Annotated in this window: 49 protein-coding genes and 1 tRNA gene; 37 read left to right on the top strand and 13 right to left on the bottom strand. The window is 70.8% G+C overall.

Going from position 1 to position 53793, the window contains the following annotated elements:
- Nucleotides 1-84: 84 nt before the first annotated feature.
- Nucleotides 85-867, bottom strand: coding sequence for a transporter substrate-binding domain-containing protein (locus NS331_RS06375; RefSeq protein ID WP_058641173.1), 783 nt, complete (start codon nucleotides 865-867; stop codon nucleotides 85-87).
- A gap of 173 nt (nucleotides 868-1040) precedes the next feature.
- Here NS331_RS06375 and NS331_RS06380 point away from each other — a divergent pair, with 173 nt between their 5' ends.
- From NS331_RS06380 to NS331_RS06395, 4 genes are all read left to right on the top strand, one after another.
- Complete coding sequence (locus tag NS331_RS06380) at nucleotides 1041-1829, top strand: enoyl-CoA hydratase/isomerase family protein (RefSeq protein WP_058641174.1); 789 nt, start codon at nucleotides 1041-1043, stop codon at nucleotides 1827-1829.
- Between the two features lie 37 nt (nucleotides 1830-1866).
- Entirely contained in the window at nucleotides 1867-3054 is a 1188-nt protein-coding gene (locus tag NS331_RS06385; RefSeq protein WP_058641175.1) for an acetyl-CoA C-acyltransferase family protein, read from the top strand.
- Nucleotides 3055-3085: 31 nt separating this feature from the next.
- Entirely contained in the window at nucleotides 3086-3685 is a 600-nt protein-coding gene (locus NS331_RS06390) for a DUF938 domain-containing protein (RefSeq protein ID WP_058641176.1), read from the top strand.
- An 86-nt stretch (nucleotides 3686-3771) separates the two neighbouring features.
- Nucleotides 3772-4122: a VOC family protein gene (locus tag NS331_RS06395; RefSeq protein ID WP_058641177.1), complete on the top strand. Its 351-nt coding sequence runs from the start codon at nucleotides 3772-3774 to the stop codon at nucleotides 4120-4122.
- Between the two features lie 117 nt (nucleotides 4123-4239).
- Here the strand turns inward: NS331_RS06395 and NS331_RS06400 are convergent, their stop codons facing one another.
- Nucleotides 4240-5142 (bottom strand): LysR family transcriptional regulator, encoded by a 903-nt coding sequence (locus NS331_RS06400; RefSeq protein ID WP_058641178.1) that lies wholly within the window; start codon nucleotides 5140-5142, stop codon nucleotides 4240-4242.
- A gap of 114 nt (nucleotides 5143-5256) precedes the next feature.
- Here NS331_RS06400 and NS331_RS06405 point away from each other — a divergent pair, with 114 nt between their 5' ends.
- Nucleotides 5257-6279 (top strand): TerC family protein, encoded by a 1023-nt coding sequence (locus tag NS331_RS06405; RefSeq protein ID WP_058641179.1) that lies wholly within the window; start codon nucleotides 5257-5259, stop codon nucleotides 6277-6279.
- A gap of 81 nt (nucleotides 6280-6360) precedes the next feature.
- On the opposite strand, the gene NS331_RS06410 is transcribed toward NS331_RS06405, so the two are convergent.
- The 6 genes from NS331_RS06410 to NS331_RS06435 form a co-directional block, all read right to left on the bottom strand.
- Nucleotides 6361-6558, bottom strand: a complete 198-nt coding sequence (locus NS331_RS06410) for a hypothetical protein (protein ID WP_058641180.1) — start codon at nucleotides 6556-6558, stop codon at nucleotides 6361-6363.
- An 83-nt stretch (nucleotides 6559-6641) separates the two neighbouring features.
- Nucleotides 6642-7622 carry a GGDEF domain-containing protein gene (locus NS331_RS06415; RefSeq protein ID WP_058641181.1) on the bottom strand — a complete coding sequence of 327 codons (981 nt, stop codon included), beginning with the start codon at nucleotides 7620-7622 and terminating at the stop codon, nucleotides 6642-6644.
- A gap of 199 nt (nucleotides 7623-7821) precedes the next feature.
- Nucleotides 7822-8838 (bottom strand): YcjF family protein, encoded by a 1017-nt coding sequence (locus tag NS331_RS06420; protein WP_058641182.1) that lies wholly within the window; start codon nucleotides 8836-8838, stop codon nucleotides 7822-7824.
- 96 nt (nucleotides 8839-8934) lie between these two features.
- Nucleotides 8935-11040 (bottom strand): CHASE2 domain-containing protein, encoded by a 2106-nt coding sequence (locus NS331_RS06425; RefSeq protein WP_082702302.1) that lies wholly within the window; start codon nucleotides 11038-11040, stop codon nucleotides 8935-8937.
- Nucleotides 11041-11051: 11 nt separating this feature from the next.
- A complete protein-coding gene (locus NS331_RS06430) occupies nucleotides 11052-11681 on the bottom strand; it encodes an OmpA family protein (protein WP_058641183.1) in 630 nt (209 codons plus the stop codon).
- A complete protein-coding gene (locus NS331_RS06435) occupies nucleotides 11681-12205 on the bottom strand; it encodes a FecR family protein (protein WP_193758050.1) in 525 nt (174 codons plus the stop codon). The genes NS331_RS06430 and NS331_RS06435 overlap by 1 nt, the downstream gene beginning before the upstream one ends.
- A gap of 355 nt (nucleotides 12206-12560) precedes the next feature.
- On the opposite strand from NS331_RS06435, the gene NS331_RS06440 reads away from it, so the two are divergent.
- Nucleotides 12561-13634: a GGDEF domain-containing protein gene (locus tag NS331_RS06440; protein ID WP_058641185.1), complete on the top strand. Its 1074-nt coding sequence runs from the start codon at nucleotides 12561-12563 to the stop codon at nucleotides 13632-13634.
- A gap of 61 nt (nucleotides 13635-13695) precedes the next feature.
- Here the strand turns inward: NS331_RS06440 and NS331_RS06445 are convergent, their stop codons facing one another.
- The gene (locus NS331_RS06445; RefSeq protein WP_058641186.1) at nucleotides 13696-14640 is read right to left on the bottom strand and encodes a LysR substrate-binding domain-containing protein; all 945 of its coding nucleotides are present in this window, start codon (nucleotides 14638-14640) and stop codon (nucleotides 13696-13698) included.
- An 87-nt stretch (nucleotides 14641-14727) separates the two neighbouring features.
- Between NS331_RS06445 and NS331_RS06450 the strand changes: the two genes are divergently transcribed.
- The 4 genes from NS331_RS06450 to NS331_RS06465 are packed head-to-tail and all read left to right on the top strand — an operon-like array spanning nucleotide 14728 to nucleotide 20038.
- The gene (locus NS331_RS06450; protein ID WP_058641187.1) at nucleotides 14728-15936 is read left to right on the top strand and encodes a CaiB/BaiF CoA transferase family protein; all 1209 of its coding nucleotides are present in this window, start codon (nucleotides 14728-14730) and stop codon (nucleotides 15934-15936) included.
- A 35-nt stretch (nucleotides 15937-15971) separates the two neighbouring features.
- Complete coding sequence (locus NS331_RS06455) at nucleotides 15972-17240, top strand: DUF1254 domain-containing protein (RefSeq protein ID WP_058641188.1); 1269 nt, start codon at nucleotides 15972-15974, stop codon at nucleotides 17238-17240.
- A gap of 36 nt (nucleotides 17241-17276) precedes the next feature.
- Nucleotides 17277-18266, top strand: coding sequence for a Bug family tripartite tricarboxylate transporter substrate binding protein (locus NS331_RS06460; protein ID WP_058641189.1), 990 nt, complete (start codon nucleotides 17277-17279; stop codon nucleotides 18264-18266).
- Entirely contained in the window at nucleotides 18263-20038 is a 1776-nt protein-coding gene (locus NS331_RS06465) for a carboxylesterase/lipase family protein (RefSeq protein WP_058641190.1), read from the top strand. Before NS331_RS06460 ends, NS331_RS06465 begins: the two co-directional genes overlap by 4 nt.
- 250 nt (nucleotides 20039-20288) lie before the next feature.
- Here the strand turns inward: NS331_RS06465 and NS331_RS06470 are convergent, their stop codons facing one another.
- Both NS331_RS06470 and NS331_RS06475 read right to left on the bottom strand, forming a co-directional pair.
- The gene (locus tag NS331_RS06470) at nucleotides 20289-21428 is read right to left on the bottom strand and encodes a GGDEF domain-containing protein (RefSeq protein ID WP_058641191.1); all 1140 of its coding nucleotides are present in this window, start codon (nucleotides 21426-21428) and stop codon (nucleotides 20289-20291) included.
- 449 nt (nucleotides 21429-21877) lie between these two features.
- A tRNA-Lys gene (locus NS331_RS06475) sits at nucleotides 21878-21953 on the bottom strand.
- A 234-nt stretch (nucleotides 21954-22187) separates the two neighbouring features.
- On the opposite strand from NS331_RS06475, the gene NS331_RS06480 reads away from it, so the two are divergent.
- The 5 genes from NS331_RS06480 (at nucleotide 22188) to NS331_RS06500 (ending at nucleotide 26500) form a co-directional block, all read left to right on the top strand.
- Entirely contained in the window at nucleotides 22188-23261 is a 1074-nt protein-coding gene (locus NS331_RS06480) for an NAD/NADP-dependent octopine/nopaline dehydrogenase family protein (RefSeq protein ID WP_058641192.1), read from the top strand.
- A gap of 16 nt (nucleotides 23262-23277) precedes the next feature.
- The gene (locus tag NS331_RS06485) at nucleotides 23278-24306 is read left to right on the top strand and encodes a 3-hydroxybutyryl-CoA dehydrogenase (RefSeq protein WP_058641193.1); all 1029 of its coding nucleotides are present in this window, start codon (nucleotides 23278-23280) and stop codon (nucleotides 24304-24306) included.
- Nucleotides 24303-25109 (top strand): alpha/beta fold hydrolase, encoded by an 807-nt coding sequence (locus tag NS331_RS06490; RefSeq protein WP_058641194.1) that lies wholly within the window; start codon nucleotides 24303-24305, stop codon nucleotides 25107-25109. The genes NS331_RS06485 and NS331_RS06490 overlap by 4 nt, the downstream gene beginning before the upstream one ends.
- Before the next feature lie 48 nt (nucleotides 25110-25157).
- On the top strand, nucleotides 25158-25982 hold the full coding sequence (locus NS331_RS06495; RefSeq protein ID WP_058641195.1) for a helix-turn-helix domain-containing protein: 825 nt from the start codon (nucleotides 25158-25160) through the stop codon (nucleotides 25980-25982).
- A gap of 80 nt (nucleotides 25983-26062) precedes the next feature.
- Nucleotides 26063-26500 carry a VOC family protein gene (locus NS331_RS06500; protein ID WP_058641196.1) on the top strand — a complete coding sequence of 146 codons (438 nt, stop codon included), beginning with the start codon at nucleotides 26063-26065 and terminating at the stop codon, nucleotides 26498-26500.
- Between the two features lie 37 nt (nucleotides 26501-26537).
- On the opposite strand, the gene NS331_RS06505 is transcribed toward NS331_RS06500, so the two are convergent.
- Nucleotides 26538-27014, bottom strand: coding sequence for a MarR family winged helix-turn-helix transcriptional regulator (locus NS331_RS06505; RefSeq protein WP_058641197.1), 477 nt, complete (start codon nucleotides 27012-27014; stop codon nucleotides 26538-26540).
- A 143-nt stretch (nucleotides 27015-27157) separates the two neighbouring features.
- Here NS331_RS06505 and NS331_RS06510 point away from each other — a divergent pair, with 143 nt between their 5' ends.
- From NS331_RS06510 to NS331_RS06615, 22 genes are all read left to right on the top strand, one after another.
- Nucleotides 27158-29329: a thiamine pyrophosphate-dependent enzyme gene (locus NS331_RS06510; protein WP_058641198.1), complete on the top strand. Its 2172-nt coding sequence runs from the start codon at nucleotides 27158-27160 to the stop codon at nucleotides 29327-29329.
- A gap of 19 nt (nucleotides 29330-29348) precedes the next feature.
- Nucleotides 29349-30908: an indolepyruvate oxidoreductase subunit beta family protein gene (locus tag NS331_RS06515; RefSeq protein ID WP_058641199.1), complete on the top strand. Its 1560-nt coding sequence runs from the start codon at nucleotides 29349-29351 to the stop codon at nucleotides 30906-30908.
- 13 nt (nucleotides 30909-30921) lie between these two features.
- Nucleotides 30922-31926 (top strand): PDR/VanB family oxidoreductase, encoded by a 1005-nt coding sequence (locus tag NS331_RS06520; protein ID WP_058641200.1) that lies wholly within the window; start codon nucleotides 30922-30924, stop codon nucleotides 31924-31926.
- Nucleotides 31927-31954: 28 nt separating this feature from the next.
- Nucleotides 31955-33274, top strand: a complete 1320-nt coding sequence (locus tag NS331_RS06525; protein WP_058641201.1) for an aromatic ring-hydroxylating dioxygenase subunit alpha — start codon at nucleotides 31955-31957, stop codon at nucleotides 33272-33274.
- A gap of 2 nt (nucleotides 33275-33276) precedes the next feature.
- Nucleotides 33277-33774 (top strand): aromatic-ring-hydroxylating dioxygenase subunit beta, encoded by a 498-nt coding sequence (locus NS331_RS06530; RefSeq protein ID WP_058641202.1) that lies wholly within the window; start codon nucleotides 33277-33279, stop codon nucleotides 33772-33774.
- A 13-nt stretch (nucleotides 33775-33787) separates the two neighbouring features.
- The gene (locus NS331_RS06535; protein WP_058641218.1) at nucleotides 33788-35416 is read left to right on the top strand and encodes an AMP-binding protein; all 1629 of its coding nucleotides are present in this window, start codon (nucleotides 33788-33790) and stop codon (nucleotides 35414-35416) included.
- The gene (locus tag NS331_RS06540; RefSeq protein ID WP_058641203.1) at nucleotides 35416-36591 is read left to right on the top strand and encodes a thiolase family protein; all 1176 of its coding nucleotides are present in this window, start codon (nucleotides 35416-35418) and stop codon (nucleotides 36589-36591) included. Before NS331_RS06535 ends, NS331_RS06540 begins: the two co-directional genes overlap by 1 nt.
- A 196-nt stretch (nucleotides 36592-36787) precedes the next feature.
- Entirely contained in the window at nucleotides 36788-38041 is a 1254-nt protein-coding gene (locus NS331_RS06545; RefSeq protein ID WP_058641204.1) for an SDR family NAD(P)-dependent oxidoreductase, read from the top strand.
- Nucleotides 38042-38063: 22 nt separating this feature from the next.
- Complete coding sequence (locus NS331_RS06550; RefSeq protein WP_058641205.1) at nucleotides 38064-38885, top strand: cyclase family protein; 822 nt, start codon at nucleotides 38064-38066, stop codon at nucleotides 38883-38885.
- On the top strand, nucleotides 38882-39619 hold the full coding sequence (locus tag NS331_RS06555; RefSeq protein WP_058641206.1) for an SDR family NAD(P)-dependent oxidoreductase: 738 nt from the start codon (nucleotides 38882-38884) through the stop codon (nucleotides 39617-39619). The genes NS331_RS06550 and NS331_RS06555 overlap by 4 nt, the downstream gene beginning before the upstream one ends.
- 216 nt (nucleotides 39620-39835) lie before the next feature.
- The gene (locus tag NS331_RS06560; RefSeq protein ID WP_058641219.1) at nucleotides 39836-41002 is read left to right on the top strand and encodes an ABC transporter substrate-binding protein; all 1167 of its coding nucleotides are present in this window, start codon (nucleotides 39836-39838) and stop codon (nucleotides 41000-41002) included.
- A gap of 154 nt (nucleotides 41003-41156) precedes the next feature.
- Nucleotides 41157-42302, top strand: coding sequence for an ABC transporter substrate-binding protein (locus tag NS331_RS06565; protein WP_058641207.1), 1146 nt, complete (start codon nucleotides 41157-41159; stop codon nucleotides 42300-42302).
- A gap of 39 nt (nucleotides 42303-42341) precedes the next feature.
- Complete coding sequence (locus NS331_RS06570) at nucleotides 42342-43658, top strand: aromatic ring-hydroxylating oxygenase subunit alpha (RefSeq protein ID WP_058641208.1); 1317 nt, start codon at nucleotides 42342-42344, stop codon at nucleotides 43656-43658.
- A complete protein-coding gene (locus NS331_RS06575; RefSeq protein WP_058641209.1) occupies nucleotides 43655-44134 on the top strand; it encodes an aromatic-ring-hydroxylating dioxygenase subunit beta in 480 nt (159 codons plus the stop codon). The genes NS331_RS06570 and NS331_RS06575 overlap by 4 nt, the downstream gene beginning before the upstream one ends.
- A gap of 32 nt (nucleotides 44135-44166) precedes the next feature.
- Nucleotides 44167-45336 (top strand): ABC transporter substrate-binding protein, encoded by a 1170-nt coding sequence (locus NS331_RS06580; RefSeq protein WP_058641210.1) that lies wholly within the window; start codon nucleotides 44167-44169, stop codon nucleotides 45334-45336.
- Nucleotides 45337-45404: 68 nt separating this feature from the next.
- Nucleotides 45405-46460, top strand: a complete 1056-nt coding sequence (locus tag NS331_RS06585; protein ID WP_058641211.1) for a branched-chain amino acid ABC transporter permease — start codon at nucleotides 45405-45407, stop codon at nucleotides 46458-46460.
- Nucleotides 46457-48244 carry a branched-chain amino acid ABC transporter ATP-binding protein/permease gene (locus NS331_RS06590; RefSeq protein ID WP_058641212.1) on the top strand — a complete coding sequence of 596 codons (1788 nt, stop codon included), beginning with the start codon at nucleotides 46457-46459 and terminating at the stop codon, nucleotides 48242-48244. The genes NS331_RS06585 and NS331_RS06590 overlap by 4 nt, the downstream gene beginning before the upstream one ends.
- A complete protein-coding gene (locus NS331_RS06595) occupies nucleotides 48241-48978 on the top strand; it encodes an ABC transporter ATP-binding protein (protein WP_058641213.1) in 738 nt (245 codons plus the stop codon). Before NS331_RS06590 ends, NS331_RS06595 begins: the two co-directional genes overlap by 4 nt.
- The gene (locus tag NS331_RS06600; RefSeq protein WP_058641214.1) at nucleotides 48965-50578 is read left to right on the top strand and encodes an ATP-dependent acyl-CoA ligase; all 1614 of its coding nucleotides are present in this window, start codon (nucleotides 48965-48967) and stop codon (nucleotides 50576-50578) included. The genes NS331_RS06595 and NS331_RS06600 overlap by 14 nt, the downstream gene beginning before the upstream one ends.
- 7 nt (nucleotides 50579-50585) lie before the next feature.
- Nucleotides 50586-51374 carry an SDR family NAD(P)-dependent oxidoreductase gene (locus NS331_RS06605; RefSeq protein ID WP_058641215.1) on the top strand — a complete coding sequence of 263 codons (789 nt, stop codon included), beginning with the start codon at nucleotides 50586-50588 and terminating at the stop codon, nucleotides 51372-51374.
- A 92-nt stretch (nucleotides 51375-51466) separates the two neighbouring features.
- Nucleotides 51467-52057, top strand: a complete 591-nt coding sequence (locus tag NS331_RS06610; RefSeq protein WP_058641216.1) for a MarR family winged helix-turn-helix transcriptional regulator — start codon at nucleotides 51467-51469, stop codon at nucleotides 52055-52057.
- Nucleotides 52058-52179: 122 nt separating this feature from the next.
- Nucleotides 52180-53193 carry a metal-dependent hydrolase gene (locus NS331_RS06615; protein WP_058641217.1) on the top strand — a complete coding sequence of 338 codons (1014 nt, stop codon included), beginning with the start codon at nucleotides 52180-52182 and terminating at the stop codon, nucleotides 53191-53193.
- A gap of 24 nt (nucleotides 53194-53217) precedes the next feature.
- Here NS331_RS06615 and NS331_RS06620 read toward each other — a convergent pair.
- Nucleotides 53218-53793: chemotaxis protein CheB (locus NS331_RS06620; protein WP_275936451.1), on the bottom strand; the 576-nt coding region annotated here is incomplete at its 5' end.

Here is a 53793-nt window from a genome sequence, read left to right on the forward strand (position 1 = left end):
CGCGGAACCGGCTTTGCCGGGCCGCCGGATGTGCCCCCGCGAGGGGGTAGGCGGAGCGCGAAGCGCGCAGCCTGGGGGCGGTCCTCACTTCAACCACTTGTCCGCAGCCTGCTTGAGGACGCCGCGCGTCTCCAGCTGGTCCCACACGAAGTTCATCACGCGCAGGTAGTCGGCATCGTCGGCCGGCAGCAGGAAGCCCAGCTTGCTCGGCGGCGTGAGCGGCGCGTCGATGAAGGCGGCATGCAGGCGCGGGTCGGCCTTGGCATAGACCAGCGCCTCGTAGGTCTCGGTGATCATCACGTCGCCCTGGCCGGCAGCGATCAGCGCCGGGATCTCGGCGTTCTTCTCGTGCGTGCTCACCTGCGCGGCCTTGAGGTTCTCCAGCACGAAGGCCTCGTTGGTGCCGCCCGGGTTCTTGATGACGCGCACGCCCGGCTGGTTGAGCGACTCCAGCGTGGTGAACTTCGCCTTGTCCGCTGCGCGCACCAGCGCCACCTTGCCGAAAGGCGCATAGCCCGGGAGCATGGCCGCCACGCGGATGCGGGCGACGTTGCGCGTGATGCCGCCCACGGCCACGTCGTACTTGTCGGCCTGCAGGTCCTTCATCAGGTTGGGCCAGGTGGTGGGCACCCATTCGATGCGCGCACCCAGTTCTTTGGCCAGGCGCTCGACCACGTCGATGTCGTGGCCCGCATAGCCGGTGTCGGTCTTGATGGCGAAGGGCCGGTAGTCGCCGGGCGTGCCGACGCGCAGCACCTTGGTGTCCATCACGCGGTCCAGGCGCGGGCCGGCGTGGGCGGCGGACAGGAAGGTCAGGCCGGCGACCAGGGCGGTGGCGGCCAGGGAGAACAGGCGGCGGGACAACATGGGTGCGCGCTTTCGGGAAGTTGGAAGTGGGCGCATTGTGATGCGGCCCCGCGCCGCGGGCGACGGCGGCGCGCCGGAAGGTTGCCGTGCGCTCGGCCGCGCGGGCAGGACGCTTCCTAGAATCCAGCATCGACCTGCGCATCCGACGCAGGCATCCGATCGGAGACAACGCCATGAGCGATTCCCTGTCCAGCCCCCTGCTGCGCGCCCAGGACGGCGCGGTGGCCGTCCTGAGTTTCAACCGGCCCCAGGCCCTGAACGCCATCGACGTGCCGATGGCCCAGGCCTTCCTGGCAGCGGTGAAGGACCTCGCCGAGGACCGCGGCGTGCGCGCCCTGCTGCTGCGCGGCGAGGGCCAGGGCTTCATGGCCGGTGGCGACCTCGGGGTGCTGTCGGCCGACCCGCAGGGTGGCGCGGCGGCGCTGATCGGCCCGCTGCACGAGGCCCTGCAGTTGCTTGCGTCGCTGGACCTGCCCGTCGTCGCCGAGGTGCACGGCGTGGCGGCCGGTGCGGGCCTGAGCCTGATGCTGCAGGCCGACTTCGTGCTCGCCGCGGCCGGCACCCGCTTCAACCTGGCCTACGTCAACATCGGCGCCAGCTGCGACGTCGGCGCCTCGTGGGCGCTGCCGCGCTGGGTGGGCTTGCGCCGCGCGCTGGAGATCGCCATGCTGGGCGACATGCTCGACGCCGATGCGGCCGAGCGCATGGGCCTGATCAACCGCGTGGTCGCAGCCGACGCCCTGCCGGACGAGGCCATGGCGCTGGCCCGGCGCCTGGCGGCCGGGCCCACGCGGGCGCTGGGCCAGTTGCGCCGTCTCCTGCGCGGCAGCGTGGAGCGCGAGCTTCCGGCACAGTTGGCGGCCGAGGAAGCCGCCTTCCATGCCTGCGCCGCCACGGCCGATTTCCGCGAGGGCGTCGATGCCTTCTTCGCGCGGCGCAAGCCCGCCTTCCAGGGCCGCTGAACGCGGCACCGCTTCCATTCACGACGAGGACTTCACCATGACCCCACGCGACATCTACGTCGTCGGCACCGCCCGCACGGCCATCGGCACTTTCGGCGGCGCGCTCAAGGACGTGCCCAACACCCAGCTCGCCACCACGGCCGTCAAGGCCGCCCTGACGCGCAGCGGCGTGGCGCCCGACGCCATCGGCCACGTGGTGATGGGCAACGTGATTCCCACCGACACCAGGGACGCCTACCTCAGCCGCGTGGCCGCCATCGATGCCGGCTGCCCCATCGAGACGCCGGCCTTCAACGTCAACCGGCTGTGCGGCTCGGGCCTGCAGGCCATCGTGTCGGCGGCGCAGGCCATCGCCCTGGGCGACTGCGACATCGCCATCGGCGCCGGTTCCGAGTCGATGAGCCGCGGCCCCTATTTCGACACCGCCGCCCGCTACGGCGCCCGCATGGGCGACGTGCAGCTGCTGGACTACATGCTGGGCATCCTGCACGACCCCTGGCAGAAGATCCACATGGGCATCACGGCCGAGAACGTGGCCGAGCGCCACGGCATCACGCGCGCGCAGCAGGACGCCCTGGCCGCCGAAAGCCACCGCCGCGCCGCCGCCGCCATCGCCGCCGGCCGCTTCACCGAGCAGATCGTTCCGGTCGAGATCAAAAGCCGCAAGGGCATCGCCGTCTTCGACACCGACGAGCACGTCAAGCCCGCCACCACCGTCGAGGTGCTGGCCGGCATGAAGCCCGCCTTCAAGAAGGAGGGCGGCACGGTCACCGCTGGCAACGCCTCGGGCATCAACGACGGCGCCGGCGCCGTGGTGCTGGCTGAGGGCGAGCGGGTGAAGGCCCTGGGCCTGAAGCCGCTCGCGCGCCTGGTCGGTTATGCCCATGCGGGCGTGGAGCCGGCCTACATGGGCATCGGCCCGGTGCCGGCCACGCGCAAGGTGCTGGCACGCACCGGCCTGAAGGTGAGCGACCTGGACGTCATCGAGTCCAATGAGGCCTTCGCCGCCCAGGCCTGCGCCGTGATGAAGGAACTGGATTTCGATCCGGCCAAGGTCAATCCCAACGGCTCGGGCATCTCGCTGGGCCATCCGGTGGGCGCGACCGGCGCCATCATCACCGTCAAGGCGCTGGCCGAACTGCAGCGGGTGCAGGGCCGCTATGCGCTGGTGACCATGTGCATCGGCGGCGGCCAGGGCATCGCCGCTATCTTCGAGCGGGTGTGAGCGGCATGCCGCACCGCACGGAAGGCCGGGCATGCCCGGCCTGATGACCAGTCCGGCCGCCGAGCGCAACAAGGGGCCGATCCTGGCCGAGTTGCTGCGCCTGATGCCGACGCGCGGCCGGCTGCTCGAAGTGGCGGCCGGCACCGGCCAGCATGCCGCGCATTTCGCGGCGGCGCTGCCGGCGTGGACCTGGCAGCCGACCGAGCCCGACGCGGCCATGCTGCCTGCCATCGCGGCCCGCACCGGCGGGCTGCCCAACGTGCTGCCACCGCTGGCGCTGGACGTGCGCGCGCCCTGGCCGGTGGCACCCGCCAGCCTGGACGGCGTGTACTGCGCCAACATGCTGCACATCGCGCCGTGGGACTGCTGCGCCGGCCTGATGAACGGCGCCGGCACCGCGTTGCGGCCGGGCGGGCGGCTGGTCGTCTACGGCCCCTTCGTGGTGGACGGCGAGCCGCTGGCCGCCAGCAATGTGGCATTCGACGAAGACCTGCGCCGCCGCGACCCCGCCTGGGGCCTGCGCGCGCTGGCGCAGGTGCAGGCGGTGGCTGAGGCGGCCGGGCTGGCACTGGTCGAGCGCACCGCCATGCCGGCCAACAACCTGCTGCTGGCCTTCGATTGCCGCGCTTAGCCGCGGTCCTACGGCGCGCCACGCTGGCGTCTCTCCGATCCGGGCTGTCGCCGGCGGGATAGTTGCATCGCTTCAGAAAGAATCCGATGCGCACCACCAACATGCTGGCCGGCGTGGCCGTCAAGAACCTCGATGCCTCCATTGGCTGGTATGCCTCGGTCATCGGCCGCGGGCCGGACCGCCGCTCGGCCCAGCTGGCGGAGTGGCGCTTCGACGGCTGCAGCTGCCTGCGTCTGGCCCAGGCGCCGCGGGCAGGTACCGAATCGGTGACGCTGGTGGTGGACGACCTGGATCAACAACTGGAACAGATCGAGGCCGCCGGTCTGCGGCTGCGCAAGCGTCACGAGGCCGATGCGGTCCGGCTTGCCATCCTGGCGGATCCCGATGGCAACCAGCTGGTACTGGCGCAAGTGCTGAGCGCGGCGCTGGCCTGCTGACCCCACAAGGGCGCGTACCTCTACCTCTGCGTCGGCATGCCCGGTCCGCGCTTGTTAAAGCGTGCCGGAGAAGGCTGCGCGCGGCTGCCGGCCGCAGATGCGGTGATCGCCGCAGGTTCATGGGCCGAGTTGCCGGGCTTGTGCCTCGATCTCACGCACCAGCGGATGGTGCTGGCCACGGCGAGAGCGGATCAGGTGGATCTCTTCCTTCAGGTCCTCGCTGCGCCCCAGCCGCCGCAGCCCGCGCATCAGGCCCAGGTCGCCTGCGCCCAGGCCGCTGACCGGAAACACGCCCAGGCCGCGCGCCGCGAACACGGCCAGCAGGGCCGAGTCCTCGAATTCGCCGGCCACCTTGGGCCGCAGACCATGCCGCTCGAACCAGCGGTCCAACTGCGGCCGCAGGGCGGAATGGGCCGTGGGCAGCAACAGCGGCAAGTCGCCCAGGCAGTGCGGGAACTGCCGCACCGCTGCCGCCTTGACCAGCGCCGCCGGTCCCCACCAGTCCACGGGCGCTTCGGCGATGCGCACGCTGGCCAGCCGAAGCGCCGGGCGCGAGGGTGCCGCCTGGCCGGCCAGCACCAGGTCGAGGTGGTGCATGGCCAGCTCGGCCAGCAGTTGTTCCAGCTCGCCTTCGTGGCACACCAGGCGCAATGCGGGCGTGCGCAGTACAGGCTCGACCACGGCATGCGCGGCGAGCTTGGAGAGGCCGTCCGACAGGCCCACGGCGAGCCGCACCGCCGGCTCGGTGGCCGCCTGGCGCACCAGCTCGGGCAACTCGTGGCCGAGCTGGAAGATTTCCTCCGCGCGTTGCAGCGCGACCGCGCCGGCCTCGGTCAGGGCCACGGTGCGGCCGTCGGGCTTGAGCAGCTGGTGGCCGAGCGAGCGCTCCAGTTCGCGCACCTGGGCGCTCACCGTCTGCACCGCCACCCCCAGGCGTGCGGCCGCCTTGGAGAAGCCGCCTTCGCGGGCCACCGTCCAGAAGTAGTGCAGGTGCCGGTAGTTGAGTTCGTTCTGGCTCATGGCCCCAAGTTTCGGAAAAACCGAAGTCTTTTTCCAGTTTCAACTGGTTTTTTGGTGCGCGACCCGCGGGCATGATCGGCCCCCACATCGCCACTCCAACCCATCCCCGCCATCATGGAAACACTGCTCTCCTTCTTCGCGGCCGACTTTCTCGGCCGGCCAGCCGGCCTGTGGCTGGCCTTCATGGCCATCGTGGTCACCCTGCTGGCGCTCGACCTGGGTGTGCTGCACAAGGGCGACCGCGAGATCGGCGTGCGTGAAAGCCTGCTGCTCTCGGGTGGCTACATCAGCGTGGCGCTGCTCTTCGGCGGCTGGGTGTGGTGGAGCCTGGGCGCGCAAAGCGGCATGGAGTACCTCACCGGCTTCATGATCGAGAAGTCGCTGTCGATGGACAACGTGTTCGTCATCGCGCTGATCTTCAGCTTCTTCGCCATTCCGCGGCAGTACCAGCATCGGGTGCTGTTCTGGGGCATCCTGGGCGTGATCGTGCTGCGGGCGCTGCTGATCGGCGCGGGCGCGGCGCTGGTCACCAACTTCAGCTGGGTGCTGTACTTCTTCGGCGCCTTCCTGGTGTTCACCGGCGTCAAGATGTGGCGCATGGCCGATGCCGAGCCGGACATCGCCAACAACCCGGTGCTGAAGTTCCTGCGCGGCCGCATGCGGGTGACCGACGGTCTGCGCGGCAATGCCTTCACGGTGAAGGAGGTCGACCCCAAGACCGGCCGCGTCGCCCGCTTCGCCACGCCGCTGCTGCTGGCCCTGGTGCTGATCGAGATCGTGGACCTGGTGTTCGCCGTGGACTCGGTACCGGCCATCTTCGCCATCACCACCGACCCGTTCATCGTCTACACCAGCAACATCTTCGCCATCCTGGGCCTGCGTGCGCTGTACTTCGCGCTGGCTGCGATGATCCACCGCTTCCATTACCTCAAGTACGCGCTGGCCCTGGTGCTGGTGTTCATCGGCACCAAGATCTTCCTGGTCAACTTCATCGGCAAGTTCCCGCCGGCCATCTCGCTGGCCGTGACCTTCGGCCTGATCGCCGGCGGCGTGCTGTACTCGCTCTACCGCACCCGGGGCGACAGCCCGGCCGGCGGCGAGTCCACCAAGCTGGAGGCGCAGACGTCGCCGCGTTGATCGGCGAGGCCGATGCCGCATGCTTGCGGCACCGGGCACAGGCCGGGCACATGCCCGGCCTTTTTCGTTGGCGGCCGAGCGTCAGTCGGTGTGCGGGCCCATCAGGGTGAGCGCCTGCTGGCCGGCATAGAGCGCGGACATCATGGTGGGATAGGTCAGCAGCGATTCACACACCGTCACGTCCTCCCCGCCCAGGCGCTCGACGACCAGCCATGCATAGCGCCGGTAGGGCGGTGGCGTCTGCATGGCGAGGATGGCGTACTGGTGGGCGGAGGGCATGCCGCCGAGCTTGGCAGCGCTTCAAGTCGCCGCCGTGAATGCCAGCCGTCCCACGCCGGCGCGTGGCTTGGCACCAACGCCGTTCAGTGCGCCCGCACGTCCTCGCGGCCGCGCTGCCGCTTGTGCCGGTACATGGCGCGGTCGGCGTCGCGCAGCAGCGCATGCATGTCGCCGCCGTCCTGCGGCGACCAGCGGGCCCAGCCGGTGCTGTAGCGCAGCGCCACCGCGGGCGGTGTCTGTGCATTGCCGCGGCGGATGGTTTCCTCCAGCCGCCCGAGGCCGGCTTTGACGGCACGATCGTCGGCATGGCTCATCAGCACCGCGAATTCGTCGCCGCCCAGCCGGGCACAGACATCGGCCGCGCGGAAGGTGCCCCGCAGTGCGTCGGCGAAGCGCACCAGGGCGGCGTCGCCCTCGGCATGGCCGAGCTGGTCGTTGATCTGCTTGAAGCCGTCGAGGTCCAGGTACAAGAGCCGCGCCGGCATGTTCAGCCGGCGGCAGACAGCCAGCACGTGTTCGCCCAGGGCTTCGAAGCCGCGCCGGTTGCTCAGCTGGGTGAGGTGGTCGGTGGTGGCGGCCTGGGTGGCCAAGAGCTCTTCGCGCACCATGTCGGCCAGGTCGCCGAGCAAGGCTCGGTCCTCGGTGGACAGACGGCGCGGCTGATGGTCGAGGATGCACAGCGTGCCCAGCCGGTGGCCCTGGGCGTCGGTGAGCGGTGCGCCGGCGTAGAAGCGCACGTGGGGCGCGCCTGCCACCAGGGGGTTGTCATGGAACCGCTGGTCGTCGGCCAGGTCGGGCACCTCCATCACCACGTCCTGCAGGATGGCGTGGCCGCAGAAGGACACGTCGCGCGGCAGCTCCTGCGCGTCCACGCCCTGGCGGGACTTGAACCACTGGCGTTCCGCATCGACCAGCGACACCAGCGCGATGGGCACCTGGAACATGCGGCGGGCGAGGCGGGTGACGCGGTCGAAGCGTTCTTCCGGTGCCGTGTCGAGCACGCCCAGCGCATGGAGTGCGCGCACGCGACGGGCGTCGTCGGCAGGAACGGGAGCTGGAATCATGTTGTTGCTGTGTCGTGCGCTCCTGCCGCCGTGCCGCCGACCTTGGCCGCCATGCCGCGCCGTCGGCGCGGGCCGGCCTGCCGGTGCACCGCGACCTGTCCGGCCGGTGCCGGGCAGGAGTCCGGCTTCATTGTCTGGACCGGCCATCGCGCCCACAAGCAGGCTAAACGCTTACTTTTGGTGCGTCGGATCTGCGGCCTCAGCGCCAGCCCTTGGCGAGGGCCATGACGCGGGACAGGTCCATCTGGCTGGCCTGCTGCTGCATCTGGGGCAGGTAGCGGGTCTGCAGGCCCTTGCCCTGTTCGAGGATGGTGGCGTAGCTGTCCTTCAGCGTCTGGGTGGAGAAGCTGCGGCCGCCGGCGTAGTAGCGCTTGGCCAGGTGGCCCAGGGCGTAGGTGGTGGCGAAGCTCATGCCCGAGCTCACGGCCTGCTTGCCCACGCCGCCCAGCAGGCCGCCGCCGAGCTTGCCGAGCAGGCCACCGATCAGCTTGCGGCCGGTCTGCTCCAGATACTGGGAAGTCAGGCCGACCCCGGCCGTGGCCAGGAAGTCCTTGATGTGCCCGCGGTCCAGCTCGTAGCCGTGGGCCTGGCCGATGGTGTAGACCAGCCGCATCTGCAGCGGAATGATGGCCAGGGTGGAGAGCGTTTCGGGCAGCAGCTCCAGCGCGCCGCAGGTGATGGCGGCCTTGAGAATCCGGTCGTCGAGTTCGGCATCGCCCACCGTGGCGCTGCGCGCGGGGCTCGCATCGGCGGGCGCGGTGGCGGCGGGCACGGGGGTCGCGGTGGCGGCCGCGCCGGTAGGAGCGGCCGCGGCCACGGGCAGCGCGGTGGGGCCGTCGAGCGGCGCCTCGGCCAGTTCGCGGGCCTGCACGTCGAAGGTCTCGGCCGCGCCCCCCAGATCCAGGCGGCGGCGCACCTCGCCCAGGAAGGCGGCTTCCTTGGGCGAGACAGCGCCGTCGGCGTCGCAGACGCACACCGCCATTTCGTAGGCCAGCTGGCGCGCGCCGCGCTCGGGCAGGCCGGCAGCCACCTCGTCCAGGCTCACGCGCTGGAGCAGCACGTCCTGGTAGAGCGTCGGCAGGTGCACCGACTGGTCGGCGCCCAGGCCCTGGGCGATCCGCCGGATCTCGTCGCGTTCCCGTTCATGCTTGTCGCCGTCGATGAATGCGGCCATGAGGCACAGGGAGAGCGTGGCGCGGAGGGCGGAGGTTTCCATGGAGGTCGTCCTTCGGGTCAGTGGAGAAGCAGGTCTGGTTCGTCAGGTGGCCGAAAGGTTCCAGGGTCCAGGCCGCCGCGCGGCGGCTCAGGGACGTCAGTGCGCGAGTGGCAGGACCGGCGTGGCGCCGGAGGGGGGCAGGGCGGCAGGCGCCTGCATGGGCGTGGGCACGGCGGCCACGGGCGCCGTCGGCGTGAGGAAGCTCATCTTCACATCGTCCTCGTCGCGGAAGCGCGCCGCGATGGCGAGGATCTGCGGCTCGATGGCGAAGAAGGCCTCCAGCACCTGCGGATCGAAGGCGGTGCCGCTCAGGTCCCGCATCAGCTGCGTGGCATGGGCATGGCTGAAGGCGGGCTTGTAGCAGCGCCGGCTGATCAGCGCGTCGTACACGTCGGCGACGGCCATGATGCGCGCGGCCAGCGGAATGTCCTCGCCGGCCAGGCCGCGCGGGTAGCCGCTGCCGTCCCACTTCTCGTGGTGGCCGCCGGCGATCTGCGCCGCAATGGTGAGGAAGTTTTCGCCGTCGATGCGCCGGGCCGTGCCGATCAGGATCTGCCGGCCGTAGTCGGCATGGCGTTTCATCTGCTCCATCTCGTCCGGCGTGAGCTTGCCGGGCTTGAGCAGGATGTGGTCGGGCACGCCCACCTTGCCGATGTCGTGCAGCGGCGCCGAGATGAACAGCAGCTCGATGTAGTCGGGCGTGAGCGTCGCGCGGTGGTGGCCGGTGCGCCGCAGTTCCAGCGCGATGGCGCGCACGTAGTGCTGGGTGCGCTTGAGGTGGGCGCCGGTCTCGGGATCGCGGGTCTCGGCCACCGAGGCCATGGATTCGATGGTGATCTCGCGTGCGTTCTCCAGCTGGCGCAGCCAGGTGCTGGCCCGGCGCCGCTCGATGCCGTAGCGGCCGGCAAAGCCGCCCAGCAGCATCAGTGCCGCGACCACCGTCGGCGCGGCGGGCGAGACGACCAGGCCGTCCTGCACGAAGAGCAGCACGCTGCCCGCAGCCGGCAGCAGGCCCACGAAGAGGCCGCCCAGCAGCAGCGACGCGCCGCTGCGTCCCGCGGCGAAGATCGCGGCCATGGCGAGCGCCACGCTCGCCGCCAGCGCCGCCGCCGCTGCCGTCGCCCAGACCGGCGACCGCACGAAGCTGCCCTCCAGCAGGTTCTCCGCGATCGCGGCCTGGATGCGCAGGCCCGGGAAGCGCGGGGCGATGGCAGTGTGGTGCACGTCGTTGAGTCCCACGGCCGAGCTGCCCATGAACACGATGCGGCCGGCCAGCGCCGATGCGGGCACCTGGCCGTTGAGCACGTCCACGGCGGAAACGGCCGGGTAGTCGGCGACGCTGCGCGAGGTGCGCAGCAGCGCCTGGCCGCGCGCGTCGATGGGCGCGTCCACGGCACCGACGCGCAGCCGCGGCCCGTCCGGCGTGTCGACGACGGCCGCGCCGGCCGCGCCGCGCGCCTTGAGGACCGCCGCCAGCGCCAGGCTGGGATGCACCCGCCCGTCGTGCTCGATCAGCAGCGGCACGCGGCGCAGCTGGCCGTCGTCGTCCACCCGGTTGTTGATGAAGCCGCTGTGGGCCAGGCCGGCGTCCACCGCCGGGGTGTTGGCCATCACGCCGCTGGCGCGGGGCAGGTCGAGCCGGGCGAAGGACGGATCGGCCGGCAGCGCGGAAGCCTCCGCGGCGCCGGGCGTGCCGGCGGTGCGGTGGTCGAAGTACAGGTAATGCGCACCGACGGCGCCGGTGCGGGCCAGGACGCGGCCGAGGTAGCCGTCGTTGTCCTGCAGGCTGGCGGGCACGCCCGAGATGCCCAGCGTCAGGCCGAAATCGCGCTCGTAGCGCTGGCGCAGGGTGTTGAGCGAGCTGCGGTCGGGCTCGGGGAACACGATGTCCAGCGCCACCGCGGCCGGCGCCGCCTCGGCGATGCGCTGCACGAGATCGGCGATCTGGTAGCGCGGCCACGGCCACTGGCCGACCGCGGCCAGGCTGACCTCGTCGATGTCCACCACCACCGTGTGGCGGGCCGGCTCGGCGCGGGCGGTCGTGCGCAGCAGGCCGTCCAGCCACAGGTGGTCCAGCCGGGCGAAGGACTGGGGATGCAGGCCCAGGGCCGCGCCGGTGGCGACGGCCAGGGCCAGGGCGCCGGCGAAGAAGGCCAGCACCTGCGGCCGGTTCAGCTGGTGGGCGAAACGCAGGGAGCGCATCGGCGTCGCACTCAGAGAATCTGCACCTCGACCCGGCGGTGGCGTGGGTCGGTGGGCTTGATGCCGGGTTCGTCCAGCAGCTCGGCGCTGCCGAAGGCGCGCACGTCCAGGCGGTCGAGCGCCGGGTCGCTCTGGCGCAGCCAGCGGGCCACGGCCTGCGCGCGTTCCAGCGACAGGCGCAGGTTGTACTCGCGCGTGCCGCTGGCATCCGCGTGGCCGAAGATGCTGATGACCGTGGGCTTGCGCTCGCTGGCGATGCGCAGCAGCTCGGGCAGGCGGGCCTTGGACGCCTCGGTGAGCACGGCACGGTCGACCAGGAAGTTCAGCGTGATGCTGCGCGGCGCCGAGGGCTGGGCGGCGAGCAGCGGCGCGTAGCGGGCGTCGACCGCCTCGCGCCCCAGCGCCACCGCGCCCGACGGTGCGGCCGCGCCGCCGGTGGTCGACGTCGCGCTGTAGGCGGTGCTGAGCGTCTGGCGGCCCTGCGCCGTGCTGAGCGAGACGCTGCCCACATGGCCGTCGTCGTCGGGCAGCAGCACGAGGGTGGTTCGGGGCCGCGGCGGCGGCGGGCTGGCGCAGCCCGTGGCCAGCAGCAGGCCGATCAGGCAGGCCGCGACGAGCCGGGCGCGCGCGCCGGCGCGCATCAATCCGCCTCCAGGATCAGGCGGGTGCCGCGCACGCCGACCGTGGCGGTGGGCGTGTCCAGCCGCACCGACTGCGGCGCGAGCTTGCCGATCTTGCCGGAGGCATAGATGGTGCGGCCCTTCGCCAGGTAGAGGTCGAAGGCATAGTCGTCCGACTTGGGCTCGAAGGCATAGCGGCGCAGTTGCACGTCGGAGGACGCGTCGACGGTCAGGCGCGTGCCGTCGCGGAAGACCACGGCGGCCATGCCGTCGGCGCCGGTGACGAGGCGGTCGGTGGCGAGCAGCGCATCGCCTTCCTTCAGCGGCTGGCGGCTGCCGCCGCGGTGCAGCGTCACGCTGCCGCCGACGCGCTTGACGACCGCGACGGCCTCCGCGGCAGCCGCCGCTTCGGTGGCATCGGCGGCACGCGCGGGCCCAGGCGTGAGCGCGCCGGCCGCCAGGGCCAGCGCCAGCAGTGCGGCGGCCCGCGAGGGCCAGTGCGCCACGCGCGCGACGGGCCGGACAGGGGAAGCAGGGGCAGTCATGCGGGGCATCCGAAATGGGTGGGGACGGCGGGACGATGCCCGGGAGAAAGGCGAGGGGCGGTGTGCCCGGAAATGCAGGCCGGCGGCCCGCACAGCTGCCATTTCGGCAACTTCGGCGCCAACTTGAGTCGGCCGATGCCGATCGGCCCGGAATCGTTCATCGCGTCCGTCCGACAACGCTTTTCGACCGTTTTGCGGCGGGTCGCAGCAGCTATGCTCGCGCCCCAACCGGCGTCCCCGCCTCGGGCCGGGACGCCGGCCGTGCACCACCCATCAGGCCTTGGCCTGCGCATGTGCGAAGGCGCCGCCACGACGGCTGCGCCCGTCGTGCGAGCCTTTCGAACGGCCCCTGCCGATGCCCTACACGACGTTGATCCACCTGCGCACCGCCTCTCCTGCCGAGCGGGAAGCCGCCTACCGCGAGCACACGCGCCAGCGCCTGCAGCTCACCGCCATCGAGATGGGCGTGACGGCCGTGGTGAGCTCGGCCCTGGCGCTGCTCGCGCGGCTGCTGATCCCGGCGCCGGAGTACGTGTGGCTGCGCGTGCTGCTGCTGCCGCTGACCGCCCTGTTCGCCTACGGCATCGCGCGGGCGCCGTCGGTGCGCAGCTACGGGCTGGCTTGCATGGCCACCATCGGCACGCTGGGCTTCAACAACTACCTGGGCGCTCTTGGCACCGACCGGCCGCTGATGTACTTCCTGCCGGCGGCCATGATCCTCGTGCTCACCACCAGCTTCTTCTGGATCACGATGACGCAGTGGATCGGCGGCACGCTGGCGTGCTATGCCTTCTTCCTGCCCTTCATCGTCGACCACACGGCCAACCGGGCCGACACGGTGTTCACGCTGCTCTTTGCGGGCACGTCGCTGGCGACGGCGTTCGTCAGCCATGCGCGCATCCAGGACTACCAGCGCCGCGCCTTCGATCAGGAATGCCGGCTGGCCGAGCTCACCGCCACCGACACCCTGACGGGCGCCCGCAGCCGCGCCGAGTTCCTGCAGCAGGCGGAAGTGGCGGCGGCGCGCGCCCAGGCAAGCGGCGCGCCGCTCGCCCTGCTGTACCTGGACATCGACCATTTCAAGCGCCTGAACGATGGCCACGGCCACGCCGTGGGCGACGCCGTGCTGCGCGGCATGGCCGAGGTGCTGCAGCAGGCCTTGCGCGAGCGCGACGTGTTCGGCCGCCTGGGCGGTGAGGAGTTCTGCGTGCTGCTGCCGGGCCAGACCGGGGACCGGGCCGCGGCCCTGGCGGAGCGCCTGCGGCCTTTGCTGGCGCAGGTGCCGCGCCCCGACGGCCGCCTCACCGTCTCTGCCGGCATCGCCGTGCTGCGCGCCGGGGAGTCCATCGCACAGGCCCTGCACCGGGCGGACCTGGCCATGCTGCAGGCCAAGCAGGCGGGGCGCGACCGGGTGTGCGTGGCGGACTGACGGGCAGGCCCACGCACCCCGAGGCGGCAGGAAGCGGCGCGCAAGGATCTGCCGGGCACGTTCAATGGGCCCTCGCCACGCCCCGTAGCGCATCGGCGAAGGCCAGGACGATCGGCAGGTCGGGCAGGTCGCCCTTGCGAATGAACAGTCCGAACGACGGCAGCGGTACAGGGGGCGCGACGTCCACGCGCCGCACGCCACCGCGCGCCACCTCGTCGGCGGCATGTTCGCGGCGCACGGCGCAAAGCAGCGCCGGATCCGCACGGAGCAGGGAACCGATGGTGACGGAGGACATGACCTCGATCACAGGGACTGGCGGCGGCACGCCCTCGTTGAGGAAGGCCGTCATGAACGCCTGCCGCACCAGCGTGTCGCGCGGCGGCGCCATCCAGGCGGCGTCCTGCAGGTCGGCCCAGCGCAGCCGCCGTTTGCCGGTGCGCGGCGCCGCGCCGGCGGTCAGCACGCACAACTCGTCCTCCAGCATGAGCACGGGTTTCAGCCGTGGGATCACGTCGCTGGCCAGCAGCTCCGGCGTGACAGCACCGAACACGCAGTCCAGCTCGCCCACGAGCAGGCGTTGGATCAACTCGTGCACCCGACCCTCCCGGATCTGCACCATGGCCCCGGGCATCTTCCGGCGCAGCGCGGCCACCGCGGCCGGCACGCTGGCGGTGACGGATGGGGCGCCAAGCCGCAGCAGGGCGACGGCACCGCGCCGCAGTGCCTCGACTTCCTCGGTCGCCCGCTCCAGTTCGTGGAGCACGGATCGCGCACGGTGGACCACGCCAATGCCCAGCGCATTCGGCTGCATGCCCTGATGGCTGCGCTCGAAGAGGCGGGCGTCGAAGCCGGCCTCGACCTCGCCCAGCATCTTGCTGAGTGCGGGCTGGCTCAAGTGCAGGCGCGCGGCAGCGCCGCGCATGCTGGCGGTCTCGCTCAGGGCGACCAGCAGTTCGAGGTGGCGCAGGCGCAGCTTTCGCACCAGGTGGTCGGTCCGACTGTCCATCGAGGGGGAAGGCGATAACGCCGAGTGATCACGACCTCACGATTATTGAATTTTCAAGAATGGGCTGCCTCGCTAAGGTCCGGGGTCATGAGCTTCAGCCAATCCGACACGGCCCCTGCCGCCGCGCCCTTGAAGGGCGTGCGCGTGATCGACATGGGCCAGTACATCGCCGGTCCCGGCGCCGCCATGGTGCTGGCGGAACTGGGTGCCCAGGTCATCAAGATCGAGCCGCTGGCCGGCGACCAGGCCCGCCACATCGGCCGCTATGGCGCATCGATGTTGCAGGCCTACAGCCGCGGCAAGCAGTCCATTGCCCTCGACCTGAAGCAGGAGGAGGGCCGTGCCGTCGCCTGGCGGTTGATCGGCGCCAGTGACGTGCTGGTGCAGAACCTGCGCCCGGGCGCCGTGGAGGCGCTGGGCTTCGGCGCCGACGCCGTGCGGGGGCGCCATCCGCGGCTGGTGTACCTGTCGATCTCCGGCTTTGGCATGCAGGGTCCGTCGCGCGGACGGCCCGGCTACGACATCGCGGCCCAGGCCGAAAGCGGGTTGATGTCCGTCACTGGCGAGCCGGACCGCCTGCCGCAGAAGGTGGGCGTGCCCATCGTCGATGCGGCCGCGGCGCACCTGGGCGCACAGGCCGTGCTGGCCGCGCTCTATGGCCGCGAGCGCAGCGGGCAGGGGGCCACCGTGCGCACCTCGCTGCTGGAGGTGGCGCTGCACCTGCAGGCCACGACCTGGACCGACTACCTGGGCGGCGCGCCCGAGCCCACCCGCATCGGCAACGGCCAGCCCCACAACGCGCCGGCCGCCGAGGTGGTGCCCACGCGCGACGGCCACATCGTGCTCTCGGCCTATGCGGACGAGCACTGGGCGCGCTTCTGCCGCGTGATGGGTCTCGAAGCGCTCATCGACGACCCGCGCTTCTGCAGCAATGCCCAGCGGGTGCGCCATCGCGGCGAACTGCGTGCCGTGCTGCGCGACTGCCTGTCCGCATTCAGCAGCGAGGAATGCGTGGCGCTGCTCAGCCGCAACCAGATCGTGGTGGGCGCCGTGCGCAGCTACAGCCAGGTGCTGCAGAGCGCCGACGTGAAGGCCAGCGGCATGCTGGTCGAGGCCGTGGCGGCCGATGGCAGCCGCTACACCACGCTGGCGCTGCCCTACACGCTGGACGACGCCCCGCGCGCCGCGCCGCCCGCGGCACCGGCCGTGGGCGCCGACACCGATGCGGTGCTGGCGGAGCTGGGCTTCTCGCCGGCGCAGATCGGCGCCCTGCGTCGGGACGGCGTCGTCGGTTGATGCCGCCGCGGGAAACAAGAAAAAGGAGACAGCCCATGAACCCAACCATGCCTTTTGCCCATATGGACGCCGCCGAGCAGGCGGTGATCCAGACCCTGCCGCTGTTCGAGATGATGCGCATGCGTGCCGCGACCACTGCCCGGCGCCATCCGCAGCATGGCTTCGCGGCGCCCGAGCGCGATTCGCACTGGCGCTGGGTCAACCAGTTCACCCACACCCACCGCCGGCTCGGCCCGCAGGACACCGAGGTGGTCAGCCCCAACAACGACACCGTCTACAGCAATGCCTGGCTCGACCTGTCCGAGGGGCCGGTGCTGATCGAGTCGCCCGACATGGGCGAGCGCTACTGGACGCTCGGCCTGCTCGATGCCTGGACCAATCCCTTCGCCTACGTGGGCCGCCGCACCACCGGCAACCGGCCGCAGCGCACGCTGGTCCATGGTCCGGGCTGGCAGGGCAGGGTGCCGCCGGAGGTGACGCAGGTCATCGCCGCGCCCGGCCACGACGTGTGGCTCATCGGCCGAATCCTGGTCGAGGACGACGGGCCGGACGCGCAGCAGGTGCGGCGTCTGCAGGCCGCGCTGCGCATGCAGCGGCTGGATGGCGGCGACGCCGCGATGCGCGTCGACACGGGCATCGACGGCCGCGACACCCGCGTACCCGATGCCGCGACCTACCGGCGCGTGGTGGATGCCGCGCTGGCCGGCAACCCGCCGCCGGAGGGCGAGGCATTGGCCTGGCCACCGTCGTCCGAGGCCCTGGCCGCCGCGCTGCTGGCGGTGTACGCGCATTTGCGCAGCGCAGGCCAGCCGCACGACCTGGGCGGCGGCTGGGCCATCCCGGTGCTGGTGCGCACGCACTGGGGCGACGACCTGCTCACCCGCGCCCGCATCGCGCGCAACTTCATCGGCGCGCTGGGCATGGACGAGGCGATGTACCCGACCGCCGAGGTGGACGCCGACGGCGCCGTGCTCGACGGCGCCCAGCGCTACGAACTGCGCTTCGCTCCTGGCTGCGGGCCGCAGGTGGGCGCCTTCTGGTCGCTCACGATGTACCGCCGCAGCGACTGCCTTTTCGTGGCCAACGCCATCGGCCGCTATTCCATCGGCGACCGCACGCCAGGCCTGGTGCACGACCCCGACGGCAGCCTGGCGATCCGCCTGCAGGCCGAGGACCCGGGCCCCGGTATCAACTGGCTGCCGGCGCCGCCGGGCGAGCCCTTCTACGTGGTGCTGCGCCTCTACCAGCCGCAGGAGGCGCACCTGGCGCTGCGCTTCGACTACCCGCCGATCCGGCGGCTCTGAGCGACCCGACGACAAAGCAAGAACGGAGACAACGACATGCGCAAGATCCTTCCCCGCCGCCACTTCCTGGCCACGGCCGCCGCCGGCCTGGCGCTGCCCTGGGCGCTCGATGCCGCCGCGGCCGACGCCTGGCCCGCGCGGGCCATCCGGCTCGTCTCGCCCTACGGGGCCGGCGGCTCCAACGACATCCTCACGCGGGTGCTGGGCGACTTCCTTGGCCGCCGCCTCGGCCAGAGCGTGGTGGTGGAGAACAAGGCGGGCGCCGGCACACGCATTGCCAACGACTACGTCGCCAAGGCCGCGCCCGACGGCTACACGCTGCTGCATGCCGCCGCGCCCATCGCCATCGGCGAGGCGCTCTACAAGGACCTGCCCTACGACGTGCACAAAAGCTTCGCCGCCATCGGCAGCACGGCCATCGCACCGCTCTTCCTGGTGGTGAATGCGCAGGCGCCGTACAGGACGCTGGCGGAGTTCGTGCAGTACGCCAAGTCCAACCCCAAGGGCGCGACCTTCGGCTCGCCCGGCGCGGGCTCGGCGCCGCACCTGACGGCCGAACTGCTGCTGCGCGCGGCCGGCGCCAAGGGCATCGTGGTGCAGTACCGCGGCGACGCGCCGGCCTATACCGAGCTGCTGGCCGGGCGCATCGATGCGACGCTCACCGCCATCTCCACCGCGGTGCCGCACATCCAGGCCGGCAAGCTGCGCGTGCTGGGCGTGGCCAACGAGACGCGCACGCCGCTCTACCCCGACGCGCCCACGCTGCGCGAGCAGGGCCTGGCGCAGGTGGTGGGCTATGGCTGGTACGGCTTGCTGGCACCGGCCGGCACGCCGGCACCCGTGGTCGAGCGGCTCAATGCCGAGATCAATGCCGCCATCGCCGACGCCGAGGTGCGGCGCAAGGCCGAGGCCGCGGGGCTGGAACTGCGCGGCGGCACGGCCGAGGCCTTCAGCGCCTTCATCGGCACCGAGACGCGCAAGTGGGCGCAGATCATCAAGGCCGCCAACATCACGGCCGAATCATGAGCCGCGTCATCCTCGGGACCCGGCCGCTGGCCCGCGTACTGCGCCTGGCGAGCGTCGTGGCGACCATCATCGGCCTGGCCGCCTGTGCAGGAACGGGCGCGGGCTCCGGCGCCAACGCCCTGCGGCGCGACACGACATTCGGCCCGGTGGCCGGGCGCGATGACGTCGCGCAGAGCGGCACGTGGCGCTGGACGGGCGTGCCCTATGCACAGCCGCCCATCGGCCCGCTGCGCTGGCGGGCGCCGCAGGCGCCGCAGCCGTGGACCGGGCTGCGCGACGCCACCCACTTCGCCCCGGCCTGCGTCCAGACGCAGCGGCTGTACGGGCCCGGCCTGAACAACCGCTACGACGAGACCGTGGGCACCGCCCTCGGCCGTATTGTGGGGTCGGAGGACTGCCTCTACCTCAACATCTGGACGCCCGCATCGCGCCCGGTGGCGCCGCGACCGGTGATCGTCTTCGTCCATGGCGGCAGCAACATCAGCGGCTACACCGCCGACCCGGTCTACGACGGCGCCGCACTGGCACGTTCGCAGGACGCCGTGGTCGTCACCGTCAACTATCGCCTCGGCATCTTCGGCTTCCTGGATGCAGCGCCGCTCAAAACCGGCCAGCGCGAGGAGGACTCGGGCAACTTCGCGCTGCTGGACATCGTGCAGGCGCTGGGCTTCGTGGCCGACAACATCGCGGCCTTCGGCGGCGATCCGGAGCGCGTGACGCTGATGGGCCAGTCCGCCGGTGCCGTCAACGTCGATGCGCTCATGGTTTCGCCGATGCTGATGGCGCGTGCGCGGCCGCTGTTCCATCGCGTGGCGGCGCTGAGCGGCGGCCTGTCCACCGCGGCCACGCTGCCCCGGGGTGCCATCGCCGGTGTGCTCCCGAAGTCCGTCTGGGCCACGCGCGGAGAAGCCCTGCTGCTCGAGGGTCTGGTGGCGGGTGGGCATGCCGCGGACGAGGCGCAGGCCCGTCAGCTGGCGCGCAGCACCGCCCCGGCCCAACTGGCCGCCTGGATGCGGGCATTGCCGGCCGACACGCTGCTCGAGCGGGTGCGTACCCGCCTGGCTGCCCGCGGCATGGCGGCGTCCAACCCCATTCCCGATGGCTGGGTGCTGCCCCCAGACCCGATCGCCGCGGTGCGCGCCGGCCGCTATGTGAAGGTGCCCGTGCTGGCCGGCCACGCGCGGGACGAGACCAAGCTCTTTCCCCAACTCTTCGCGTTGCGGCCCGATCTGGGCGGCACCAGCGGCCGGCTGCTGGACGATGCCGCCGTGTTCGCCCTGGCCCATCGCTACGACCCGGACGCGCCCCCGCAGACCCGCATCGAGCAATGGATTCCGCCCGCCTACCTGCCCACGGACGCACCGCGCACCGGCTTCGATGCCCGCGCGGCCGAGCTCGACCGCCTGTGGTTCACGGCCATCCGCGACGACCTGATGAACGCGCTGCAAAGCCAGCAGCGGGAGCTCTGGGCCTACGAATTCGAGTGGGACGGACTGCCCGCGCCCTTCGACCGGATTTTCGGCGCCGCCCATGCCTTCGACCTGCCTTTCGTCTTCGGAAACTTTGGCCCATCGCTGTTCGCCAACATCTCGTTCAGCCGCGCCAACGCGCCGGGACGGCTGGCGCTGTCGAAGGCGATGATGGCCAGCCTGGGCGCCTTGGCGCGCAGCGGCGATCCCAACGACCCGTCGCTGGGCAGAGCCTGGCCCCAGTGGCCGCGCCGGCTGGTGTTCGACGCTGGTGCAACTGACAAACTCATCGGCGTGCGATGAGTACGTGAGTCGCGCGGGAGCGGTACTAAGGTCTCGCGGGTACGACGTACGCCGCCTAGTTCGCGTCCGCTGTGCGCGCTTCAAGAACATCGGCCTGCAGCAGGTCAACAACGGCGCTGTAGTGCGGACGCCAACTGTTGTGTTCGACGAGGCCCAACGGGCGAGAGGGGCGCGCGCCGATCCACTGTTGGCGCAGGAGCGGCGCGATCACCGGGGCACTGTTGGGGAGTGGGCGGCGCCTGGCTGGCCCTCAATCCCGGACCAACGCCAGCGTTGATGCTTTGCGCGCTGACTTCTCCTGGTATGACACCGCATCCGCGGTTGCGAGCAGTTCCTGCAGCGACATGCCGCCGGAAGAGATTTGGAAGCCAATCGACGCACCAATATGAATGCGCGCGGATTGCAGCAGTATGGGCACTCGCATGGACTGTTCTAGCCTCCCGCAGAAACGCCGCGCCACCTCGAGGTCAGCAACACCTGTCAGGACCACGACGAACTCGTCTCCGCCGACGCGGGCGATGAGGTCACTCTCCCGGCATTCATGCCTGAGCCGATCCGCACCGACCCGAAGGACTTCGTCCCCTGCTGCGTGGCCGTAGGCATCATTCACAGCCTTGAAGTCGTCCAAGTCCAGGGCGACGACCGTCAGCGGCGAGCCACTATGCCGTTTGAATCGCTCTTCGAGTGCTCGCCGGTTCAAAAGACCGGTGAGCGGATCCAGGTCGGCCGATTCCTTGAGTCCTTGAATGGTCGCCTTGCTTCGCCGCAACAACAACGACGCGTAGACAGCGCTCCACACCAGAAACCCGAAGAACGCGGTAGCAACCATGCCGGCGCCGGTGAGTAAGCGCCGGTACTCGGCAGCACGCTGTTCGCTTCTGGCCTGCAGCAGCCGCCGTTCCTCGGCTTCAATCTCTCCCAGGAGCTTCCGAACGCTCCTGGCAGTGTCCTGCTCTACCCGTGGCTTCAGGATGGCAAGAAGAGCAGCGGGTCCATCGCGCTCAGCAATGACGGCGCTGCTGTTCATCCAACCGATCAGCTCCGCAAGCTCGGCTCGCAGCGCAAAGACTCGCTGGGTCTGCGAGACGCTTTGTTGCAGTAGCGCTTCCAAGCGTTCAGCAGCGTCCGCGGCGTTCCTGGCGGCCGTGCGCGTGTTGGCGAGATATCCCGCAGCAGGTGAGATGGCGTAGTTGCGCAGGGCCAAGTTCCCCCGAAGTGCCTCCGTCCGCACGGTCTCAATCTCGTCCAACACCTCGTGAGCGTGCTGAACCCATGTGCTTGCCGACTGGTATCGAACCGCCGTCGCAACCAGAAGCGCGCTGCCCGCTACAACAAGCACAAGCGCCACGAACTGCGTGATCAGCAGGACTCGCGCGATGGGGCGGAGCATCTGACTCGCGGGTGATCTTGGGGTAATTGCGGCCATGGCGGAGCAATGAGCGGACGAAGGATCGTAACGAGCCTCAGCACCCCGATCGGCTGACCTGCTGGTGGAAGTTCATCGCAAAGTGGGCGACTCTTTCCCACGACGGGATGTCATCGCCTCTGTTGCCGAGCGCATGGGCAATGGCCGCGGACGCCGGCACACCTGGACGAGCTGGCATGTGCAAGCGGCACGCCCTTGTACGCTCTGCAGAGGATGGGGGCTGGTCGAGCACGGACATGGTGAGGCGGTACGCCCACCTTGCCGCTGATCATCTGGCTCCCTATGCGGAGCGCCCCGGCGGCCTGTGTTACATGGAATCGGGCATTCACGGCACAAATCCGTCACAGCCCGGCGCAGAAAAGAAAAAAGCACCTAGGCCGCGAGACCTAGGTGCTTGATTCCATTCTCAATTTTGGTGGGCCCTGAGTGACTCGAACACTCGACCTACGGATTAAGAGTCCGCTGCTCTACCAACTGAGCTAAGAGCCCGCTTTCGTGAATCTGTCGATCAACTCAGCGAAGAACGCGATTATATGCAGGGTTTTCTGAGGCGGTCAACACCCCCTGCAAAGAAAGTTTTGGAATCGACTTCACTGCGGCCGGCCAGCAGCTCTGCTGCGCGACAGCCCCGGCCTGCAAACAAGTTGACAACTAAAACAATCAAAAGTAATGTTTATGCGGCCTCGGCAGGACCCTCGTCCGCCAGCCACACCAGGAGCAGACATGAGGATTGCGGTATTGGGTGGAGGGCACGGCTGCTACGCCGCGGCCGCCGATCTGTCGGAAGCCGGCCACGAGGTGCGACTGTGGCGCCGCGATGCGCAGGCGCTGCAGCCGGTCGTCGGGGCGGGCAGCATCCGGCTCAAGGACGCCGCCGGTGCCCGCGACGTGCCGATCGCCCGGGCCACCGCCGACATCGGCGAGGCGCTGCGCGACGCCGAACTGATCGTGGTGCCCGTGCCCGCCACGGCCCAGGCCGACATCGCCCGGGCCATGGCGCCGCATCTGGTGGACGGGCAAGTCGTCTTCCTGCCGCCGGGCACCTTCGGCAGCGTGGTCATGGCCCGCATCGTGCGCGACGCCGGCAATCGCGCCGACGTGGCCTGGGCCGAGACCGGCACGCTGCCCTACCTGGCGCGCAAGCATGGCGAGCGCGAGGTCAACGTCACCATCCGCGCCATTCGCCTGCCGACGGGCGTGTACCCGGCGCGCCATGCCGAGCGGGCCATCGCGGTGATCCGCGGCGCCTACCCGGCGGTGCATGGATGCGGCGACGCGCTGTCGGGTGCGCTGATGAACGCGGGTCCCATCATCCATCCGCCCCTGATGGTGATGAATGCCGCGCCGCTGCAGCACTTCGAGCGCTGGGACATCCACAACGAAGGCACGCAGCGCGCCGTCCGCCAGGTGACGGACCAGCTGGACCGGGAGCGCATCGCCGTGCGCGAGGCCTTTGGCCAGGGCGCGCCGCACTATCCGCTGGCCGACCACTACGACAACGACCGCTGGATGTACGGCGATGCGCACAAGCAGCTGGTGAAGTCCGGCGACTGGCGCGAGAACATCGACCTCTACGCCCACCGCTACATCACGGAGGACACCGAGCTGGGCCTGGCCTTCCTGGCCTCGGCCGCGCGGCATGCGGGCGTGGATGCGCCCATCGCGCACGGCCTGCTCGCCATCGTCGGCGGCTTCCTGGGACGCGACCTGCGGCAGGGACCGCGCAGCTTCGAGGCGCTGGGCCTGGCCTCGCTCTCCCGCGAGGCGCTGGCGCAGCGGCTGCACGATGGCGAATGAGCCCGACGCGCCCGCGATGACCGCGGGCCAGGCCGTGCCTGCACCACCGAACGGCACACGGCCCCGCTTCGTCGCCGTCGGTGCCGGCCGCATGGGACGGGGCATCGCCATCGCCTTCGCCTACGCGGGCCATCGCATCGCCCTCGTGGACCTGCGCCAGCGCAGCGATGCGGACTGGGCACGGCTGCGCGCCGAGGCCACGGCCGAGATCGACGGCGCCCTGCGCGGCCTGGCCGGCCAGGGCGTGCTGCGCGAAGAACAGGTCGCGCCCATCGCCGCCCGCGTGCAACTGGTGCGCGTGGACGAGGCGCCGGCCGCACTGGCTGCCGCCGAGCTGGTCTTCGAGGGCGTGCCGGAAACGATGGCGGCCAAGCGCGAGGCCTTCGACTGGCTCAACCGCCATTGCCGCGACGACGCCATCTTCAGCTCCACCACCAGCAGCATCCTGGTGACCCAGCTGGCAGCGCTGGTGCGGCGGCCCGAGCGCTTCCTCAACATGCACTGGCTCAACCCGGCCTATGTGATCCCGGTGGTGGAGCTGAGCTGCCACGACGTCACCGATGCGGATGTGCTGTCCCGCGCCAAGGCACTGCTGGAGGCCATCGGCAAGCTGCCCGTGGTCTGCGGCCCCACGCCCGGCTACATCGTGCCGCGCCTGCAGGCGCTGGTGATGAACGAGGCGGCGCGCATGGTGGAGGAGGGCGCCGCCACCGCCGAGGAGATCGACAAGGCCACGCGCTTCGGCCTGGGCCTGCGCTTCGCGGCGCTGGGCGTCGTGGAGTTCATCGACTTCGGCGGTTGCGACATCCTGCACCATGCCAGCCGCGAGATGTCGCAGACCATCGACCCGGCCCGTTATGCCGCGCCCGCCATCGTCGAGGACATGGTGCGCCAGCAGCGCCTGGGCCTGAAGACCGGCAGCGGCTTCTATGCCTATGAAGGCCGCGACCTGGCGGCCTACCGCGCCGACGTGCTGGCCCGCACGCTGGCCCAGCTGCGCGGCGCGGGCCTGTGGCGCGGGCCGCAGGAAGAGACGCTGGCATGAGCGTCGCCATCCGCCGCGCCTTCACCGACCTGCCCATGGGCCAGGTGCACCATGCCGCCTGCGGCGATCCGTCCGCGCCGGCAGTGCTGCTGCTGCACCAGTCGCCGCGCAGCTGGCGCGAGTACGCGGCGGTGCTGCCGCTGCTGGGCCGGCACTGGCATGCCATCGCCATGGACACCGCCGGTTTCGGCGACTCGGCCGCGGGCGCGGGGCCGGCCTCCATCGAACAGTACGCGCGCGTGGCGCTGGCGCTGGTCGATGCGCTGCAGTTGCCGCGTGTGCACGTCGTCGGCCATCACACCGGGGGCGTGGTCGCCGTGGAGCTGGCCGCCCTGGCACCGTCACGCGTGGCGTCGCTCGTGCTGTCGTCCACGCCGTTCACCGATGCGGCCTTTCGCCAGGCGCGCGCCGAACGCCCGCCCATCGACGAGGTGCCGCCCAGCACCGACGGCAGCCACCTGATGGCGCTGTGGCAGCGGCGCCAGGGCTTCTATCCGCCGGACCGGCCCGAACTGCTCGAAGCCTTCGTGCGCGACGCACTGGCCGTGGCCGATCCCGAGGCCGGGCACCGCGCCGTGGCCGCCTACCGCATGGAAGACCGCATCGGCCTGCTCACGCAGCCGGTGTGCATCCTGCGCGCGATGGCCGATCCCTTCGCTGCGCCGCATGCGCAGGAATGGATGCACCACCTGCCGCAGGCCGTGCTGGTGGAGATCGAAGGCGGCATGGTGCCGCTGCCCGATCAGATGCCCGAGGCCTTCGCGGCCGCGGTGCACGACTTCCTCGCGGCGTTGCCTGCATGAAGGTCTCGTTCCGGGCGCAGCGCTACATTGCTGGCTCGATCCCGCCCGATGCATTCCATCCGCCGCAACCCAAAGACGTTCCTCGACCGTTTGGTGTCGAGCGTCTGGGCGCAGGCGCCGCTGCCCGTCGCAGGTCCGGGCGAACGGCGGGAGCTTGTGCTCCCGACGGGGTCCACGCACGTGGCGTTGCGCTTCCATGGGCCGCCGATCCTCGTGTTCGACGACGCCGCAGACCGGCGCGGCCATGGTGTGGAGTTCGCCAGCGTCGGCGGAGCACGGGCGCGCTACCACGTCCGCGACGTGTCCGCGCCATCCGGGTCGGTGGGCGCAATGCTGCGGCCGGGTGCTTGCCAGGCGCTGCTGGGCGTGCCTGAATCGGCTCTGGCAGGTCACCACACGCCCCTGTCGGCGCTGGTCGGGTCTGCTGAGGTCGATGCCTTGCTGGAGCGCCTGCATCGGTGCAGGCGGCTTGAAGGCCGGCTGTCGCTGTTCGAGGACTGGCTCATCGGCAGGGCCCAGGGTCGCTTGCCTGTGCTTCATCCGGCATTGCAAGCGGTGTTGGGCACGACGCCCGGGCGGTTCGATCGGGTGGGGGACATGGTCGAGGCAAGCGGACTGAGCCACCGGCATTGGATTGCGGTGTTCCGCCACGCCACGGGGCTCGCACCGTCCGAGTGGCTCCAGCTGCAACGCTTCGAAAAGGCCATCGGGTTGGCTGCGGATCCGTCATTCGCATGGGCGGACATTGCTGCCGGCAGCGGCTTCTCGGATCAGGCCCACTTGGCCAACGTCTTTCGCACCATCGCCGGTGTCACGCCGTCGCAGTGGCGGCTCCGACACGATCCGGGCGCCCCGCGGCACGTGCGCGCGTGACGGGTCGGGAGGTCAAATTCCTGCAAGACGGTGTGCAGCGCAGGGCGCCAGAATGGCTTTTCACCACGACTGGAGCTGCCATGGCCATCCACGAGCTGTATGCCTATCTCTGCGTGCGCGATGCGCAGGCAGCCATTGATTTCTATCACCGCGCCTTCGGCGCGACGGAGCTGTTTCGATTGACGGAGCCCAGCGGCCGTGTGGGCCATGCCGAGCTGGACTTCGGGGGGCACACGGTCATGCTGTCGGAGGAGTATCCCGAGATGGGGGTGCGCAGTCCGCAGGCGCTGGGTGCCACGCCCGTCACCTTGCATCTCCATGTGGACGATGCGGATGGCCTGGTCGCCCGCGCCGTGTCGGCCGGTGCGACCCTGGAGCGTTCGCCCGAGGACCATTTCTACGGTGAGCGGTCCGGCACGGTGCGCGATCCCTTCGGCCATCGCTGGCTGATTGGCCATGCCATCGAAACGGTGGCGCCCGAGGAGATGCAGCGACGCTACACCGCGCTGTTCGACTGACGGCGCTGCGCTGCTGCGCCGAGCGCGTCGGCGGCGCTCACTCGGCGTCCTCGCCGTCCCCGGCCTGATCGGCGTGCAGCGCGATCATCTGCCGCAGCGTCTTCTTCAACTCCTCGGCCCGCTGCAGGCCGAAGGGCTCCAGCACGCGGTGCTCATGCTCGCGCGCCAGCTTCATGAGGTGGGCCACGGCTTCGGCCCCCTGGGGCGTGATGCGCACCAGCGTGATGCGGCGGTCACTCTCGTGGGGCAGGCGCTCGACCTGGCCCTTGGCCTCCATGCGATCCAGCAGGCGCGTCACGGTGGGCTGCTTGGTCACCGTCACCTGCGCCAGGTCGCCGATGCTGATGGCCTCGCCATCCGCCAGCGAGGCCATCACCCGCCATTCGGACACCGAAAACCCGTGTTGCCGCGCGACCTTGTGGAACTCGCCGGAGATCAGCTGGCTCGCCTGTGCCAGCAGGGCGGGCAGGTAGTCGTCGACGAACAGGCGCGATTCGGGGGCGTGCAATGTCATGGCCGGAATGATCCTCTCGCTGGCATACCGATTGCTTGGCTAGGGTAATGCATGATTGTGAATAGATTCAGGTCTAAATAGAGTTGTATCTTGCCACCCCACGATTGGAAGCGCCGTCAGCGTTTCCCAGGAGAGCAGTTCCCATGGCCGAGCGTTCATTCGTCGAAGAAGTGAAGAAGCTGCGTCTTGCCGAAGGCGAGACCTTTCGCGGTGAGGGCATTCTGGCCGTCACCAAGGCCCTGCTGGAGTCGGGCGTGTCGTACGTCGCCGGCTACCAGGGCGCGCCCATCTCGCACCTGATGGACGTGCTGGCCGATGCGCAGGACATCCTGGCCGACCACGGCATCCGCTTCGAGAACAGCGCCAGCGAGGCCACGGCCGCCGCCACGCTGGCCGCCTCGGTCAACTATCCGCTGCGCGGCGCCGTGACCTTCAAGGCCACGGTGGGCACCAACGTGGCGTCGGACGCGCTGGCCAACCTGGCCTCCGGCGGCGTCACCGGCGGTGCGCTCATCATCGTGGGCGAGGACTACGGCGAAGGCTCCTCCATCATGCAGGAGCGCAGCCATGCCTTCGCCATGAAGTCGCAGATGTGGATGCTCGATCCGCGGCCCAACCTGCCGAGCATCGTGCAGGCGGTGAAGACCGGCTTCGAACTGTCCGAGGCCAGCAACACGCCGGTGATGCTGCAGCTGCGCATCCGCGCCTGCCACGTGCACGGCCAGTTCACCGCCTCCGACAACCGCCGCGCCGCCTTCACGCTGAAGGAGGCCATGGAGAACCCGCAGCGCGACGTGAGCCGCATCGTGCTGCCGCCCGCGAGCTTTCTGCACGAGCAGGAGAAGATCAAGCAGCGCTGGCCGGCCGCCGTGCGCTTCATCGAGGAGCGCGGCCTCAACGAGTTCTTCGCCGAGGGCGCCGACGACATCGGCATCATCGTGCAGGGCGGTTGCTACAACACGCAGGTGCGGGCGCTGGAGCGCCTGGGCCTGGCCGACGTGTACGGCCGCTCCAGGGTGCCGCTGTACGTGATGAACGTGGCCTATCCCGTGATCGACAGCGAGGTGGTGCGCTTCTGCGAAGGCAAGCGCGCCGTGCTGGTGGTCGAAGAAGGCCAGCCCAACTTCGTCGAACAGAACATCGCCACCATCCTGCGCCAGGCCGGCAGCACGACCGCGCTGCATGGCAAGGACCTGCTGCCCGTGGCCGGCGAGTACACCGCCCAGGCCGTGATGGCCGGCACGCGTGCCTTCTGCGAGCGCTACGGCCGCCTGGCGCCCAAGGCCGCGCCGGCCGAGGTGGTGCCCGCCAAGCCGCGCAAGATCATCCCGCTGATCAGCGAGGCGCAGCTGATGCCGCTGGAGCGCAGCGTGCACGCGCGCCCGCCGGGCTTCTGCACCGGCTGCCCCGAGCGGCCCATCTTCAGTGCCATGAAGCTGGTGGAGCGCGAGCTGGGCCAGCACCATGTGTCGGCCGACATCGGCTGCCATCTGTTCTCCATCCTGCCGCCGTTCAACATCGGCAACACCACCATGGGCTATGGCCTGGGTGCGGCCGGTGCCGCGGCGCTCAACACCCAGGCCGACAAGCGCGCCATCGCGGTGATGGGCGACGGCGGCTTCTGGCACAACGGCCTGACCAGCGGCATCGCCAATGCGGTGTTCAACCAGAGCGACAACCTCACGGTGGTGGTCGACAACAACTACACCTCGGCCACCGGCGGGCAGGACATCCTGTCCTCCAAGGCCGTCAACGCCACGCGCAGCACCGGCCACGAGATCGAGCAGGCGGTGCGCGGCGTGGGCGTGAAGTGGGTCAAGACCCTGCGGCGCACCTACGACGTGGCCGGCATGCGCGACACGCTCAAGGAGGCACTGACGACCAAGGACAAGGGCCCGAAGGTCATCATTGCCCAGTCCGAGTGCATGCTCAACCGCCAGCGCCGCGAGAAGCCGCTGGTGCGCAAGGCCATCGCCGACGGCAAGCGCATGGTGCGCGAGAAGTTCGGCGTCGACCCCGACACCTGCACCGGCGACCATTCCTGCATCCGCCTGTCGGGCTGCCCGTCGCTGTCGATCAAGCCCAACCCCGATCCGCTGCGGCAGGAGCCCGTCGCCGCCGTGATGGACAGCTGCGTGGGCTGCGGCGTGTGCGGCGAGGTGTCGCATGCGGCCGTGCTCTGCCCCTCCTTCTACAAGGCCCAGGTGGTGAGCAACCCCACCGGCTGGGACCGGCTGCGCGAGCGCGTGCGCGGCGCCGTCATCGGCTGGATGCAGCGCCGCGACGCCGAGCGCCGCGCGCGCCTGGCCTTCTGATGCGACGCAGGAGTTCGACATGACGCAACAGCAACAACCCATCAAGATCGCCATCCTCGCCATGGGCGGCGAAGGCGGCGGCGTGCTGGCCGACTGGCTGGTGGACCTGGGCGAGGCCAACGGCTGGATCGCGCAGACGACCTCGGTGCCCGGCGTGGCCCAGCGCACCGGCGCCACCATCTACTACGTCGAGATGTACCCCGAGGCGCAGGCCCAGGCCGACGGCGGCCAGCCCGTGCTGGCGCTGATGCCGCTGCCCGGCGACGTGGACGTGGTGCTGTGCTCCGAGTTGATGGAGGCTGGCCGCGCGGTTCAGCGCGGGCTGGTCACGCCGGACCGCACGACGTTGGTCGCCTCGACGCACCGCGTCTATTCCATCGCCGAGAAAAGTGCCATGGGCGACGGCCGGGTCGACAGCGCGCAGCTGCTGGCCCATGCCGAGCAGGCCGCGCAGCGCTTCGTGCGCTTCGACATGGCCGAGGCCGCGGCGCAGAACGGCAGCGTGATCAGCGCCGTGCTGTTCGGCGCGTTGGCGGGCACCGGCGTGCTGCCCTTTGAGCGCGCGCAGTTCGAGGCCACCATCGAGCGCGGCGGCGTGGGCGTCAAGCCCAGCCTGAAGGCCTTCGGTGCGGCATTCGTGCGCGCGCAGGCGGGCGAGGCGCCCGTCCAGGCCGAGCCGGTCGCGCCCGCCACGCCGCGTGCCACGTCGGCCGATCCGGCCATCCAGGCACTCCTGACGCGCCTGTACGCCGAGTTCCCGGTCCAGGCCCAGCCGCTGATGCTCGAAGGCCTGCGCCGCCTGGTCGACTACCAGGACGTGGCCTATGCCGCGCTCTACCTGGACCGCATGGCCGAGGTCTGCCGGCTTCCCGACGATGCGGCCCGCACGCTGGCCTGCGAGACGGCGCGCCACCTGGCGCTGTGGATGAGCTACGAGGACACGGCCCGCGTCGCGCAGCTCAAGACCCGCGCCAGCCGCTTCGCCCGCGTGAAGCAGGAGACGGGCGTCAACGCCGACCAGGTCATCGCCATCAACGAATACATGCACCCGGGCCTGCGCGAGATCTGCGAGACGCTGCCCGGCGGCCTGGGCCGCTGGCTCATGGGCTCGGGCGCGCCGCGCCGGCTGGTGGAGGGCATGACGCAGAAGGGCCGCGTGGTGCAGACCAGCTCGGTGCACGGCTTCCTGCTGCTGTCGGCCGTGGCCTTCGCCCGCCGCTGGCGGCGCAGCACCATCCGTTACTCGAAAGAGAACGGACGCATCGCGCAATGGCTGCAGGGTCTTCGCGATGCAGCCGCAGCCTCGCCGGAACTCGCCGTCGAACTCGCCCGCTGCCAGAAGCTGGTGAAGGGCTACAGCGACACCCACGAGCGCGGCGTGCGCAACTACGACACCGTGATCGCCGCCTGGCGCCAGGCCGGCCCCGCGCTGGCGCCCGCCACGCTGCGCGCCTGGCGCGAGGCGGCGCTGGCCGACGAGCATGGCCATGCACTCAAGGCCGCACTCGCACAGCATGCGGCCTCCTACGCCGCCACCACGGCCACGCCGCTCGTGGCCGCCATGGCCGTGCCGGCCTGAGGCAGAGGCGCGCATGACCGCATCGCCCGCCATCGCGACCCTGCCGCTGCGCGTGGCCGAGGCCCGCACGCTCAACCCGCTGATCCGCCTGCTGCGCCTGGAACATGCCGAAGGCGCCGCGCTGCCCGGCTGGACGCCCGGCGCCCACATCCAGGTGCAGGTGCGCCTGCCCGACGGCCAGACCGACTGGCGCCACTATTCGCTGATCGACCTGGAAGGCGTGGCCAGCACCCCGGGCTTCGCACCCACGGCCTACACCGTCGCCGTGCGGCTGGAGGAGGGCGGCCGCGGCGGCTCGCGCTTCATGCACCAGGGCCTGCAGCCCGGCGACGCGATCACCGTGCAGCCGCCGCGCAACGACTTTCCCCTGGACGACAGCCCTGCCCGCGCCGTGCTGCTGGCGGGTGGCATCGGCATCACGCCGCTGGCCAGCATGGCTGCACGCTGCCGAGCCCAGGGCCGCCCCGTCGCGCTGCACTACGCCGGCCGCAGCCGCACGCTCCTGGCCTTCGCCGACGAGCTTCAGGCGCTGCTGGGGGAGGGCCTGCGCCTGCATGCCGACGACGAGGCGGGTGGCGCCGGCTTCGACATCGGCGCGCTGCTGGATGGCATGGCCGCCGACGAGCCGCTCTACGTCTGCGGTCCCAAGCCGCTGCTCGACGCCGTGCTGGCCGCCACGCAGGCCCGCGGCTGGGCCCCGGGCCGCGTGCACTTCGAGCTGTTCAGCGCACCGGTGGTGGAAGCGGGCGACCAGCCCTTCGAGGTCGAATTGGCGCAATCGGGCCAGCGCTTCACCGTGCCCGCCGACCAGACCCTGCTGGACTGCATGATCGAACACGGCTGCGACCCGCTGTACGACTGCAAGCGCGGCGAATGCGGCGTGTGCGCCGTGCCGGTGATCGAGGGCGAGATCGACCACCGCGACTACGTGCTGTCGCAGGCCGAGAAGGACGGCGGCCAGGTGATGCAGATCTGCATTTCCCGCGCCAGGGGCCCGCGCCTGGTGATCGACCTGTAGCCCTGCCCGGGAACAAAAAAGGCCTGCCATGACACGCTACCGAGACAACCCCGACGCCATCCGCGCCCTGGTGCAGCCGCAACAGGTGCACCGCGACCTCTACATCAGCCCCGAGCTCTTCGAACTGGAGCAGGAGCACTTCTTCGCCAACACTTGGAACTACGCCGGCCACGACAGCCAGGTGCCCAAGCCCGGCGACTACATCACCGTCGACATCGCCGGGCGGCCGCTGATCGTGGTGCGCCACACCGACGGCACGGTCAAGGTGCTCATGAACCGCTGCGCCCACAAGGGCTCGCGCGTGGTCAACGGCGCCTGCGGCAACACGGGCAAGTTCTTCCGCTGCCCCTACCACGCCTGGACCTTCAAGACCGACGGCGCGCCGCTGGCCATTCCGCTCAAGAACGGCTACGAGGGCACGGCGCTGAAGGACTGCGACGCGGCCAAGGGCCTGGTGCCCGTGCGGCATGTGCGGCTCTACCGCGGCTTCATCTTCGTCAAGCTCAACGACGTGGGGCAGGACTTCGAGGAGTACTTCGGCGATTCGCTGTCCTCCATCGACAACATGGCCGACCGCTCGCCCGAGGGCGAACTGGAGGTGGCCGGCGGCTGCCTGCGCTTCATGCACCAGTGCAACTGGAAGATGTTCGTCGAGAACCTCAACGACACCATGCATCCCATGGTGGCGCACGAGTCCTCGGCCGGCACCGCCAAGGCCATGTGGGCCGGCCAGCCGGCCGATGCGCCCAAGCCGATGGCCATCGAGCAGTTCGTGCCCTTCATGTCCGACTACCAGTTCTTCGACGGCATGGGCGTGCGGGTGTACGACAACGGCCACAGCTTCTCGGGCGTGCACTTCAGCATCCACAGCAAGTATTCGGGCATCCCTGGCTACGAGGAGGCGATGAAGGCGCGCTACGGCGACGAGCGCACGGCGCAGATCCTGGGCATGGCGCGGCACAACACCGTGTACTACCCCAACCTCACGATCAAGGGTGCCATCCAGGCCATCCGCGTGGCGCGGCCCATCGCGGTGGACCGCACGCTGGTGGAGAGCTGGACCTTCCGCCTCAAGGGCGCGCCCGACGAGCTGCTGCAGCGCACCACCACCTACAGCCGGCTCATCAACTCGCCCTTCTCGGTGGTCGGCCATGACGACCTGCAGGCCTACCGCGGCATCCAGGCCGGCCTGCATGCCAGCGGCAACGACTGGGTCAGCCTGCACCGCAACTACGACGAGCACGAAGGCCGCGAGCCGGAAGAGACCAGCAACGGCACCAACGAGCTGCCCATGCGCAACCAGTACCGGTCGTGGCTCAAGCACATGACGCTGACGATGGAGGCATGACCATGGCAGATCTCACGCCCGCCACCGTCACCCGCGAGCAGCTCGTCGACTTCGTCCTGCACGAGGCCCGGCTGCTGGACGAGAAGCGCTTCGACGAATGGAATGCGCTCTTCACCGACGACGCCATCTACTGGGTGCCGCTCACGCCCGGCCAGCCCGACGGCCTGAGCCACACCTCGCACCTGTACGAGGACAAGCTGCTGCGCGACCTGCGCATCGAGCGCTTCAAGAGCCCGCGCGCCTTCTCGCAGCAGCCGCCCAGCCGCTGCCAGCATGTGCTGCAGCTGCCCGGTCTGGAGTCGCGTGACGAGGCCGCCAACCGCTTCGTGATGCGCACGCCCTTCCACTACAGCGAGGCGCAGGCGGACGAGATGCTCTTCCTCACCGGCGTGGCCTGGCACCACCTGTGCGTGGAGGGGGGCGCGCTGCGCATGACGCTCAAGCGCGTGGACCTGATCAACAGCGATGCCGCGCTGCCGGCGGTGCAGCTCTTTCTCTGAAGTGAACTCCGGCATGGACCACCGCACCATCCACGACGCCTTCACGGCCAGCGCCGCGCGCACGCCGCAGGCGGACTTTCTTTTCACCGAGCCGGTGACGGCCGAGGTCTACGGCATCACGCCCGGCGCGACCGCCTGGGCCGAGGCCGCCGCCGAGGTCGAGCGCCTGCGCCTCGCCTATGCCCAGGCCGGCTGGGGCCATGGCCACCGGGTCGGGCTGCTGCTGGAGAACCGGCCCGCCTTCCTCTACCACTGGTTCGCGCTCAATGCCCTGGGCGTGAGCGTGGTGCCCATCAATGCCGAGATGCGCTCGGCCGAGCTGGCCTACCTGATCGGCCACAGCGAGATCGGCCTGGCCGTCACGCTGCCGCAGCGCGCCGCCGACCTGCAGGCCGCCGCGGCCCAGGCCGGCCGGACGCTGCACACCATGACGGCCGACGCCACGGACGTGCCCGCACCCACAGAGCCCGCACCCCGCGCCAACGAAGTCGTCGGCCCCGGCAGCGAATGCGCGCTGCTCTACACCTCGGGCACCACCGGCCGGCCCAAGGGCTGCATGCTGAGCAATGCCTACTTCCTGCGGGCGGGCGAGTGGTACGCGGGCCTGGACGGCGTATGCGCCTTCCGCCGCGACCAGGAGCGGCTGATGACGCCGCTGCCGCTGAACCACGTCAATGCGATGGCCTTCTCGACCATGGTGGTGTTGGTGGCCGGCGGCTGCCTGGTGCAGCTGGACCGCTTCCATCCCCGCAGCTGGCTGCAGAGTGCGCGCGACAGCGGCGCCACCATCGTCCACTACCTGGGCGTGATGCCCGCCATGCTGCTCGCCGCCGCCGAGGCACCGGCCGACCGCGACCATGCCATCCGCTGGGCCTTCGGCGCCGGCGTGGACCGCAAGAACCACGCGCCCTTCGAGGCCCGCTTCGGCTTTCCGCTGGTGGAGGCCTGGGCCATGACCGAGACTGGCGCGGCCGCTTGCATCATGGCAAACCACGAGCCGCGCCAAGTGGGCACCAGCTGCTTCGGCCGGGCCGAGGATTTCGTCGAAGTGCGCCTGGTCGACGATGAGGGCCAGGACGTGCCCGCCGGCATGCCGGGCGAACTGCTGGTGCGTTCCAGCGGCGACGATCCGCGGCGCCATTTCTTCGGCGGCTACCTGAAGGACCCGACCGCCACCGACGAAGCCTGGCAAGGCGGCTGGTTCCACACGGGCGACATGGTGCGCCGCGACGAGGCGGGCCACCTCTACTTCGTGGACCGCAAGAAGAACGTCCTCCGCCGCAGCGGCGAGAACATCTCGGCGGTGGAGGTGGAAAGCGTGCTCAACCAGCATCCGGCCGTGAAGGTCTCGGCCGTGGCGGCCGCGCCCGACGCGGTGCGCGGCGACGAGGTGCTGGCCTGCATCGTCATCGATCCCGATGCCGCGGCCGAGCCGGGCGAGGCGCTGGCCGCCGACATCGTGCGCCATGCGCTGGCCCAGCTGGCCTATTACAAGGCGCCGGGCCACGTGGCCTTCGTCGATGCGCTGCCGCTCACCGCCTCGCAGAAGATCCAGCGCGGCGAACTGCGGCAGATGGCGCAGGCGCTGCCCGGCAGCAAGGGCTGTTTCGACACCCGCGCCATGAAGAAGAGGCAGGACTGATGGGCCGGCGACAACGCAGCAACTACGAGGGTGTGGCCGTGGCCGTGCCCGTCACCGTGCCCTACCAGCGCTATTCCACCGAGGGCGCGCACTGGTTCCTGGGCAAGGCGGTGCGCGCGCTGGTGGAGGCCAGCGGCATTGCCAAGGACGACATCGACGGCCTGTGTCTTTCCAGCTTCTCGCTGGCGCCCGACACGGCCGTCGGCGTGACGCAGCACCTGGGCCTGTCGCCGCGCTGGCTGGACCATGTGCCCACCGGCGGTGCATCGGGCGTGATGTGCCTGCGCCGCGCCGCGCGCGCCGTGCAGAGCGGCGACGCCGAGGTGGTGGCCTGCGTGGCGGCCGACACCAACCACGTCGACTCCTTCCGCCAGACGCTGGGCGCCTTCAGTCACTTCGCGCGCGATGCGACCTATCCCTACGGCTCGGGCGGGCCCAACTCCATCTTCGCGATGATCACGGCGCACTACATGCGCCAGTTCGGTGCCCGGCGGGAGGACTTCGGCCGCATCTGCGTGGCCCAGCGGCAGAACGCGCTGCTCAATCCCAACGCCATGTTCAAGAAGGCGCTGACGCTGGAGGAGTACATGGCAGCGCGGCCCATTTCCGACCCGCTGCACCTGTTCGACTGCGTCATGCCCTGCGCCGGCGCCGAGGCCTTTCTGGTGATGACGGCCGAGCGTGCCCGCGACCTGGGCCTGCCCTATGCCACGCTGCGCGGCGGCATCGAGCGCCACAACGCCTTCGCCGACGACCCGATCATGGTGCGGGGCGGCTGGGCCCGCGATCGCGACGACCTGTATGCGCAGGCCGGCGTGCAGCCGAAGGACATCGACTTCATCCAGACCTACGACGACTATCCCGTCATCGTGATGATGCATTTCGAGGACCTGGGCTTCTGCGAGAAGGGCGAGGGCGCCGCCTTCGTGCAGTCGCACACGCTCACGCACGACGGCAGCTTTCCCAACAACACCAGTGGCGGCCAGCTCTCGGCCGGCCAGGCGGGCGCCGCCGGCGGCTTCCTCGGCATGACCGAGACGCTGCGCCAGCTCACCGGCCAGGCCGGCCCGCGCACCGTGCCTGATGCGCAACTGGGCCTGGTGGCCGGCTTCGGCATGGTCACCTACGACCGCTGCCTGTGCACCGGCGCCGTGATCCTCGGGAGGCAGGAATGACGTTTTTCCATTTCAGGACCCTCGCTCCCTCTCCCCTCGCGGGAGAGGGCTGGGGAGAGGGGGCTGCAACGGCCGCAAGGCACGAGGGCGCCTCCGTGCCGTGCACCCCCTCTCCCCAACCCCTCTCCCACGAGGGGAGAGGGGCTCGCGCCCGAATTCCGGGCGGGACGTTCAACTTCCACCTCGGGGCCGCACGATGACCATGCCGCTCATGCGCCCCAAGCGCAAGAACCCCGTCCTGCGCACCCGCCAGATGAACCTGCCGCCCTGGGCGCGCGGGCGCGAGGCGCTGGGCATCACCGCCGCCGCAGCCGAAGGCCGCTTCGAGCTGCAGGTGTGCGAGGAATGCGGCACCGTGCAGTACCCGCCGCGCGGCGCCTGCAAGCAATGCCTGTCCACCGACCTGCGCTGGCGACTCCAGACCGGCGAGGGCGAACTGCTCAGCGCCACCACGCTGCACCACAGCAACGACCTGTTCTTCCGCGAGCGCCTGCCGTGGCGGCTGGGCATGGTCAAGCTGGACAGCGGCCCCTCCCTCATGGTCCACCTGCATGGCGAGGTGGGCGAGGCACCGCAGCGCGTGCGCGTGGGTGCCCGGCTCGACCGCGCCGGACAGGCGGTACTGATCGGATTCCCTTTCGAAGGAAGCACACACATGGCCGACGACCCGATGCTGCGCGAGATGACCAGCGATCCCAAGTTCCGCAAGGTGCTGGTGACGGACGGCAAGACGCCCACCGGCCAGGCCCTGGTGCGCGCCCTGGTCAAGGCCGGCGCCGACATCGTCTGGGTGGGCCATGCCGAGCCGTGGAAGCAGCTCGGCGGCCTGGAGGACATCCGCGCGCTGCCGCAGGTGACGCTGGTGCCGCTGGACCTGACCAACGGCCGCGCCGTCACCGAGCTGGCCGGCGAGATCGGCGGCAAGGTGGACATCGTCATCAACAACGCCGAGGTGCACCGCACCTTCGGCATCGGCGCGCGGCGCGGCACCGACGTGGCGAAGCTGGAGATGGACATCAACTACTTCGGCCTGCTGCGCCTGGCGCAGGAATTCGGCCCGGCGCTCAAGGGCCGTTCGGCCGATGGCGCGACCGGGGCCACGGCCTGGGTCAACCTGCTGTCGATCTACGCGCTGTCCAATTTTCCGCCGCACGGCACCTTCAGCGCCAGCAAGGCCGCGGCCCATTCGCTGGCGCAGTGCCTGCGCGCCGAGATGCGGCCGGCCGGCATCCGCGTCATCAACGTCTTCCCCGGCCCCATCGACGACGAATGGAACCAGCACATGCCGCCGCCGAAGCTCGGCCCCGACGCGCTGGCCAGTGCCATCGTGAAGGCGCTGCGCGACGGCGTGGAGGACGTCTACCCCGGCGACGTGGCGCAGGAATGGCTGCAGCGGTGGCGCGACAACCCCAAGGTGCTCGAACGCGAGCTGGCAACGAATGGCGGCTGAGGCCACCGGCAAGGAGACACCGATGAGCAATGCAACCCTGACCCCCACTGCCGCGCCCACCGGCCTCGACGCTCTGGCCGGCCTGGTCGGCGCGCTGGCCACCGGCCGCATTCGCGTGGTCGACCTGACGCAGACGCTGACGCCCGACTTCCCGCAGATCGCGCTGCCGCCCGAGATGGGCCAGTGCTGGCCGTTCCGCATCGAAGAGGTCTCACGCTACGACGAGCGCGGCCCGGGCTGGTACTGGAACAACTTCTCCTGCGGCGAGCACACGGGCACGCACTTCGATGCGCCGATCCACTGGATCTCGGGCCGCGACCTGCCCAACAACGCGGTGGACACCATCCCCGTGCAGAACTTCGTGGCGCCGGCCTGCGTGATCGACTGCTCGCCCCAGGTCAAGGACGATCCGGACTACCTGCTCACGCTGGACGACATCGCCGAATGGGAGGCCGCGCATGGCCGCATCCCCAAGGGCGCGTGGGTGCTGATGCGCACCGACTGGTCCAAGCGCACCGACCCGGCCGAATACCAGAACTTCGACGAGACCGGCCAGCACACGCCGGGCCCGAGCACGGCCGCAGTGCGCTTCCTGGTGGAAGAGCGCGACGTGCTGGGCTTCGGCTCCGAAGCCATCGGCACCGACGCCGGCCAGGGCTACCACCTGCGCCCGCCGTATCCCTGCCACTACTACATGCACGGGGCCGGCCGCTACGGCCTGCAGTGCCTGTGCAACCTGGACCTGCTGCCGCCGGCCGGCGCGGTGCTGATCTGCCCGCCGCTGAAGATCGAGAAGGGCAGCGGCAGCCCGCTGCGCGTGCTGGCGCTGGTGGGGTCGGCATGAGCACGACGCAGGACCGCGGCGTCGCCGTCGTCACCGGCGGCAGCGCCGGCATCGGCAAGGCCATCTGCCAGGACCTGCTGGAGGGCGGCTGGGAGGTGGTGAGCCTCGCGCGACGGCCCGCGGACATCGCGCATGCGCGCCTGCACAGCATGGAGGTGGACCTGAGCGACCGCGCCGCCACGACCCAGGCCGTGGCCGAAGTCGCGTCGCGCTGGCAGGTGACCACCGTGGTCCACAACGCCGGCGTGATCCGCGCCGCCTTGCTGCCGCAGGTGCAGCTGACGGATTTGGACGCGCTGGTGGACTTGCACCTGGGCTGCGCCGTGCAGCTGGTGCAGGCCGCACTGCCGGCCATGCGCGCCGCGGGTTACGGCCGCGTGGTGCTGCTGTCGTCGCGCGCGGCCCTGGGCCTGGCCACGCGCACCAGCTATTCGGCCACCAAGGCCGGCATGCTGGGCATGGCGCGCACCTGGGCGCTGGAACTGGGCGGCGAGGGCATCACCGTCAACGTGGTGGCGCCCGGGCCGATCCGCACCGACATGTTCTACGACGTGGTCGATGCCGGCAGCGAGAAGGAAAGGGCACTTGCCGCCAGCGTGCCCGTCAGGCGCCTGGGCGAAGCCGCCGATGTGGCACGGGCCGTGCGTTTCTTCGTGGAGCCGGCCAACAGCTTCGTGACGGGCCAGGTGCTCTACGTGTGCGGAGGCACCAGCGTGGGGAGCCTGACGCTGTAGCACGTGCATCGGCGCACCATGCGGTTGCATGGTCGCCGGCATGTGGTCAGTCCCCTTGCAACGCCTGGATGTGCTCGCTAGGATTGTTTAAGACTAAATAATTGATAAGTCATGTGCCAGTGCGGCAGCCGCAGGAGTGTGGAAGAGGCGGCCCGTCGACACCGGCGTTGTTCCACCGTGTTGCCACCGAATCAGATGGAGTTCGCGATGAAGATGATGACGTCCCTACGTCCCCTGCGCAGCCTGGCTGCCCTGGCCTGTGCCACGCTGCTGGGCGCCGCGGCGCCCGCTGCACTGGCCGCCGACTACAAGGTCGGCTTCATCACCTCGCTGTCGGGCCCCGTCTCGTCGCTGGGCATTCCCTACCAGAAGGGCATGGCCGCGGCGCAGGCCTTCAAGGCCGACATCGACGGCAAGAAGGTGCAGGTCATCCAGCTCGACGATGCCTCGGACCCGAGCACCGCCGCACGCAACGCGCGCAAGCTGATCGACGAGGACAAGGTCGACGTCATCATCGGCACGGCCGGCTCGCCGGGCGCGCTGGCCATCGCAGCCGTGGCGCGCGAGACCAAGACGCCGCTGATCTCCATCGCCAACGCCAACCTGGCGGGCGAGGAGGGCGCCTGGATGGTCACGCTGCCCCAGCCCGCGCCGCTGATGGTCAGTGCGGTGGTCGAGCGCATGAAGAAGTCGGGCGTCAAGACGGTGGGCTACATCGGCTTCTCCGACGCCTGGGGCGACCTGGTGTACGACGCGCTGCAGAAGAGCGCCGAGCCGGCCGGCATCAAGGTGGTCTCCAACGAGCGCTATGCGCGCGCCGATTCGTCGGTGACGGGCCAGGTGCTCAAGATCGTCGCGCTGCGGCCCGACGCGGTGCTCACCGGCACCTCGGGCACGCCGGGTGCGCTGCCCTACCTGGCGCTGGCCGAGCGTGGCTACAAGGGCCAGATCTACGGCATGCATGCGCTGATCAACCCCGACTTCGTGCGCGTGGGCGGCGCCTCGGTCGAAGGCCTGCTGGCGCCCACCGGGCCGGTGATCGTGGCCGAGCAGCTGCCGGCCGACAACCCGATCCGCAAGGTGTCGATGGACTTCCGCAGCGCCTACCAGAAGGCCAACGGCGCCATGCCCACCGACGCCTTCTCGGCCTACAGCTTCGATGCCTGGCTGATCTTCCTGGATGCCGCCAAGCGCGCCTCGGCCAAGGCCGAACCGGGCACGCCGCAGTTCCGCGTGGCGCTGCGCGATGCCATCACCAGCACGAAGGAGCTGGTCGGCACGCACAGCGTCTACAACTTCACGCCCAACGACCGCTACGGCTCGGACGAGCGCTCGCGCGTGGTGGTGCGGCTCGAAAAGGGCCAATGGAAGCTGGTGCCCTGAGCGCCCGAGCGCGTTGCCGACGCCTTCCCTGAACATCGGTTCGCCGGCGCCCACGGCCCGGCCCTGAACCTCGCATTCACGCAGCGGCCGCCGGCCGGCCGCTTCCTTCCGCCGCTTCGCCTTCCCTCAGTTCGCTTTCACGGAGTCCTTTGCCATGGCCTCGCCGCTGCTTCGTCCCCTCGCCCTGCTGGCCGCCTCGGCCTTCGCCGTCGGCGCCTTCGCCGCCGACCTCAAGGTGGGCGTCATCAGCTCGCTGTCCGGCCCGGTGTCGGCGCTGGGCATTCCCTACGAGAAGGGCATCCGCGCCGCCCATGCGCAGATGCCGACCATCGCCGGCCGCAAGGTCGAGCTGATCGTGCTGGACGATGCCTCCGACCCCACCACCGCCGGCCGCAACGCCCGCAAGCTGGCCACCGAGGACAAGGTGGACGTCCTCATCGGCACTTCGGGCGTGCCCGGCGCCATGGCCATCGCCGCCGTGGCCCGCGAGCTGAACGTGCCGCTGATCTCGCCCACGCCGGTGTCGCTGCCGGGTGCCGAGAACGGATGGACCGTCTCGGTATCGCAGCCCTTCGAGCTGATGGTCGCCGCCGTGGTCGACAAGATGAAGGCGGCGGGTGTGAAGACGGTGGCCTTCATCGGCTTCTCCGACGCGCTGGGAGACCTGGCCTACGACTCGCTGGTCAAGAGCGCCGATGCCGCCGGCATCAAGGTGGTGGCCAACGAGCGCTATGCGCGCGCCGACAGCTCGGTGGCCGGCCAGGTGCTCAAGATCGTCGCCCAACGGCCCGACGCGGTGTTCGCCGGCAACTCGGGCACGCCCGGCGCCTTGCCCTACCTGGCGCTGGCCGAGCGCAACTACAAGGGCCGCATCTACGGCACGCACGGCCTGATCAATGCCGACTTCGTGCGCGTGGGCGGCAAGTCCATCGAGGGCCTGGAAGTGCCCAGCGGCCCGGTGCTGGTGGCCGAGCAGCTGCCGACCGACAACCCGATCCGCAAGGTGTCGATGGACTTCCGCGCCGCCTACCAGAAGGCCAACGGCGCGCCGCCGGTCGATGCCTTCTCGTCGTACACCTACGACGCCTACCTGCTGCTGGCCAATGCCGCGGCACGCGCCAAGGGCGAGCCGGGCACGCCGGCCTACCGCCAGTCGCTCAAGGACGCCATCGTCGCCACCCGCGAGCTGGTGGGCACGCACGGCATCTACAACTTCACGCCCGACAGCCGCTACGGCTCGGACAAGCGCGCGGTGGTGATCGTGCGGATGGAAAAGGGCCAGTGGAAGCTGGTGCCCTGATCGCCGGATCGACGTGACCCGCAGCACCCCCGGCCCGCGATGAACACCCGCTACCGCGATGACCCCGCCGCCATCCAGGCCCTGGTGCAGGACCGGCGCGTGCACCGCGACCTGTACCTGAGCCAGGAACTCTTCGCGCTGGAGCAGGAGCGCTTCTTCGCCCGCACCTGGCAGTTCGCGGGCCACGCGAGCGAGGTGCCCGCGGCGGGCGACTACTGCACGCGCGAGATCGCCGGCCGGCCGCTCCTGATGGTGCGGCAGGCCGACGGCGGCGTGGGCGTCTTCTACAACCGCTGCGCCCACAAGGGCGCGCAGCTGGTGACCGAGGAACACGGCAACACCGGCCGCTTCTTCCGCTGCCCCTACCACGCGTGGACCTACAAGCTGGACGGTGCGCCGCTGGCCCTGCCGCTCAAGGCCGGCTACGAGGGCACCGGCCTGGCGCAGTGCGAGTCGGGCCAGGGGCTGCAGCCGGTGGCCGGCGTGGCCACGTACCGCGACTTCGTCTTCGTGCGCCTGGCCAAGGACGGGCCGGCCTTCGAGGACTACTTCGGCGGCATCCTGCAGGTGATCGACAACATGGTCGACCGCTCGTCCGAGCGGCGGCTGACGGTGGCCGGCGGCGTGCTGCGCAACGTCATCCACTGCAACTGGAAGATGTACCTGGAGAACATCAACGACACGGTGCATCCCATGTCCACCCACGAGTCGGCCACGCAGGCGGCCGGCGCGCTGTGGAAGGACCAGCCGGCCGATGCGCCCAAGCCCATGGCCATGGAGCAGATCCTGCCCTTCGGCTCGGGCTACGACTTCTTCGACCGCATGGGCGGGCGCGTGTACCCCAACGGCCACAGCGTGCTGGGCACGCGCTTCAGCATCCATTCCAGCTACGCGCAGCTGCAGGACTACGAGGACGCGCTGCGCAGCGCCCTGGGCGAGGAGCGCGCCAACGACGTGCTGCAGCGCTCGCCGCAGAACGCGGTGCTCTTTCCCAGCCTGTCGCTCAAGGGCTCGCCGCAGGCCATCCGCGTGATCCGGCCGCTGGCGGCCGACCGCACGCTGGTGGAGGCCTGGAGCTTCCGCGCCGAGGGCGCGCCCGATCTGCTGCTGCAGCGGTCGATGAACTACAACCGCCTGGTCTTCTCGCCCATGTCGGTGGTGGCCCATGACGACGTGCACCTGTTCGAGAGCATGCAGCAGGGGCTGCGCGGCGAGGGCAACGAATGGGTCAGCCTGCATCGCGGCTTCTCGGAAGGCGAACGCAGCGACGTCGTGGAAGAGACCAGCGGCACCGACGAGCGCCTCCTGCGCAACCAGTTCCGCGCCTGGGCGAAGTGGATGGGGGCGGGCGCATGACGCTTTCTGCGGAGGACTTCGTCGTCCACGAGGCCGAGCTGATCGACGACCGTCGCTGGGACGACTGGCTCGCCCTGTTCGCCCCGGACGGCCGCTACTGGATCCCGTTGCAGGGCGCAGCGCAGGCCGATGCCGACAGCCACAACGCGCTCGCGCTGGAAGACCGCCTGCTGCTCGAGCTGCGCGTCAAGCGCCTGCACAGCCCGCGCGCCCACTCCCAGCATCCGGCCAGCCGCTGCCAGCATGTGCTGCAGGCCCCCCGGCGTCTGCCCGCCGCAGCAGAGGGCGGCGACACGGTCCGCCTGCGCACCGCCTTCCTCTACGTCGAATCGCGCGGCCCGCAGCAGGTGCTGCTGGCGGGCCACTGCGTCCACACCCTCGTGCCCGGCGGGCCGCTCGGCTGGCTGATCCGCGAGAAGCGGGTCAACCTGCTCGACGCGGGCCAGCCGCTGCCGGCCATCCAGTTGTTCGTCTAGTCCTTGTCTTTTCCTCCAACCAGGAGTTCCCCATGAAGAAGATGCTGATGTCCCTCGGCCGTGGCGCGGTGGCTGCCGTCGCGCTGGCCGCGGTCGCGGTGGCGGCCCAGGCGGCCGACCTCAAGGTCGGCCTGAGCGTGTCGCTCTCCGGCCCGAACTCCTCCATCGGCGTGCCCTATGCCAAGGGCATGCAGGCCGCGCTGGCCTACAAGGGCGAGATCGCCGGTCGCAAGGTGCAGCTCATCGTGGTCGACGACGGCTCCGATCCGACCGCGGCTGGCCGCAACGCCCGCAAGCTCGTGGAGGAGGACAAGGTCGACGTGCTGATGGGCACCTCGGGCGTGCCGGCCGCCATCGCCATGGCCCAGGTGGGCCGCGATGCCAAGGTGCCCATGGTCGGCCTCACGCCGCTGCTGCTGAACCCGGCGGACAACGCCTGGGTCATGACCGTGGCCCAGCCCACCCAGCTCATGATCGACGCCGTGGTGGAGCGCATGAAGAAGGACGGCGTGCGCACTGTGGGCTACATCGGCTTCTCCGACGCCTGGGGCGACCTGGTCTACAACGCGCTCATCAAGGCCGCGCCCGGCGCCGGCATCCAGGTGCTGGGCAACGAGCGCTATGCCCGCTCCGACCAGTCCGTCACCGGCCAGGTGCTCAAGCTGCTCGCCATGCGGCCCGATGCGGTGATGACCGGCGGTGCCGGCACGCCCGGCGCCTTGCCCTTCCTGGCCCTGGCCGAGCGCGGCTTCAAGGGCAAGGTCTATGGGCAGCATGGCCTGATCAACCCCGACTTCGTGCGCGTGGTGGGCGCGGCCGGGCAGGGCGCGCTGATGTCCACCGGGCCCGTCATCGTGGCCGAGCAGTTGCCGGCCGACCACCCGACCCGCAAGATGGGCCTGGCCTTCCGCGAGATCTACCAGAAGGTCAACAACGCACCCACCAGCGATGCCTTCTCGGCCTATTCCTTCGATGGCTGGCTGGTGTTCGCCGATGCCGCCCAGCGCGTGCTGGCCGCGGGCAAGGCCGAACCCGGCACGCCCGAATTCCGCCAGGCCCTGCGCGACGCCATCTTCAGCACCCGCGAGGTGGTGGGCACGCACGGCGTCTACAACTTCAAGCCCGGCGACCTGTACGGCGTGGACGAGCGCGCCCGCGTCATCGTCACGCTGGACAAGGGCCAGTGGAAGCTGGCGCCCTGACCCGCTGACGCGAAGGGAGCGCAACGCATGACAACGACGGCAATGACGACACAAAGGACTCCACGACCATGACCTGGGACGTCGCCCTCATCCTGGGCATCGACGGCTTGGCCAACGGCGCCATCTACCTGCTGGCCGGGCTCGGCCTGGTGCTGATCTTCTCGGTCACGCGGGTGGTGTTCGTGCCCTTCGGCGACATCGCGGCCTTCGCCGCGCTGACGCTGGCGGCCTTCGAGACCGGCAAGCTGCCGCCCACCATCGGCATGGTGATCTTCCTGGCCGCGCTGGCGCTGCTCACCGAGGTGGGCAGCCTGCTGCGCAAGGGCGAGGCCCGGCGCATTCCGAAGGCGCTGCTGCTGTGGGGTGTGCTGCCGCTGGTGCCCTGCGCCATCGCCTGGGCCGCGGCGCGCGCCGGCGTGCCGGTGGCGCTGCAGATCGTGGCCTCGGTGCTGCTGGTGGTGCCGGTGGCACCGCTGCTGGCGCGGGTGGTCTTCCAGCCCATTGCCGATGCCTCGGGGCTGGTGCTGCTGATCGTGTCGCTGGCGCTGCACTTCCTGCTGTCGGGCCTGGGCCTGCTGTTCTTCGGGCCCGAGGGCTCGCGCACCAGCGCGCTGACCTCGGCCTCGCTGACGCTGGGCGACGGCTTCACCGTCAGCGGCCAGGTGGTGCTGATGGTGAGCGCGGCCATCGTGCTGAGCGGCCTGTTCTTCCTGGTGTTCGAGCGCACCGTCACCGGCAAGGCGCTGCGCGCCACGGCGGTGAACCGGGTAGGCGCGCGGCTCGTGGGCATCCGGCCGGCGCGCACCGCGCTGCTGGCCTACGGCTGCGCCTCGCTGCTGGCGGGGCTGATCGGCGTGCTGATCGCGCCGGTCACCACCATGTACTACGACTCGGGCTTCATCATCGGCCTCAAGGCCTTCGTGGCGGCCATCATCGGCGGGCTGGTGAGCTACCCGGTCACGGCCATCGGCGCGCTGGCCGTGGGCATCATCGAAAGCTTCGCCTCCTTCTGGAGCGGAGCGCTCAAGGACGTGATCGTGTTCAGCCTGCTGATCCCGGTGCTGATGGCGCGCTCGTACATGGCGCGCCACCACGAGGAAGAAGCCGAGGAGATCGACCAATGAAGCGCAGCAGCTCTGCCCTCCTCATCGCGGCCGTGGTCGTCGTGCTGGCCCTGGTGCCGGCGCTGGCCGGCAGCTTCACCGTCTCGCTGCTCAACGACATCGGCATCGGCGCCCTGGTGGCGCTGGGGTTGGTGCTGCTGACCGGCGTGGGCGGTGCCACCTCCTTCGGACAGGCGGCCTTCGTGGGCATCGCGGCCTATTCCACGGCCTGGCTCACCACGGCGCAGGGGCTGTCGCCGTGGCTGGGGCTGCCCTTCGCGCTGCTGCTCACGGGCCTGTCGGCGCTGGCCATCGGCGCGCTCACGCTGCGCCTCGGCGGGCACTTCCTGCCGCTGTCGACCATCGCCTGGGGGCTGTCGATCGCGCTGCTCTTCGGCAACGTGGACGGACTGGGCCGGCACACGGGGCTGTCCAACATTCCGCCGCTGCGCATCGGCAGTTGGGCGCTGTCGGACCCGCGCGCCATCTATTACCTGATCTGGGCCATCGTGGGCCTGGCCTGCCTGTTCAGCCACAACCTGCTGAACTCGCGGCCGGGCCGGGCCATCCGCGGCCTGCGCGGCGGCGCCACGCTGCTGGCGAGCGTGGGGGCCGATGCCTACCGCGTCAAGCTCACGCTCTTCGTCACGGCGGCACTGTTCGCCGGGCTGGCGGGCTGGCTCTATGCGCACATGAACCGCTTCGTCAGCCCCTCGCCCTTCGACGTGCGGGCCAGCATCGAGTACCTGCTGATGGCCCTGGCCGGCGGCCTGGGCAGCCTGGCCGGCGCGCTGGTGGGCGCGGGCCTGGTGCTGGTGCTCAAGAACCTGCTGCAGGACGTGCTGCCGCTGGTGACTCAGTGGGCCGGCCAGCTGGAGGCCGTGACCTTCGCGGCCATGTTCATCGCGCTGCTGCATTTCGCGCGCGGCGGCGTGATGGGCTACGTGCGGCGCTGGCGCCTGCGGCGCGGTGCACGCGGGCCGGCCGCCGTGCCCGAGCTGGCGGCGCCGGTGCCGCCCCTGCCGCAGCGCGCCATGCCGGCCCGCGGCACGCCGCTGCTGTCGGTGCAGGGCGCCGTCAAGCGCTTCGGCGGGCTGGTGGCGGTCAACGACGTGAGCTTCGACGTGCAGGCCGGCGAGATCGTGGGCCTGATCGGGCCCAACGGCGCCGGCAAGTCCACCATGTTCAACCTGCTCACGCGCACCGCGCAGATGACGGCGGGCCGGGTGCAGTTCCTGGGCCAGGACATCAGCACGATGCAGCAGCGCGACGTGGCCCGGCTGGGCCTGGCGCGCACCTTCCAGCACGTCAAGCTGCGGCCGCACATGAGCCTGCTGGACAACGTGGCCCTGGGCGCCCATGCGCGCGCCGGCGCCGGCGTGCTACGCGCCGGCCTGCGGCTGGACCGGCAGGAGGAGCGCCAGATCCTGCAGGAGGCCCAGCGCCAGCTGGACCGCATCGGCCTGGGCGACCGCGCCCACGAGATGGCCGGCGCCCTGCCGCTGGGCACCCAGCGCATCCTGGAGATCGCCCGCGCCCTGGCCGCCGACCCGGTGCTGCTGGTGCTGGACGAGCCGGCCGCCGGCCTGCGCCGCAAGGAGAAGATGGCCCTGGGCGACTTGCTGCGCAAGCTGCGCGACGAGGGCGTGACCATCCTGATCGTGGAACATGACATGGACTTCGTGATGAAGCTGGTGGACCGCCTGGTGGTGATGAACTTCGGCGCCAAGCTGGTCGAAGGCGTGCCCGCGGCGGTGCGCGCCGACGAGCGGGTGCAGGCCGCCTACCTGGGGAGCACCGTATGAGCACGACGCCCATGCTGGAGATTGCCGACCTGCACGTCGGCTACGGCCAGGTCGAGGCGGTGCGCGGCGTGTCGCTCACGCTGCAGCCGGGGCAGATCATCTCGGTCATCGGCCCCAATGGCGCGGGCAAGACCACGCTGCTGGCCGCGGCCATGGGCCTGCTGCCGTCGCGCGGCACGCTGCGCTTCGAGGGCGAGGACCTGTCGGGCCTGGACGTGGAGGCGCGCGTGGAGCGTGGCCTGTGCCTGGTGCCCGAGAAGCGCGAGCTCTTCGGCGAACTCACGGTGCTGGACAACCTGCGCCTGGGCGCCTATTCGCGCCGCCTGCGTTCCGACGCGCTGCGCCAGCGGCTGGACGGCGTGTATGCGCGCTTTCCGCGCCTGGCCGAGCGCCGGGGCCAGCGGGCCGACACGCTCTCCGGCGGCGAGCGGCAGATGCTCGCGGTGGGCCGCGCGCTGATGTCCGCGCCGCGCCTCCTGATGCTGGACGAGCCCAGCCTGGGCCTGGCGCCGCTGATCGTGCAGGAGATTCTGTCCATCGTGCGCCAGCTGCGGGAGGACGGGGTGTCCATCCTGCTGGTGGAGCAGAACGCCCGCGCCGCGCTGGAAAGCTCGGACTACGGCTACGTGCTGGAGACGGGCGAGGTGGCGCTGTCCGGCGACTCCGCAGCCCTGGCCGACGACGAGCGCGTGCGCGCGACCTACCTGGGCGGCGGCACGCATGACGACGACTGACGCTGCTGACCCGCCGCTGCTGCCCGTGCCGCAGCGCACGCTGCCGCAGATGCTGCGGCGGCAAGCCCAGTGCTTCGGCGATGCGCCGGCCGTGCGCCTGGGCGACCAGCGCTGGCGCCATGCCGAGCTGCCCCGCCGCGCAGCGGCCCGCGCCGGCGCGCTGCAGGTCGCCGGCGTGGCACGCGGCGACCGCGTCGCCATCCTGGCGGGCAACCGGCCGCAGTTCCTCGACGCCTTCATCGGCTGCGGCTGGATAGGCGCGGTGGCGGTGCCCATCAACACCGCCTCGATGGGGCCGCAGATCGAGTACTTCCTCGCCAACAGCCAGGCCGCGCTGCTGGTCATCGAGGCGCAGTACCTCGACCGGCTGGCCACGGCCGACCTGGGGCGCACGGCGCTCCGGCGCATCTGGGTGCTGGAAGGCGAAGGCGCCACGGTGCCGGCATCCGTGGCGGGTGTGGCGGTCGAGGCCTGGCCGTCCGAAGGCGACGAAGCCGCGCCCGCCGAGGTCGGCCCGGCCGACACGCTCGCCATCCTCTACACCTCGGGCACCACCGGCCCCTCGAAAGGCGTGCTGTGCCCGCATGCGCAGTACTACTGGTGGGGCGTCAACAGCCTGCGCGTGCTGGGCGTGCGCGCCGACGACGTGCTGTGCACCACGCTGCCGCTGTTCCACATCAATGCCCTCAACACCTTTGCCCAGGCCTGCCTGTCGGGCGCCGAGGCGGTGTTCGAGGGCCGCTTCTCGGCCTCGGGCTTCTGGCCGTCCATGCAGGCCTGCGGCGCCACCGTGGTCTACCTGCTGGGCGCCATGGTGCCGATCCTGCTCGCGCAGCCGGAAGGCGCCGCCGAACGCGAGCACCGCGTGCGCATCGGCCTGGGCCCGGGTGTGCCGGGCGCCGCGGGCGAAGCGTTCGCGGCCCGCACCGGCGTGCGCCTGCTCGAAGGCTATGGCTCCACCGAGACCAACTTCGTCATCGCCACTGCGCCCGATTCGCCGCGCGGCGGCGTCATGGGCTGGGTGCTGCCCGGCTTCGAGGCCCGCGTGGCCGACGAGCACGATGCCGAACTGCCCGACGGCCAGGCCGGCGAGCTGCTGCTGCGCGCCCACGAGCCGCATGCCTTCGCCAGCGGCTACTTCCAGATGCCCGACAAGACCGTCGAGGCCTGGCGCAACCTGTGGTTCCACACCGGCGACCGCGTGGTGCGCGAGGCCGACGGCGCCCTGCGCTTCGTGGACCGCATCAAGGACGCGATCCGCCGCCGCGGCGAGAACATCTCGTCCTTCGAGGTGGAGCAGGTGCTGCAGAGCCATCCCGCCGTGGCGACCGTGGCCGTGTACCCGGTGCGTTCCGAGCTGGCCGAGGACGAGGTGATGGCCGCGCTGATCCTGCGCGAGGGCCAGGCGCCGGCGCCGCAGGAACTGGCCGCCTGGTGCGAGGCGCGCCTGCCGTACTTCGCCGTGCCGCGCTGGTTCGACATCGTCGATGACCTGCCGCGCACCGAGAACGGCAAGGTGCAGAAATACAAGCTGCGGGAGCGCGGCGTGACGCCCACCGCCTGGGAGCGCCCGCCGCAGCCCCGCGCCCGCCGGGCCTGAATCGGCCATGTCCGCCGCCCCTGCCGCCGTTCCCTCCATCGCCGCCGCCCCGGTGCTGGCCGGCCGCGTGGCCCTGGTCACCGGCGCGGCCCAGGGCCTGGGCCTGGCCATCGCGCGGGCCCTGGGCGAGGCCGGCGCCCGGCTGGTGCTGGCCGATGCCCAGCCCGCCGTGCAGGCGGTGGCAGCGGCCTTCACCGCCGACGGCCTGCCGGCCAGCGCCGTGGTCGCGGACGTCGCCACCGAGGACGGCTGGCAGCGCATGCTGCAGGCCGGCTGCGCGGCGCACGGCTTCATCGACGTGCTGGTCAACAACGCCGCGCGCACGCCCACCGCCGGCCCCTGGGACATCGCCATGGCGGAATGGGACGAGGTTATGGCCGTCAACCTGCGCGGCTGCTTCCTCGGCTGCCGCACGCTGGGCGCGCACATGCGCGCGCGGGGGCAGGGCGGGCGCATCCTCAACCTGGGCTCGCTGGCCGGCCAGCAGGCGAGTGCGGCGACGGGGCTGCACTACGCGGCCTCCAAGGCCGGCATCCTGGCGCTCACGCGCGGCTTCGCCACCGAGCTGGCGCCCGATCGCATCACCGTCAATGCCCTGGCGCCGGCCGCCATCCGCAGCCCGGCGCTCGACGGCCTGCCCGCCGCGCGGCAGGCGGCGCTGCGCGCCGCCATCCCGCTCGGCCGCTTCGGCGAGCCCGCCGAGGTGGCGGGCGCGGCCGTCTTCCTGGCCTCGGACGCTGGCGCCTTCATCACCGGCGCCACGCTGGACGTCAACGGCGGGAGGCTCATGCGATGAGCGCCGAGCCCCTCCCGCCGGCCGGCGCCGCCCCCGGCTATGCTCGCCCGACCCGAGAACGAACGGCAGCGTCCCAGAGAGAAGAGAACAGGATGGCCACCCATTCCAAGCATTTCCGCATCGTCCAGTCCCTGGGCGAGGAACACATCGGCCTGGAAGCCCGCGCCCAGGCCGACGACCACCTGGACACCAAGATCTGGCTGCGCCTGCTGGCCTGCAGCACGCAGATCGAGCAGCAGATCCGCCAGCAGCTGCGCACCCGCTTCGGCACCACGCTGCCGCGCTTCGACTACCTGGCCCAGCTGGACCGCTATCCCGAGGGCCTGCGCATGAACGTGCTCTCGCGCTACCTCATGGTGACGGGCGGCAACGTCACCGGCCTCACGGACCAGCTGGTCAAGGAGGGGCTGGTGGAGCGCATCGACGACCCGGAGGACCGGCGCTCCTGGCGCGTGTGCCTCACCGACAAGGGCCGCACCGAATTCGCGGCCATGGCGGCCGAGCACGAGAAATGGCTGATCGACATGTTCAGCGGCCTGCCCGCCGGCAGCAAGGAGGCGCTGTACGAGCACCTGGGCCGGCTGCGGGTGCACCTGGTGCAGCGGCCCGCCGCTGCGGCTGTCGCCGCCGATGCCGCGCCGGCCGTGGACAGGCGCGCGCCGCGCAAGGCCCGCAGCCGCTGAGCGACCCTCTGCCACCGTCAGCCGGACGCAGCGCCGCCTGACGCGCCGGGCCCGCCGGCCGTGCTAGGTTGCCGCGTCGCCGCTCGCCGGCCTGCTGCTGCCGCCCCGCGCGGCCCCTTGCTTTGGACTCCCTCACCCAGATCGTTCTCGGCGCCGCCGTCGCGGCTGTGTCTGTGCCGGCGCGCGACCGGCGCGTCGCGCTCGCGGCCGGCGCCGTGCTCGGTACCCTGCCGGACCTCGACGGCATTCCGCTCGCCCTCATGGGCCTGGACCCGGTGACCCGCGTCACCTGGCACCGCGGCCCCTCGCATTCGCTGCCGCTGCTGCTGGCGGCCGGCTGGCTGCTGTGGCTGCTGCTGCGGCGCTGGAACCAGCGTGTCCGCACAGCGCCCCGGCCCTGGCTCGTGGCCATCTGGCTGGCGCTGCTGACGCATCCGCTGCTGGACGCCTTCACCGTCTACGGCACGCAGCTGTGGTGGCCGTCGCCCACCCGGCCGGTGATGGGCGGCAGCATGTTCATCATCGATCCGCTCTACACCCTGCCGCTGCTGGCCGCCTGCATCGCGGCCGCCGTGGCCGGCCCGCGCGCGTGGGGCCGGCGCTGGCTGGCCGGCGGGCTGCTGCTCGGCAGCCTGTACCTGGGCTGGAGCCTCGTCGGCCAGCAACTGGCCGACCGTGCCGCGGCCCGTGCGCTGGCGCCGATGGGCCTGCGGGACGCGCCGCGACTGGTGGTGGTCACGCCGCTCAACACGCTGCTGTGGCGCGTGGTCGTGATGACGCCCGACGGCTTCCTGGAAGGCGAGCGCTCGCTGGTGGCCGACCGCGGCGCCATGCGCTTCACCGCCCATGCCAGCGACACGGCGGCGCTGCAGGCGCTGGGCGCGGACCCCGCCGTGGCGCGGCTGCGCTGGTTCACCCACGGCTTCATGAAGGCCGAGCGCGACGGCGACGCGCTGGTGGTGTCGGACCTGCGCATGGGCGCCGAGCCCGACTACAGCTTCAACTACCGCGTGGCGCGCTGGGCGGACGGCCGCTGGCAGCCGGTGCCGGTGCGCCAGCAGTCGGGCATCCGCGATGCGAAGGGCATGCTGGCGGCCACCTGGCAGCGCATCTGGCACGCAGCGCCGGCGCCGTAGCCGGCGGCTTTCGGCCGGACGCACTCAGGCCGTGGCGATCTCGCGCCAGATGGCCGCGAGCGGCAGGGTGCGCTCGACGGCGCCGCGCTTGATGGCCTCCTTGGGCATGCCGAAGACCACGCAGCTCTCCTCGTCCTGCGCCAGGGTGCGCGCCCCCGCGTTGCGCATCTCCAGCAGGCCCGCGGCGCCGTCGTCGCCCATGCCCGTCATGATGATCCCCTGCGCATTGCCACCCGCGGCCTTGGCCACCGAGCGGAACAGCACGTCCACCGACGGCCGGTGGCGGTTGACCAGCGGCCCATCCACCACCTCCACGTGGTACTGCGCGCCGCTGCGGCGCAGCAGCATGTGCTTGCCCCCGGGCGCGATCAGCGCGCGGCCGGGCATCACCCGGTCGTTCGTCTCCGCCTCCTTCACCTCGATGCGGCACAGCCCGTTCAGCCGCGCCGCGAAGGCCGCCGTGAACTTCTCGGGCATGTGCTGCACGATCACCATGCCCGGGCACACCCGCGGCAGGGCCGTGAGCACCTCTTCCAGCGCCTGCGTGCCGCCGGTGGAGGTGCCGATGGCCACCACCCGTTCGGTGGTCTGCGCCATGGC

Origin of the sequence: Pseudacidovorax intermedius, assembly GCF_001476815.1 — a bacterium.
GTDB classification, from domain to species: Bacteria; Pseudomonadota; Gammaproteobacteria; order Burkholderiales; family Burkholderiaceae_C; genus Xenophilus; species Xenophilus intermedius_A.

Excerpts from the sequence above, each read along its gene's own strand:
- NS331_RS06375 (WP_058641173.1), bottom strand. The coding sequence starts at position 867 with ATGTTGTCCCGCCGCCTGTTCTCCCTGGCCGCCACCGCCCTGGTCGCC.
- NS331_RS06380 (WP_058641174.1), top strand. The coding sequence starts at position 1,041 with ATGAGCGATTCCCTGTCCAGCCCCCTGCTGCGCGCCCAGGACGGCGCG.
- NS331_RS06385 (WP_058641175.1), top strand. The coding sequence starts at position 1,867 with ATGACCCCACGCGACATCTACGTCGTCGGCACCGCCCGCACGGCCATC.
- NS331_RS06390 (WP_058641176.1), top strand. The coding sequence starts at position 3,086 with ATGCCCGGCCTGATGACCAGTCCGGCCGCCGAGCGCAACAAGGGGCCG.
- NS331_RS06395 (WP_058641177.1), top strand. The coding sequence starts at position 3,772 with ATGCGCACCACCAACATGCTGGCCGGCGTGGCCGTCAAGAACCTCGAT.
- NS331_RS06400 (WP_058641178.1), bottom strand. The coding sequence starts at position 5,142 with ATGAGCCAGAACGAACTCAACTACCGGCACCTGCACTACTTCTGGACG.
- NS331_RS06405 (WP_058641179.1), top strand. The coding sequence starts at position 5,257 with ATGGAAACACTGCTCTCCTTCTTCGCGGCCGACTTTCTCGGCCGGCCA.
- NS331_RS06410 (WP_058641180.1), bottom strand. The coding sequence starts at position 6,558 with ATGCCCTCCGCCCACCAGTACGCCATCCTCGCCATGCAGACGCCACCG.
- NS331_RS06415 (WP_058641181.1), bottom strand. The coding sequence starts at position 7,622 with ATGATTCCAGCTCCCGTTCCTGCCGACGACGCCCGTCGCGTGCGCGCA.
- NS331_RS06420 (WP_058641182.1), bottom strand. The coding sequence starts at position 8,838 with ATGGAAACCTCCGCCCTCCGCGCCACGCTCTCCCTGTGCCTCATGGCC.
- NS331_RS06425 (WP_082702302.1), bottom strand. The coding sequence starts at position 11,040 with ATGCGCTCCCTGCGTTTCGCCCACCAGCTGAACCGGCCGCAGGTGCTG.
- NS331_RS06430 (WP_058641183.1), bottom strand. The coding sequence starts at position 11,681 with ATGCGCGCCGGCGCGCGCGCCCGGCTCGTCGCGGCCTGCCTGATCGGC.
- NS331_RS06435 (WP_193758050.1), bottom strand. The coding sequence starts at position 12,205 with ATGACTGCCCCTGCTTCCCCTGTCCGGCCCGTCGCGCGCGTGGCGCAC.
- NS331_RS06440 (WP_058641185.1), top strand. The coding sequence starts at position 12,561 with ATGCCCTACACGACGTTGATCCACCTGCGCACCGCCTCTCCTGCCGAG.
- NS331_RS06445 (WP_058641186.1), bottom strand. The coding sequence starts at position 14,640 with ATGGACAGTCGGACCGACCACCTGGTGCGAAAGCTGCGCCTGCGCCAC.
- NS331_RS06450 (WP_058641187.1), top strand. The coding sequence starts at position 14,728 with ATGAGCTTCAGCCAATCCGACACGGCCCCTGCCGCCGCGCCCTTGAAG.
- NS331_RS06455 (WP_058641188.1), top strand. The coding sequence starts at position 15,972 with ATGAACCCAACCATGCCTTTTGCCCATATGGACGCCGCCGAGCAGGCG.
- NS331_RS06460 (WP_058641189.1), top strand. The coding sequence starts at position 17,277 with ATGCGCAAGATCCTTCCCCGCCGCCACTTCCTGGCCACGGCCGCCGCC.
- NS331_RS06465 (WP_058641190.1), top strand. The coding sequence starts at position 18,263 with ATGAGCCGCGTCATCCTCGGGACCCGGCCGCTGGCCCGCGTACTGCGC.
- NS331_RS06470 (WP_058641191.1), bottom strand. The coding sequence starts at position 21,428 with ATGCTCCGCCCCATCGCGCGAGTCCTGCTGATCACGCAGTTCGTGGCG.
- NS331_RS06480 (WP_058641192.1), top strand. The coding sequence starts at position 22,188 with ATGAGGATTGCGGTATTGGGTGGAGGGCACGGCTGCTACGCCGCGGCC.
- NS331_RS06485 (WP_058641193.1), top strand. The coding sequence starts at position 23,278 with ATGACCGCGGGCCAGGCCGTGCCTGCACCACCGAACGGCACACGGCCC.
- NS331_RS06490 (WP_058641194.1), top strand. The coding sequence starts at position 24,303 with ATGAGCGTCGCCATCCGCCGCGCCTTCACCGACCTGCCCATGGGCCAG.
- NS331_RS06495 (WP_058641195.1), top strand. The coding sequence starts at position 25,158 with ATGCATTCCATCCGCCGCAACCCAAAGACGTTCCTCGACCGTTTGGTG.
- NS331_RS06500 (WP_058641196.1), top strand. The coding sequence starts at position 26,063 with ATGGCCATCCACGAGCTGTATGCCTATCTCTGCGTGCGCGATGCGCAG.
- NS331_RS06505 (WP_058641197.1), bottom strand. The coding sequence starts at position 27,014 with ATGACATTGCACGCCCCCGAATCGCGCCTGTTCGTCGACGACTACCTG.
- NS331_RS06510 (WP_058641198.1), top strand. The coding sequence starts at position 27,158 with ATGGCCGAGCGTTCATTCGTCGAAGAAGTGAAGAAGCTGCGTCTTGCC.
- NS331_RS06515 (WP_058641199.1), top strand. The coding sequence starts at position 29,349 with ATGACGCAACAGCAACAACCCATCAAGATCGCCATCCTCGCCATGGGC.
- NS331_RS06520 (WP_058641200.1), top strand. The coding sequence starts at position 30,922 with ATGACCGCATCGCCCGCCATCGCGACCCTGCCGCTGCGCGTGGCCGAG.
- NS331_RS06525 (WP_058641201.1), top strand. The coding sequence starts at position 31,955 with ATGACACGCTACCGAGACAACCCCGACGCCATCCGCGCCCTGGTGCAG.
- NS331_RS06530 (WP_058641202.1), top strand. The coding sequence starts at position 33,277 with ATGGCAGATCTCACGCCCGCCACCGTCACCCGCGAGCAGCTCGTCGAC.
- NS331_RS06535 (WP_058641218.1), top strand. The coding sequence starts at position 33,788 with ATGGACCACCGCACCATCCACGACGCCTTCACGGCCAGCGCCGCGCGC.
- NS331_RS06540 (WP_058641203.1), top strand. The coding sequence starts at position 35,416 with ATGGGCCGGCGACAACGCAGCAACTACGAGGGTGTGGCCGTGGCCGTG.
- NS331_RS06545 (WP_058641204.1), top strand. The coding sequence starts at position 36,788 with ATGACCATGCCGCTCATGCGCCCCAAGCGCAAGAACCCCGTCCTGCGC.
- NS331_RS06550 (WP_058641205.1), top strand. The coding sequence starts at position 38,064 with ATGAGCAATGCAACCCTGACCCCCACTGCCGCGCCCACCGGCCTCGAC.
- NS331_RS06555 (WP_058641206.1), top strand. The coding sequence starts at position 38,882 with ATGAGCACGACGCAGGACCGCGGCGTCGCCGTCGTCACCGGCGGCAGC.
- NS331_RS06560 (WP_058641219.1), top strand. The coding sequence starts at position 39,836 with ATGACGTCCCTACGTCCCCTGCGCAGCCTGGCTGCCCTGGCCTGTGCC.
- NS331_RS06565 (WP_058641207.1), top strand. The coding sequence starts at position 41,157 with ATGGCCTCGCCGCTGCTTCGTCCCCTCGCCCTGCTGGCCGCCTCGGCC.
- NS331_RS06570 (WP_058641208.1), top strand. The coding sequence starts at position 42,342 with ATGAACACCCGCTACCGCGATGACCCCGCCGCCATCCAGGCCCTGGTG.
- NS331_RS06575 (WP_058641209.1), top strand. The coding sequence starts at position 43,655 with ATGACGCTTTCTGCGGAGGACTTCGTCGTCCACGAGGCCGAGCTGATC.
- NS331_RS06580 (WP_058641210.1), top strand. The coding sequence starts at position 44,167 with ATGAAGAAGATGCTGATGTCCCTCGGCCGTGGCGCGGTGGCTGCCGTC.
- NS331_RS06585 (WP_058641211.1), top strand. The coding sequence starts at position 45,405 with ATGACCTGGGACGTCGCCCTCATCCTGGGCATCGACGGCTTGGCCAAC.
- NS331_RS06590 (WP_058641212.1), top strand. The coding sequence starts at position 46,457 with ATGAAGCGCAGCAGCTCTGCCCTCCTCATCGCGGCCGTGGTCGTCGTG.
- NS331_RS06595 (WP_058641213.1), top strand. The coding sequence starts at position 48,241 with ATGAGCACGACGCCCATGCTGGAGATTGCCGACCTGCACGTCGGCTAC.
- NS331_RS06600 (WP_058641214.1), top strand. The coding sequence starts at position 48,965 with ATGACGACGACTGACGCTGCTGACCCGCCGCTGCTGCCCGTGCCGCAG.
- NS331_RS06605 (WP_058641215.1), top strand. The coding sequence starts at position 50,586 with ATGTCCGCCGCCCCTGCCGCCGTTCCCTCCATCGCCGCCGCCCCGGTG.
- NS331_RS06610 (WP_058641216.1), top strand. The coding sequence starts at position 51,467 with ATGGCCACCCATTCCAAGCATTTCCGCATCGTCCAGTCCCTGGGCGAG.